Source organism: Herminiimonas fonticola, assembly GCF_040395855.1.
Classification (GTDB): Bacteria; Pseudomonadota; Gammaproteobacteria; order Burkholderiales; family Burkholderiaceae_D; genus Oxalicibacterium; species Oxalicibacterium fonticola_A.
Map to the genome: position 1 here is coordinate 1 of NZ_JBEBPO010000003.1, position 57,671 is coordinate 57,671.

Annotated in this window: 48 protein-coding genes (1 of these 48 running past the window's edge); 18 read left to right on the forward strand and 30 right to left on the reverse strand. The window is 55.7% G+C overall.

The features are described 5' to 3' along the window. Positions 1–397: cbb3-type cytochrome c oxidase subunit I (locus tag ABWP27_RS00945; protein WP_353152478.1), on the reverse strand; the 397-nt coding region annotated here is incomplete at its 3' end. A gap of 3 nt (positions 398–400) precedes the next feature. After that, on the reverse strand, positions 401–1,468 hold the full coding sequence (cyoA, locus tag ABWP27_RS00950; protein ID WP_353152480.1) for a ubiquinol oxidase subunit II: 1,068 nt from the start codon (positions 1,466–1,468) through the stop codon (positions 401–403). Positions 1,469–1,616: 148 nt separating this feature from the next. On the opposite strand from cyoA, the gene ABWP27_RS00955 reads away from it, so the two are divergent. Further along, the gene (locus ABWP27_RS00955; RefSeq protein WP_353152482.1) at positions 1,617–2,966 is read left to right on the forward strand and encodes an MFS transporter; all 1,350 of its coding nucleotides are present in this window, start codon (positions 1,617–1,619) and stop codon (positions 2,964–2,966) included. Positions 2,967–3,066: 100 nt separating this feature from the next. Here the strand turns inward: ABWP27_RS00955 and recQ are convergent, their stop codons facing one another. From recQ to ABWP27_RS00970, 3 genes are all read right to left on the reverse strand, one after another. Next, complete coding sequence (recQ, locus tag ABWP27_RS00960; RefSeq protein WP_353152484.1) at positions 3,067–4,890, reverse strand: DNA helicase RecQ; 1,824 nt, start codon at positions 4,888–4,890, stop codon at positions 3,067–3,069. Positions 4,891–4,899: 9 nt separating this feature from the next. After that, positions 4,900–5,733 carry an undecaprenyl-diphosphate phosphatase gene (locus tag ABWP27_RS00965; RefSeq protein WP_353152486.1) on the reverse strand — a complete coding sequence of 278 codons (834 nt, stop codon included), beginning with the start codon at positions 5,731–5,733 and terminating at the stop codon, positions 4,900–4,902. A 245-nt stretch (positions 5,734–5,978) separates the two neighbouring features. After that, the gene (locus ABWP27_RS00970; RefSeq protein WP_353152488.1) at positions 5,979–6,242 is read right to left on the reverse strand and encodes a YkgJ family cysteine cluster protein; all 264 of its coding nucleotides are present in this window, start codon (positions 6,240–6,242) and stop codon (positions 5,979–5,981) included. A 299-nt stretch (positions 6,243–6,541) separates the two neighbouring features. Between ABWP27_RS00970 and ABWP27_RS00975 the strand changes: the two genes are divergently transcribed. The 3 genes from ABWP27_RS00975 to ABWP27_RS00985 are packed head-to-tail and all read left to right on the forward strand — an operon-like array spanning position 6,542 to position 8,885. After that, positions 6,542–7,198 carry a protein-L-isoaspartate O-methyltransferase family protein gene (locus tag ABWP27_RS00975; RefSeq protein WP_353152490.1) on the forward strand — a complete coding sequence of 219 codons (657 nt, stop codon included), beginning with the start codon at positions 6,542–6,544 and terminating at the stop codon, positions 7,196–7,198. An 8-nt stretch (positions 7,199–7,206) separates the two neighbouring features. Beyond that, positions 7,207–7,530: a rhodanese-like domain-containing protein gene (locus ABWP27_RS00980; protein WP_353152492.1), complete on the forward strand. Its 324-nt coding sequence runs from the start codon at positions 7,207–7,209 to the stop codon at positions 7,528–7,530. Between the two features lie 50 nt (positions 7,531–7,580). Next, positions 7,581–8,885 (forward strand): TolC family outer membrane protein, encoded by a 1,305-nt coding sequence (locus tag ABWP27_RS00985; RefSeq protein ID WP_353152494.1) that lies wholly within the window; start codon positions 7,581–7,583, stop codon positions 8,883–8,885. Positions 8,886–8,903: 18 nt separating this feature from the next. Here ABWP27_RS00985 and ABWP27_RS00990 read toward each other — a convergent pair whose 3' ends face one another. Beyond that, entirely contained in the window at positions 8,904–9,545 is a 642-nt protein-coding gene (locus ABWP27_RS00990; RefSeq protein ID WP_353152496.1) for a TetR family transcriptional regulator, read from the reverse strand. A 239-nt stretch (positions 9,546–9,784) separates the two neighbouring features. Between ABWP27_RS00990 and ABWP27_RS00995 the strand changes: the two genes are divergently transcribed. The 5 genes from ABWP27_RS00995 (at position 9,785) to ABWP27_RS01015 (ending at position 16,718) form a co-directional block, all read left to right on the forward strand. Further along, a complete protein-coding gene (locus ABWP27_RS00995) occupies positions 9,785–11,014 on the forward strand; it encodes an efflux RND transporter periplasmic adaptor subunit (protein ID WP_353152498.1) in 1,230 nt (409 codons plus the stop codon). Positions 11,015–11,026: 12 nt separating this feature from the next. Then, on the forward strand, positions 11,027–14,176 hold the full coding sequence (locus ABWP27_RS01000) for an efflux RND transporter permease subunit (RefSeq protein WP_353152500.1): 3,150 nt from the start codon (positions 11,027–11,029) through the stop codon (positions 14,174–14,176). Further along, positions 14,173–15,597: an efflux transporter outer membrane subunit gene (locus ABWP27_RS01005; RefSeq protein WP_353152502.1), complete on the forward strand. Its 1,425-nt coding sequence runs from the start codon at positions 14,173–14,175 to the stop codon at positions 15,595–15,597. The genes ABWP27_RS01000 and ABWP27_RS01005 overlap by 4 nt, the downstream gene beginning before the upstream one ends. 231 nt (positions 15,598–15,828) lie before the next feature. Beyond that, positions 15,829–16,290 carry a DUF3617 domain-containing protein gene (locus tag ABWP27_RS01010; RefSeq protein WP_353152582.1) on the forward strand — a complete coding sequence of 154 codons (462 nt, stop codon included), beginning with the start codon at positions 15,829–15,831 and terminating at the stop codon, positions 16,288–16,290. 107 nt (positions 16,291–16,397) lie between these two features. Next, a complete protein-coding gene (locus ABWP27_RS01015) occupies positions 16,398–16,718 on the forward strand; it encodes a hypothetical protein (protein ID WP_353152504.1) in 321 nt (106 codons plus the stop codon). A 9-nt stretch (positions 16,719–16,727) separates the two neighbouring features. Here ABWP27_RS01015 and ABWP27_RS01020 read toward each other — a convergent pair whose 3' ends face one another. The 6 genes from ABWP27_RS01020 to ABWP27_RS01045 form a co-directional block, all read right to left on the reverse strand. Beyond that, the gene (locus tag ABWP27_RS01020; RefSeq protein ID WP_353152506.1) at positions 16,728–17,246 is read right to left on the reverse strand and encodes a GNAT family N-acetyltransferase; all 519 of its coding nucleotides are present in this window, start codon (positions 17,244–17,246) and stop codon (positions 16,728–16,730) included. 243 nt (positions 17,247–17,489) lie between these two features. After that, a complete protein-coding gene (gene waaA, locus ABWP27_RS01025) occupies positions 17,490–18,758 on the reverse strand; it encodes a lipid IV(A) 3-deoxy-D-manno-octulosonic acid transferase (RefSeq protein WP_353152508.1) in 1,269 nt (422 codons plus the stop codon). Positions 18,759–18,935: 177 nt separating this feature from the next. Then, positions 18,936–20,312: a phosphomannomutase/phosphoglucomutase gene (locus tag ABWP27_RS01030; RefSeq protein ID WP_353152510.1), complete on the reverse strand. Its 1,377-nt coding sequence runs from the start codon at positions 20,310–20,312 to the stop codon at positions 18,936–18,938. Between the two features lie 210 nt (positions 20,313–20,522). Continuing rightward, positions 20,523–21,719 carry a CaiB/BaiF CoA transferase family protein gene (locus tag ABWP27_RS01035; protein WP_353152512.1) on the reverse strand — a complete coding sequence of 399 codons (1,197 nt, stop codon included), beginning with the start codon at positions 21,717–21,719 and terminating at the stop codon, positions 20,523–20,525. A gap of 63 nt (positions 21,720–21,782) precedes the next feature. Next, on the reverse strand, positions 21,783–22,577 hold the full coding sequence (locus ABWP27_RS01040) for an enoyl-CoA hydratase/isomerase family protein (protein WP_353152514.1): 795 nt from the start codon (positions 22,575–22,577) through the stop codon (positions 21,783–21,785). Between the two features lie 72 nt (positions 22,578–22,649). Beyond that, on the reverse strand, positions 22,650–23,792 hold the full coding sequence (locus ABWP27_RS01045; protein WP_353152516.1) for a DSD1 family PLP-dependent enzyme: 1,143 nt from the start codon (positions 23,790–23,792) through the stop codon (positions 22,650–22,652). A gap of 364 nt (positions 23,793–24,156) precedes the next feature. Here ABWP27_RS01045 and ABWP27_RS01050 point away from each other — a divergent pair, with 364 nt between their 5' ends. From ABWP27_RS01050 to ABWP27_RS01060, 3 genes are all read left to right on the forward strand, one after another. Beyond that, positions 24,157–25,161, forward strand: a complete 1,005-nt coding sequence (locus ABWP27_RS01050; protein ID WP_353152518.1) for a Bug family tripartite tricarboxylate transporter substrate binding protein — start codon at positions 24,157–24,159, stop codon at positions 25,159–25,161. An 81-nt stretch (positions 25,162–25,242) separates the two neighbouring features. Then, a complete protein-coding gene (locus ABWP27_RS01055; protein ID WP_353152520.1) occupies positions 25,243–25,761 on the forward strand; it encodes a tripartite tricarboxylate transporter TctB family protein in 519 nt (172 codons plus the stop codon). 8 nt (positions 25,762–25,769) lie between these two features. Next, positions 25,770–27,290, forward strand: a complete 1,521-nt coding sequence (locus tag ABWP27_RS01060; RefSeq protein WP_353152522.1) for a tripartite tricarboxylate transporter permease — start codon at positions 25,770–25,772, stop codon at positions 27,288–27,290. A 72-nt stretch (positions 27,291–27,362) separates the two neighbouring features. On the opposite strand, the gene ABWP27_RS01065 is transcribed toward ABWP27_RS01060, so the two are convergent. Beyond that, positions 27,363–28,106: a GntR family transcriptional regulator gene (locus ABWP27_RS01065; RefSeq protein WP_353152524.1), complete on the reverse strand. Its 744-nt coding sequence runs from the start codon at positions 28,104–28,106 to the stop codon at positions 27,363–27,365. 280 nt (positions 28,107–28,386) lie between these two features. On the opposite strand from ABWP27_RS01065, the gene ABWP27_RS01070 reads away from it, so the two are divergent. The 3 genes from ABWP27_RS01070 to ABWP27_RS01080 all read left to right on the forward strand — a co-directional run bounded on the left by ABWP27_RS01070 (position 28,387) and on the right by ABWP27_RS01080 (position 33,663). Next, entirely contained in the window at positions 28,387–29,604 is a 1,218-nt protein-coding gene (locus tag ABWP27_RS01070; protein ID WP_353152526.1) for a pyridoxal-phosphate-dependent aminotransferase family protein, read from the forward strand. A gap of 69 nt (positions 29,605–29,673) precedes the next feature. Continuing rightward, positions 29,674–32,673, forward strand: a complete 3,000-nt coding sequence (locus ABWP27_RS01075) for an FAD-binding and (Fe-S)-binding domain-containing protein (protein ID WP_353152528.1) — start codon at positions 29,674–29,676, stop codon at positions 32,671–32,673. Between the two features lie 162 nt (positions 32,674–32,835). Next, positions 32,836–33,663, forward strand: a complete 828-nt coding sequence (locus tag ABWP27_RS01080; protein ID WP_353152530.1) for a symmetrical bis(5'-nucleosyl)-tetraphosphatase — start codon at positions 32,836–32,838, stop codon at positions 33,661–33,663. Here ABWP27_RS01080 and ABWP27_RS01085 read toward each other — a convergent pair. Genes ABWP27_RS01085 through ABWP27_RS01110 form a run of 6 tightly spaced genes read right to left on the reverse strand, consistent with a single transcriptional unit; the run spans position 33,660 to position 38,309 of the window. Then, a complete protein-coding gene (locus ABWP27_RS01085; RefSeq protein ID WP_353152532.1) occupies positions 33,660–34,412 on the reverse strand; it encodes a lysophospholipid acyltransferase family protein in 753 nt (250 codons plus the stop codon). The genes ABWP27_RS01080 and ABWP27_RS01085 overlap by 4 nt on opposite strands. Before the next feature lie 55 nt (positions 34,413–34,467). Further along, positions 34,468–35,766, reverse strand: coding sequence for a dihydroorotase (locus ABWP27_RS01090; RefSeq protein WP_353152534.1), 1,299 nt, complete (start codon positions 35,764–35,766; stop codon positions 34,468–34,470). 3 nt (positions 35,767–35,769) lie between these two features. After that, the gene (locus ABWP27_RS01095; RefSeq protein ID WP_353152536.1) at positions 35,770–36,729 is read right to left on the reverse strand and encodes an aspartate carbamoyltransferase catalytic subunit; all 960 of its coding nucleotides are present in this window, start codon (positions 36,727–36,729) and stop codon (positions 35,770–35,772) included. Continuing rightward, positions 36,722–37,240 (reverse strand): bifunctional pyr operon transcriptional regulator/uracil phosphoribosyltransferase PyrR, encoded by a 519-nt coding sequence (gene pyrR / locus ABWP27_RS01100; RefSeq protein ID WP_353152538.1) that lies wholly within the window; start codon positions 37,238–37,240, stop codon positions 36,722–36,724. Before pyrR ends, ABWP27_RS01095 begins: the two co-directional genes overlap by 8 nt. After that, positions 37,215–37,610: a Holliday junction resolvase RuvX gene (gene ruvX / locus ABWP27_RS01105; RefSeq protein ID WP_353152540.1), complete on the reverse strand. Its 396-nt coding sequence runs from the start codon at positions 37,608–37,610 to the stop codon at positions 37,215–37,217. The genes pyrR and ruvX overlap by 26 nt, the downstream gene beginning before the upstream one ends. 21 nt (positions 37,611–37,631) lie before the next feature. After that, positions 37,632–38,309 carry a YqgE/AlgH family protein gene (locus ABWP27_RS01110; RefSeq protein WP_353152542.1) on the reverse strand — a complete coding sequence of 226 codons (678 nt, stop codon included), beginning with the start codon at positions 38,307–38,309 and terminating at the stop codon, positions 37,632–37,634. Between the two features lie 107 nt (positions 38,310–38,416). Here ABWP27_RS01110 and ABWP27_RS01115 point away from each other — a divergent pair, with 107 nt between their 5' ends. Further along, positions 38,417–39,898 (forward strand): cryptochrome/photolyase family protein, encoded by a 1,482-nt coding sequence (locus ABWP27_RS01115; RefSeq protein ID WP_353152544.1) that lies wholly within the window; start codon positions 38,417–38,419, stop codon positions 39,896–39,898. 84 nt (positions 39,899–39,982) lie between these two features. Here the strand turns inward: ABWP27_RS01115 and ABWP27_RS01120 are convergent, their stop codons facing one another. The 6 genes from ABWP27_RS01120 to ABWP27_RS01145 form a co-directional block, all read right to left on the reverse strand. Further along, complete coding sequence (locus ABWP27_RS01120) at positions 39,983–45,889, reverse strand: hybrid sensor histidine kinase/response regulator (protein ID WP_353152547.1); 5,907 nt, start codon at positions 45,887–45,889, stop codon at positions 39,983–39,985. A gap of 143 nt (positions 45,890–46,032) precedes the next feature. Then, positions 46,033–48,315 carry a methyl-accepting chemotaxis protein gene (locus ABWP27_RS01125; RefSeq protein WP_353152549.1) on the reverse strand — a complete coding sequence of 761 codons (2,283 nt, stop codon included), beginning with the start codon at positions 48,313–48,315 and terminating at the stop codon, positions 46,033–46,035. Positions 48,316–48,366: 51 nt separating this feature from the next. Next, positions 48,367–48,939 (reverse strand): chemotaxis protein CheW, encoded by a 573-nt coding sequence (locus ABWP27_RS01130; protein ID WP_353152551.1) that lies wholly within the window; start codon positions 48,937–48,939, stop codon positions 48,367–48,369. 9 nt (positions 48,940–48,948) lie between these two features. Beyond that, positions 48,949–49,314, reverse strand: coding sequence for a response regulator transcription factor (locus ABWP27_RS01135; RefSeq protein WP_011872120.1), 366 nt, complete (start codon positions 49,312–49,314; stop codon positions 48,949–48,951). A 20-nt stretch (positions 49,315–49,334) separates the two neighbouring features. Next, positions 49,335–49,736: a response regulator gene (locus tag ABWP27_RS01140; RefSeq protein WP_112990923.1), complete on the reverse strand. Its 402-nt coding sequence runs from the start codon at positions 49,734–49,736 to the stop codon at positions 49,335–49,337. Positions 49,737–49,882: 146 nt separating this feature from the next. Beyond that, on the reverse strand, positions 49,883–50,035 hold the full coding sequence (locus ABWP27_RS01145; protein ID WP_353152584.1) for a rubredoxin: 153 nt from the start codon (positions 50,033–50,035) through the stop codon (positions 49,883–49,885). A gap of 95 nt (positions 50,036–50,130) precedes the next feature. On the opposite strand from ABWP27_RS01145, the gene thiD reads away from it, so the two are divergent. Beyond that, a complete protein-coding gene (thiD, locus tag ABWP27_RS01150) occupies positions 50,131–50,976 on the forward strand; it encodes a bifunctional hydroxymethylpyrimidine kinase/phosphomethylpyrimidine kinase (RefSeq protein WP_353152554.1) in 846 nt (281 codons plus the stop codon). Between the two features lie 27 nt (positions 50,977–51,003). Continuing rightward, positions 51,004–52,293: a glutamate-1-semialdehyde 2,1-aminomutase gene (gene hemL / locus ABWP27_RS01155; protein ID WP_353152556.1), complete on the forward strand. Its 1,290-nt coding sequence runs from the start codon at positions 51,004–51,006 to the stop codon at positions 52,291–52,293. A gap of 55 nt (positions 52,294–52,348) precedes the next feature. Here the strand turns inward: hemL and corA are convergent, their stop codons facing one another. The 5 genes from corA to ABWP27_RS01180 form a co-directional block, all read right to left on the reverse strand. Then, entirely contained in the window at positions 52,349–53,317 is a 969-nt protein-coding gene (gene corA / locus ABWP27_RS01160) for a magnesium/cobalt transporter CorA (protein WP_353152558.1), read from the reverse strand. 324 nt (positions 53,318–53,641) lie between these two features. Next, on the reverse strand, positions 53,642–54,340 hold the full coding sequence (mtgA, locus tag ABWP27_RS01165) for a monofunctional biosynthetic peptidoglycan transglycosylase (protein WP_353152560.1): 699 nt from the start codon (positions 54,338–54,340) through the stop codon (positions 53,642–53,644). A 37-nt stretch (positions 54,341–54,377) separates the two neighbouring features. Then, a complete protein-coding gene (gene aroE, locus ABWP27_RS01170; RefSeq protein WP_353152562.1) occupies positions 54,378–55,190 on the reverse strand; it encodes a shikimate dehydrogenase in 813 nt (270 codons plus the stop codon). Between the two features lie 9 nt (positions 55,191–55,199). Then, positions 55,200–56,090: a TonB C-terminal domain-containing protein gene (locus tag ABWP27_RS01175; RefSeq protein ID WP_353152564.1), complete on the reverse strand. Its 891-nt coding sequence runs from the start codon at positions 56,088–56,090 to the stop codon at positions 55,200–55,202. An 80-nt stretch (positions 56,091–56,170) separates the two neighbouring features. Then, a protein-coding gene (locus ABWP27_RS01180) for a ribonuclease catalytic domain-containing protein (protein WP_353152566.1) crosses the window boundary here: on the reverse strand, positions 56,171–57,671 show its 3' portion. Its footprint extends 587 nt past the window's final position; only the last 1,501 of its 2,088 coding nucleotides appear in the window; its start codon lies beyond the right edge, outside the window; the stop codon is at positions 56,171–56,173.

Below are 57,671 nucleotides of genomic sequence, written 5' to 3' on the forward strand. Positions count from 1 at the left end.
TCAGACCGGTCACCAGTGGCATCGCCACGAAGAAAATCATGATCACGCCGTGCGCAGTGAAGATTTGATCGTAGTGATGCGGTGGCAGGAAGCCGGCGTTGTCGCCGAAGGCCATCGCCTGCTGAGCGCGCATCATCAATGCATCGGCAAAGCCGCGCATCAACATCACCAGTCCGAGAATCATGTACATGATCCCGATTTTCTTGTGATCGATACTGGTAATCCAGTCACGCCACAAGGTACCCCAGAGGCGGAAATATGTCAGACCTCCAAGCACTGCGACGCCGCCCAGAAGCACCATCGCAAAGGTCAGCAAAAGAATAGGCTCGTGGAACGGGATAGCGTCCCAGCTCAGCCGGCCGAAGATAAGCTTCGTCAGATCAGTATGGTCTTGCATCGTTTAGTCTTTATGGGAATGAGTATGCTTGGCCGCAACCTTGGCGGTTTCGCTGTGCGCAGCAGTATGATCTGCCGCCTCGTTATGCGAATCTTGCTTCGCGTCGGTTACTGCTTCTACTTTCGCGCCTTTGCGCGGTGCGGTCCTGGCACGATGTGCATCGTCCCGCATCATCTGATCCATACAGACGCTGCCTGCTTCGACACAACGATTCAGGATCGCGCCATACAAATCGGACGAAACCGTTTTGTAATAAGTCACGGGCTCGCGCTCGCTCGGCTTTTCCAGTTCCATGTAGACGGTGCGATCCAGCTTGCCGCCGTCTGTCTTGACTTTCTTCACCCAGCGATCGAAATCCGCAACATCCATGCCGTGATACTTGAAACGCATGTGCGAAAAACCGGCGCCGCTGTAGTTGGCAGAGAAGCCTTCCGACTCAACCGGCTTGTTGATGACCGCGTTCAATTGCGTCTCCATGCCAGCCATCGTGTAGATCTGGCCAGCCAGCTCGGGAATGTAGAAGGAGTTCATGACCGTCGATGCGGTGAGCTTGAAGCGCACAGGCACATCGATCGGCATCGCCAGCTCATTCACGGTAGCGATACCCTGTTCCGGATAGATGAACAGCCACTTCCAGTCGAGTGCGACGACTTCGATCGTCAGCGGTTCGGCAGCAGCAGAGATAGGACGATTTGCATCCAGCCTATCCAGCGGGCGGTACGGATCCAGCTTGTGCGTACTGACCCATGTGATCAAACCAAGCACAATGATGATCAGCAGCGGACCGCCCCAGATGATCAGTTCCAGCTTGGTGGAATGATCCCAATCGGGCTCATATTTGGCGGAGGTATTGTTTTTCCTGTAACGCCATGCAAAGATAAGCGTAAGGACGATCACCGGTACGATGACGAGCAGCATCAGCAGCACTGAAACTATAATGAGCTGTCCCTGCTGCGCGGCGATGTCACCGGAAGGGTTGAGCAACACCCAATCGCATCCGCCCAGCAGAAATAGCGGCAACAGAACCAAACTGCGAAGGAGTAACCCGCGACGAGAAATCAAGGAATTCATGCGAGGAATAGGTAAGATGAACAATCTGTTAGTTTACTGGTAATGTGCACATATGCAGATAGGACGTTTTGTCCTAGCGCAAGAAATGCCAGCAAAGGTGTACTGCTTTAAATAATGGAATATTTAACCGATAGGAGTGCCGATAATCATGTCTATCTCAACACATTATGACCAAACGGCGCCTGCAGAAGAATCGCCGCACTCAATCGGCAACGGTCCGCGCAACATCAACACCCGCGACGGACATATCGATCCAGGTGAAATTGCCATCGGCGTAGTCATCGGTCGCGCTTCCGAATACTTCGACTTTTTTGTCTACGCCATCGCTTCGGTGCTGGTCTTCCCCACCGTATTTTTTCCTTTTGCTTCCAGACTCGAAGGCACGCTGTACGCTTTCACCATCTTTTCGTTCGCTTTCATCGCCAGACCGCTGGGCACTGTGATCTTCATGGAAATCCAGCGCCGCTTCAGCCGTGAAGCGAAGCTGACGCTGGCGCTGTTCCTGCTCGGCGGCTCGACCGCCGGCATTGCCTTCCTGCCATCCCATGCACAACTCGGCACCACAGCCATCGTCCTGCTGGCTGTGCTGCGCTGCGGCCAGGGTGTGGCGCTCGGCGGATCCTGGGACGGCCTGCCGTCGCTGCTGGCGCTGAACGCACCGCAAAATCGGCGCGGCTGGTATGCGATGCTGGGCCAACTGGGCGCGCCGATAGGCTTCATCCTCGCCGCCGGTCTGTTTGCCTACATGTTGTATACGCTGGCACCACAGGATTTCTTTGACTGGGGCTGGCGTTATCCATTCTTCGTTGCCTTCGCCATCAACGTGGTCGCGCTGTTCGCCCGCCTGCGTCTGGTATCAACACCGGAATATTCACGCTTGCTGGATGAACGCGAACTGGAACCGGCCAATGTGGTCGAGATAACACGTTCGCAAGGCCGCAACCTGGTCATCGGTGCGCTCGCAGCACTTGCCAGCTACGCCCTGTTCCATCTGGTGACGGTATTTCCGCTGTCGTGGATCGTGCTGTACTCCGACCGTTCGGTCAGCCAGTTCCTCGAAGTCCAGATGATAGGCGCCGGCCTGGCGATGTGCAGCGTCGTCGCCTCCGGCCTGATCGCCGATCGCTTCGGCCGTCGCACCACGCTGGCCGTACTTGCCGTGCTGATCGGGATTTTCAGTGCCTTCGTACCGATGCTGATGAGTGGCGGCATCTTCGGTGAAAACCTCTTCATCATCGTCGGCTTCATCCTGCTCGGCTTGTCTTATGGCCAGGCCGCCGGCGCGGTGAGTGCGAATTTCCCGGCCCGCTATCGCTATACCGGTGCAGCCTTAACCTCCGATCTGGCCTGGCTGGTCGGTGCCGCCTTCGCACCACTGGTCGCGCTGGGCCTGTCCGCACATTTCGGACTGGGCTATGTCAGCCTGTACCTGCTGTCCGGCGCCGTCGGCTCGCTGGCAGCATTGAGTCTTAATCGCGCACTGGAAATTCGCGACTGACGCTCTGCAAAACTGCAGCAATGAAAAAGAGACGCGTATATGCGTCTCTTTTTTTACTTGGCTCGCATATTTCTTCATTCAGAAAACATGTGCTGCCTATCTACATCGCCGCAATCAGAGCCACGATATCCGCGCCATAACTTTCCAGCTTCTTTTCACCAACACCGCTGACGCCACGCAAATCGGCCAGCGAAGCCGGCTGTGTCTTGGCGATTTCTCTCATGGTCGCATCGTTGAAGATGACATAAGCCGGCACATTGTGCGTGCGTGCCGTCTCCATGCGCCACCAGCGCAACTTCTCGAAAATCGCCTGCTCTTCTGCCGACAGATCGGTTTCGATAAAACCCTTGGGCTTGCTGGTTGAACGCCGGGATTTAACCGGCTTCTGGTATTCGCGCAACTGCACCTTCTCGCCGCCCTTCAATACCGGACGCGCAGCATCGGTCAGCTTCAGGGCACTGTACGCTTCATGGTCAACCGCAACCAGGCCAAGCGCAATCGACTGGCGCAAAATCGCCCGCCATTCCGCCTCACTGCGATCGGAACCTATGCCGAAAGTGGAAACCTGATCGTGCTGCCATTGCTTTACCTTGTCCGAATCCACTCCGCGCAACACGTCCAGCACATGCATCGCACCGAAACGCTGGTCGACACGATATATCGTTGACAGCAGCTTTTGCACGGCAATGGTCGCATCGAAGGAACGCGGCGGATTCAAGCAGGTATCGCAATTACCGCACGGCGCCGACGACTGGCCGAAGTAAGTCAACAGGCGCTGGCGCCGGCAATGCAGTGTTTCGCACAAACCCAGCATTGCATCGAGCTTGACGCCCTGCACGCGCTTGAAGGTTTCATCGGCTTCCGATTCATCGATCATGCGGCGCTGCTGCACCACGTCCTGCAAACCGTAGGCCATCCATGCATTCGCTGCGGCGCCGTCGCGACCGGCGCGTCCGGTTTCCTGGTAATAGCCTTCTATGCTTTTCGGCAAATCCAGGTGCGCGACGAAGCGCACGTCCGGTTTATCGATGCCCATGCCGAAAGCGATGGTAGCCACCATGACGATGCTTTCTTCGCGCAGAAAGCGCGCCTGGTTCCTGCTGCGCGTGGCGAAGTCCATGCCGGCGTGGTACGGCAAGGCCGTGATGCCGTTTTCACACAGAAATTCTGCGGTCTCTTCGACCTTCTTGCGCGACAGGCAATACACAATACCGGCATCGCCGGCATGTTCGCTTTCGATGAAATCCAGCACCTGCTTGCGGCCGTTGGCCTTTTCTACAATTTGATAGCGTATGTTCGGCCGGTCGAAAGACGAGACAAACATGCGCGCATCGTCGAGCTGCAATCTGTGGGCGATTTCTTCGCGCGTCTGGTGATCGGCGGTCGCCGTCAGCGCAATGCGCGGAACATTCGGAAAACGCTCGTGCAGAATCGACAGCCGGATATATTCTGGACGGAAGTCATGCCCCCATTGCGAGACGCAATGCGCTTCGTCAATCGCAAACAGTGCAATCTTCGACGCTTCCAGCATATCGAGGCAACGCGGCGTCATCAGACGTTCCGGTGCAACATACACCAGATCGAGATCGCCGCTGCGCAAGCGACGTTCGATGCGTGACGATTCTTCAAAGGTCTGGGTGGAATTCAGGAATGCCGCACGCACGCCGACTTCGGCCAGCGCATCGACCTGATCCTGCATCAGGGCAATCAGCGGCGAAATCACCACGCCGACGCCATCGCGCAGCAAGGAAGGAATCTGATAGCACAAGGACTTGCCGCCACCGGTCGGCATCAGCACCAGCGCATCGCCGCCGCGTGTAACAACATCGACGATCTCGGCCTGTTCACCGCGAAACGACGAATAACCGAAAACCGATTCCAGTACGTGCAGCGCCTGCGCGCCCAGATCATCCTGCTGAATCATGGTTTCAACTTAATCTGCCCACACAACCCAGCCGTAGTGCGCACTCAGCAAGACGAACAGGCCGAACACGATGCGGTAGTACGCAAAGAAAGTGAAATCATGCGTGCTGATATAACGCAGCAACCAGCGTACGCACAGGAAGGCCGAAACGAAAGCTGCCAATCCACCTAAACCGAACAGCGGAATATCAGCCATCGACAATAAAGCGCGATCTTTGTAGACCGAATACACCGTCGCACCCATCAAGGTCGGAATCGCGAGGAAGAAGGAAAATTCCGTTGCCGCCTTGCGCGACAGGCCGAACGCCATGCCGCCAATAATGCTGGCACCGGAACGGCTGGTACCCGGAATCAAGGCAAAAGCCTGTGCACAGCCGACCTTGAGCGCATCCATCACTGTCATGTCATCAACCGTTTGCACGCGTTCGGCAACCACACTGTTTTTATTGCGGCGCTCGACCCATAGAATGATGAAACCGCCGACGATGAAGGCAATCGCCACCGGCACCGGTGCAAACAGTTTTTCCTTGATCGCCTTCGCGAATACCAGGCCCAACAGCGCTGCCGGCAAGAATGCCACGATGATATTCAATGCAAATCTTTGCGCACGGCGTTCGCTGAACAAACCGCTCAATACCGCAGCGATTTTCACGCGATACTCCCAGCACACAGCCAGCATCGCACCGGTTTGAATCGCGATTTCAAATACTTTGACCTTGGGACCGGTGAACTCCAGCAGGCTGCCGGCAAGTATCAAATGCCCAGTCGATGAAATAGGCAGGAATTCCGTCAAACCTTCGACGATGCCCATGATGATGGCCTTGAGCGCGAGAATTGTATCCATGGAGATGTGCGATGTGAAAAGTAAGGTAATGAAAATGGTAATAAAAAACCCGCCGGTTATGACGCCGTACGGGCTGCAACATATTCGATCTATGATGCTGCGGTCATGCGGCGCATACCTCAGCCAGCGTTCGCAGCGGGTTCAAAGGTTACCACGAGAGCGCATGCCGCTGTGCCGATTTTGCTCGACAACATCGGCATTGCCGCAATGAAAGCCTGTCGTATGTCAAACCGTCCTGTTCCGACTTACACGGCCGTCAATCGTTCCAGCGTCGTCAGATAAATCATCGCTTCTTCGCGCGTCGCGCCGCACATTTCCGCTTGCGGCTGCAAGCCGCTGCACACCAGAGGCCGTTCCGGATGACCGAAAATCCGGCAGCGATGATCGTCGGCCAGTTGCACACAACGCACACCGGCCGGCTTGCCATTCGGCATACCGGGAATGGCCGATGAGATCGACGGCGCGGTGCAACAGGCGCCACAATCGGGGCGGCAGTTCAAGTTAGTCATTCGGCAATTCGTTCAGAAAATCAATCAAGTCGGTGACGCAAGTGTCTGGAAGACGCGATTTTACAGTGCTTGCGCGGCACGAGGCTTGACGCTACGCGGGCGGACGCTTACATTACGGGAGCCTTGGCAAGTTGATTCCCTTGCCTGCCGCAACACACCGCCTTGTCGTAACAGCACCCTCCCCCGGAACGCTTAGCCGACTCGATTCGTTGAGATGGGCTGTTGCGTAGCGCAAGCACGATCATTTGATAAAATGCCCGTTTTCTTATTTAGTTATTTAGTTACCTAGAGCCGACAAAATGAATATTGAAAAAGCCCGCTTCCTGATGATAGAACAGCAAATTCGCCCTTGGGATGTGCTCGATCAGGACGTCCTCGAATTGCTGGTAGTCGTCAAACGCGAGGCATTCGTGCCGCTGGCGTATCGTGCGCTGGCATTTGCCGACAGCGAAATCCCGCTGCCGCACGGCGAATCCATGATGACGCCCAAGCTGGAAGCGCGCATCCTGCAGGAACTGGCAATCAAGAAACATGAAAACGTGCTGGAAATCGGCGCCGGCTCGGGCTATCTGGCTGCACTGCTGGCCTACAAGGCGCGTCACGTCACGACGCTTGAAGTCGAGCCGGAACTGAAAGCACTGGCGCAGCAGAATCTGGCCGATTACGGTGTCAGCAATGTCGATGTGGTTGAAGCCGATGGCGCGCAAGGCTATACAGCCGCCAACACGACTTACGATGTGATCGTGGTTTCGGGTTCGCTGCCGGTGGTGCCAGAAGCCTTGCTGGCGCAAATCAAGGTCGGTGGCCGCATGTTCGTGATTGTCGGCGATACGCCTGTCATGACCGCGCAAATCATTACGCGCGTATCGGACATCAGCTACAACACCGTGAATCTGTTTGAAACGGTAGTGAAGCCACTGCGCAATGCAGCCGTTCCATCGCACTTCAAGTTCTAGGAATCACGATGCAGCACATCACCGCGCCGGAACTTGCAGCATTGCTCGCTGACGGCTCCGGCACGGCGCGCGTCCTGCTGGATGTACGCGAACCGTGGGAATATCAGACCTGCAGGATAGAAGGTGCGGTGTCTATCCCGATGAACACGATTCCGGATCAACTGACGCAGTTGGACAAGGATACGGCTATCGTCTGCGTCTGCCATCACGGCGCCCGCAGCATGCGGGTGGCGCATTTCCTGGAAAGCCAGGGTTACACACAAGTGACGAATCTGACCGGCGGCATTCACGCCTGGGCACAGCAAGTCGATCCGGCAATGCCAACCTATTAAACGTACTCGCCTTATTTATCCAGGCGATAACCCACCTCACCGGGAATGCAATGCGCAATGCTACGCTCGTCACGCTGATCGCCGGTGCAGTTCTTTCCATACAAGTTCAGGCAGCCGATCTGCTGCAGGTTTATCAGGATGCGCTGGTCAGCGATTCTGTCTATGCCAGTGCGCGCGCCAATCTGAGCGCCGGTCAGGAAGCCTCGGTACAAGGCCGCGCCGGCCTGCTGCCCTTGGTTGGTTTGAGTGGGTCGTATCAGCGTGTCAGCCGTGATGACACGGCCAACACCAGATCGCACGGATATACGCTGTCGCTGTCGCAACCCTTGCTGGACGTCGCAGCCTGGCAAACGTATGAACAAAGCAAATTGTCGGTCGCTGCAAGCGAGGCCGCATTCGCTATCGTGCAGCAGGATTTGATCCTGCGCGTGGCGCAAGCGTATTTCGATGTGCTCGCGGCGCAGGATACGCTGGCATCCTTGCAGGCGCAGAAAACTGCCATCAGCGAACAGCTGGCATCGGCGAAACGCAATTTTGAAGTTGGTACCGCAACCATCACCGACACGCATGAAGCGCAGGCCCGTTACGATCTGGCGACCGCACAGGAATTTGCCGCGCAAAGCGATCTGGACATCAAGCGTGCGGCCTTGCAGCAGATTATCGGCAAGCCGGCTGCAACACTGGCGCCACTGCGTACCGGTGTCGCACTGCAAACACCGCAACCGGCGCAGATGGAACCGTGGGTGAGTAATGCGGAACAACAGAATTTTGATGTGGCCAGCAAGCAGCTGGCGCTGGAAATCGCCAAGCGCGACATTACGCGCAATCGCGCCGGACATTATCCCACCGTCGATCTGGTCGCCAGCCGCAGCGACTCGAACCAGCGCAACACCACCGTACAAGGCTTGAGCAACGGCACCGGCCCGACCAATTCAGTTGGCGTGCAATGGTCGATTCCCTTGTTCAGCGGTTTTGCAGTGACCAGCCGCGTGCGGCAATCCATCGCGCTGGAAGACAAGGCGCGCGCCGATCTGGAAACAGCGCGCCGTGCTGCAGCACAAAATGCAAGGCAAGCCTATCTCGGAGTCAACAGCGGATTGGCACAGGTCAAGGCCCTGGAAGCGGCTGAAATATCCAGCCTGTCGGCACTGGAATCAAATCGTCTGGGGTACCAGGTCGGCGTACGCATCAATATCGATGTACTGAATGCACAGCAGCAGTTATATGTGACGCAACGCGATCTGGCAAAAGCGCGTTACGACACGCTGATGAACAGCCTGCGGCTGAAATCGGCAGCCGGCACCCTGCAGGAACAGGATCTGGTACAGATCAACACACTGCTCACGTCGCCCTGATACGGTCAACCGAAGCGATTACGCGTTTTTCAAACGCAGCGATTTGGCATAACGCAAACTATCCAGACAGGCATCAATCTGCGCCTCTGCCACGGCAGCCAGATCAAAACTGCTCGGAGAAAACAGCCAGTTGCTCAGCAAGCCGATCACATGGCTGTGCAAGGTCAATGCCGCCATGCGGGTATCCAGATCGGATGGCAACTGCTCGCGCGCAATGGCTTCCTTGAAGATGCTTTCCATATTCGCCAAACCCTTCAGGTAGCATTCCTGCTGCCGTATCCAGATCGGATCGTTGGGATCGACCAGTTCACACTTGAGGAAAAGAATATCCAGAACCTTGCGTGAGCGAGGATTATTGCTTGCATCCTGCAACAGGAACACCCAGACATTCCGCAAATGTCCCAAAGGATCATCTGCAAACTTGTCTTCGGGCGCAGCCATCAGCGCCTCCATCGGCAAACGCACGCGTTCGCACATCGCATCAAACAAATCGCCCTTGTTCTTGAAATGCCAATAGATCGCACCACGTGTTACTTCTGCGGCAAGAGCAACATCTGACAAGGATGATTGAGCCAGACCACGGGCGTGAAACACTTCCTCCGCCGCATCGATAATGCGGCTGCGGGTTTCCAGTGCTTCTTCTTTCGTACAACGCGCCATAAAAAATCCCTCAGCCCCTGATGTTTTCTTTTTATATATAGTTAGATATTGAAAAAATAATTGCTTTTCACGCATACATACATTCAAGCATGTATGTATAATACCCCACTTACTGCAAAGCAGCAAAAACAGTTTTCGCGGATCGTCACCGGAAACTGATGTTTTTTGTATGTTGCGTCATCCCGATTTTCGCTCTGCCGCTGTCTGGCAGCACAAACCACCAACCGTGCGAGATGTTTATGAGTTCACTTCCCCGTCTGACTAGTCTTGGCGCCGCCTTTTTCCTATTATTCGCAGTCGCCGGTTGCGGCAAATCCGATGCGCCAGCAGCTGCACCACCACCAACCGAAGTATCCGTGGTCACCATCAAGCCGTCAGCACTGGGAGTCACGAACGAATTGCCGGGCCGCCTGGAATCGACCCGCATTGCTGAAATTCGCGCCCGCGTTCCCGGCGTCGTGCTGAAACGCACCTTCCGCGAAGGCAGCGACGTCAAGGCTGGCGCCACACTCTTCCTGATCGACCCGGCACAATTCAAGGCTACCTATAACAGTGCCAATGCCGCCGTTGCCAGAGCGGAAGCGACCTTGTTGCAGGCAGAGCTGAAAGAAAAACGCTACAAGCCACTGGTTGCGACCAATGCAGTCAGCAAACAGGAATACGACGACGTTAGCGCAACACTGAAACAGGCAGAAGCAGATCTGGCCTCGGCCAAAGCCTCGCGTGAAACTGCACGTCTGTCACTCGATTATGCAACCGTGACATCGCCCATCTCCGGCCGCATCGGCCGCGCACTCGTTACTGAAGGCGCATTGGTCGGGCAAAACGAGGCGACACCGCTGGCAACTGTGCAGCAAATCAATCCTATCTACGTCAACATGACGCAATCCGCGACTGAAATTCTGAAGCTGAAACGTGCATTGGATGGCGGTCAGTTGAAGAGCGCCGGCAAGGGTGCAGCTAAAGTGACTCTGGTGACGGATGATGGCAAGGAATACAACCTCCCTGGAAAACTGCTGTTCTCCGATTTGACGGTGGATGAAAGCTCAGGTTCTGTCACGCTGCGTGCCGAATTCCCTAATCCTGATGCATTGCTGTTACCGGGCATGTATGTCCGCGCCCGCATTGAGCAAGCCGTCGATGAAAACGCGATCACCGTGCCGCAGCAAGCTGTTGCACGCACCGCCAGTGGCTCAGTCGTGATGGTAGTCGACGCCGAAGGCAAAGTCGTTTCGCGTCCGGTTCAAACAGGCAATTCAAGCGCTACCTCATGGGTCATTACCGAAGGTCTGAAGGAAGGCGATCAAGTCATCGTCGAAGGCCTGCAAAAAGTCAAACCGGGTGCAACAGTCAAAGCCGTTCCATGGCAAAAAACTGCAGCTGCCGGCACAGCTCCCGCCGCAGATGCAGCAAAGCCAGCGCAACCTGCACCTGCAGACAAGACCGCAGAACAACCGAAGTCGAAGTAAGGGAGTACTGTAATGGGTAAATTTTTTATTGACCGCCCGGTCTTTGCCTGGGTGCTGGCGATCTTTATCATGCTGGCAGGTATACTGGCGATTACCAGCCTCCCGGTTTCGCAGTACCCGAACATTGCGCCGCCGCAAATTGTCGTTACTGCCTCCTATCCGGGTGCAACTGCGCAAACGCTGGACGATAGCGTCACCAGCCTGATCGAACAGGAAATGAACGGTGCCGACGGTTTGCAATACGTCGAGTCGCAAAGCCAGGCCAATGGCCAGGTTCAAATCACGGTCACGTTTTCTCCAGCGACCAATCCTGATCTGGCTGCAGTCGATGTACAAAACCGTCTGAAACGCGTGGAAGCACGTTTGCCTGCTGCGGTTACGCAACAAGGTGTGCAAGTTACCAAATCACGCAGCAACTTCCTGATGTTCATCGGCCTGTCTTCATCCGATGGCAAGCTGGACGCTATTGCGTTGGGCGATTATTTGTCGCGCAATGTACTCAATGAAATCAAACGTGTCCCTGGCGTTGGTCAGGCACAATTGTTTGGTACCGAACGCGCGATGCGTATCTGGATCGATCCAGCCAAGCTGGTCGGCCTGAACCTGACACCATCCGATGTCAGCGCGGCAATTGCTGCACAAAATGCATTGGTAGCCGGCGGTACCCTGGGTGATTTACCCAGCCCGGGCACGCAACAAATTTCTGCAACGGTAGTAGTCAACGGGCAATTGAACAGCCCTGAGCAGTTCGGCAACATTGTCCTGCGCGCCAACAAGGATGGTTCTTCAGTGCGTCTGCGCGATGTCGCACGCATCGAAGTCGGCGGCCAATCGTACGCAACCTCCGGTCGTCTCGACGGCAATCCAACCTCCTTCGTCGGCGTGCAGTTGTCACCAACTGCAAATGCGCTGGGCACTGCAACTGCCGTGCACAAGAAGATGGAAGATCTGTCGAAGTACTTCCCGGCTGGCGTGAAATACACGATTCCTTACGACACCTCCAAGTTCGTCAAGATCTCCATCGAGGAAGTGGTTAAAACACTGATCGAAGCAATCATCCTGGTGTTCCTGGTGATGTATCTGTTCCTGCAGAACATTCGCTATACGCTGATCCCGACCATCGTGGTGCCTGTTGCACTGCTGGGTACATTTGCAACGCTGCTGCTGTTCGGCTTCTCGATCAACGTGCTGACCATGTTCGGCATGGTGCTGGCGATCGGTATTCTGGTCGATGATGCGATTGTGGTGGTGGAAAACGTCGAACGCATCATGAGCGAGGAAGGCTTGTCGCCACGCGATGCAACCCGCAAGGCGATGGGGCAGATTACCGGCGCCATCATCGGTATCACGCTGGTGCTGATCGCGGTATTCATCCCGATGGCATTCTTCGGCGGTGCGGTTGGTGCGATTTACCGCCAGTTCTCGCTGTCCATGGTTGCTTCAATGGTGTTCTCGGCGCTCATGGCGTTCACGCTGACTCCGGCACTGTGCGCAACCATCCTGAAACCGGTGGAAGCGGGTCATCATCACGAGAAGAGCGGCTTCTTCGGCTGGTTTAATCGTCACTTCAGCACCACTGCAGCAGGCTATCAAGGCTTTGTTGCCAAGATGCTGACCAAGACCGGCCGCTACATGCTGCTCTACGCACTGATCATTGCTTGCGTCGGCATCTTGTATGTACGCCTGCCTGCATCCTTCCTGCCGAATGAAGATCAGGGCTACATCATTACCAACGTTCAATTGCCATCCGGTGCAAGTACCGGTCGTACGCTGGAAGTGCTGAAGACCATCGAAAACTATTACCTGAAAGAATCTGCAGTTGAACATGTGATCTCGATCGCCGGCTTCAGCTTCTCGGGTAATGGTCAAAATGCAGGTCTGGTATTTACACCATTGAAGGACTGGAGCAAACGTAACGCCTCCGAATCTGCTGAGGCCGTTGCCGGCAAGGCATTCGGTGTGTTCTCGCAAATCAAGGACGCGATTGTGTATCCGCTGAGCCCGCCACCGATTCCGGAACTGGGCAATGCAACCGGCTTCACCTTCCGTTTGCAGGATCGCGCAGGCCTTGGGCATGATGCTTTGGTTGCGGCACGCAATCAAATTCTCGGCATGGCGGCACAAAGCAAGGTGCTGGCAGGCGTACGTCCTGACGGCATGGAAGATGCGCCGCAGTTGCAACTGGATATTGACCGCGACAAGGCCAATGCGCTGGGTGTACCGTTCGCGACAATCAACAGTGTGCTCTCCACTGCACTGGGTTCTGCTTACGTGAATGACTTCCCGAATCAGGGTCGTCAGCAACGCGTCATCGTGCAAGCCGATGCGCCAAGCCGCCTGCAGCCGGAAGATCTGACCCGACTCTATGCCCGCAGCGCGCAAGGCACCATGGTTCCATTCTCGTCATTCGTGACGTCGAAATGGATTACCGGCCCTGTGCAACTGATACGCTACAACGGTTATCCAGCAATGAAGATTGCCGGCGGTGCCGCACCGGGACGCAGTACCGGTGATGCCATGGCTGAAATGGAAAACTTCGTCACCAAGCTGCCTCCTGGTTTCGGTTTCGAGTGGACCGGTCAGTCACTGGAAGAAAAAACTTCGGGATCGCAGGCGCCAGCGCTGTATGCACTGTCGCTGATCGCGGTCTTCCTGGTACTGGCAGCGCTGTATGAAAGCACATCGATTCCACTGGCGGTGATGCTGGTGGTGCCGCTGGGTATTCTGGGTGCGCTGCTCGGCGTCACCTTGCGCGGCATGCCGAATGACGTGTACTTCAAGGTCGGCATGATCGCGGTGGTTGGCCTATCTGCGAAAAACGCGATTCTGATTATCGAATTTGCGAAAGACCTGCAGGCACAAGGCAAAGGCTTGATAGAAGCGACACTGGAAGCAGTTCATCTGCGGTTCCGCCCTATCATCATGACCTCGCTGGCATTCATCCTTGGCGTATTGCCGCTGGTGCTTGCAAGCGGTGCCGGCTCAGCCAGCCAACGCGCAATCGGTACCGGCGTGATGAGCGGCATGATCACGGCAACCGTACTGGCGGTGTTCCTGGTACCGGTATTTTTCGTGGTAGTACGTACCTTCTTCAAGGGTAACGAACGCCAACGTCGCAAATATGCGGCGAACAAGCCACGTGATGAGGATGAACAATTATGATCAAACAACTGACCTTGACCGTACTGGCAGCAAGCGTGTTAAGCGCTTGCTCGATGGCGCCGAAATACACCCGTCCCGATGCTCCGGTAGCAGCAGATTACGCGACCCCTTCTGCCGTCGCGGCGAATCAGTTGCGCGCATCGGAAACCGGCTGGCGCACATTCTTTCCTGATGCACGCCTGCAATCGTTGATCAGCACTGCGCTGATCAACAACCGCGATTTGCGCGTTGCTGCCTTGCGTATAGAAGAAGCGCGTGCGCAGTACAACATTCAATCGGCGGATCTGTTGCCGAATCTGAATGGCACCGCAACCGGCAACCGCGGCCGCACCCCGGCATCCGTGTCCCCAACCGGCACCAGCGTGGTCAGCAGCAACTATCAGGTAGGCCTGAGTCTGGCTTCGTTCGAGCTGGATTTCTTCGGTCGCGTACGCAGTCTGAACGATGCAGCGCTGGCGCAATATCTGGCAACCGAAGAGGCACAACGGGCAGCGCACATCAGTCTGGTAGCCGAAGTTGCCAAGGCCTATCTGGCTGAACGCGCTTTTGCCGAACAACTGGCACTGGCGCAAAGCACCTTTGACAGCCGCAAGCAAGCCTATGACCTGGCCAAGCAACGCTTTGAAGTTGGCGCAAGCTCGGCGCTGGATCTGCGCCAGAACGAAGCCTTGCTGCAATCGGCACGTGTCGCGCAACTGACCCTGTCACGCCAGCGTGCACAAGCGTTCAATGCACTGACCGTGCTGGTAGGCCAGCCCTTGACCGATTTGCCGCCGGCGCAACCGCTGTCTGCACAAAACATCGTGACCGACATTCCGGCCGGCCTGCCATCCGACTTGCTGACGCAACGCCCGGACATCCGCAGCGCCGAGCAATCCTTGCTGGCCGCAAATGCGAATATCGGTGCGGCGCGCGCCGCCTTCTTCCCGCGCATTTCCCTGACCGCCGGCGTTGGCACTGCCAGCAATTCCTTGTCGGGCTTGTTCGAGAACGGTTCGCGTGCATGGTCGTTTGCGCCGCAACTGGTGCTGCCTATTTTTGAAGGCGGCCGCAACATTGCCAATCTTGATCTGAGCGAAGTGCGCAAGAATATTGCCATCGCCAGTTACGAGAAAAGCATACAGGTTGCATTTCGCGAAGTCGCCGATGCCCTGGTAGCGCGCGGTCTGCTCGATGAACAGATAGAGGCACAGCGCCTGGTACAGGATGCGCAAGCAGAACGTCTGAAACTGGCCAACCAGCGTTTTGAAAACGGTATTTCGAGTTCGCTCGACGTGCTGGATGCACAACGCGAGCTGTTTTCGGCAGAGCAGGATCTGGTGCAAGTGCGTTTGCTGCGCCTGACCAATGCCATCGATTTATACCGCTCGCTGGGTGGTGGTCTGGCAGAAACCAGTACGGTTGCGGCAACGACCAAATAGCATTCGCTATCCGTAAAGAAAAAGGGAGCTCGTGCAAACGGCCTCCCTTTTTTATTTCAATGCAAGGTTATCCGATGACAAGAAGCTGCATTCTGTTCAGGAACCTCTGACCCCGCCTGCACTCAGACCTGCACGAGATACAAGACTTCGAGGAAATTCATGCACAAAAAATTTGTATTCCTATCGCTACTGGCTCTTCTGGCGTCATCTGCACAGGCCGCCGAAAACAAAATGCGTCCGGGACTATGGGAAATAAGCACCAGCTCACGCTTGCTGGCATTGGCGGAGCAGATTCCACCCGATCAAATGCAGAATTTAAGCAATCTGGCGCGGCAATACGGCTTTGAGATGCCCACGATAAAAAATGGCACAGCCAACTCCAGAGTTTGCGTGACGAAAGAAATGTCGGAGCAAAATATTCCGCCGTATCTTTACCATCGCCAATCGGGCTGCGAGGCCAGAAATGCAACGCGAACTGAAAACCGTTACAGTGCCGACCTTGCCTGCAGCGGCCAGCAAATCAACGGCGAGGGGAAAACCGCCGCGACCTTGAACACCCCCGAAAGCTTTACCGGACAAACCGAATTCAAGGGCACCGTGCGTGGTGTGGCCGTCGATGAACACGCCAACACCAGCGGCCTGTGGCTGGCCGCCAGTTGCGCAGAAACAAACCCCCGCCAGGGTCATCAGTAAGCGACATACACAAGCCTGATACAAGTCGTAACAAACCTTACCATTTCACCTCTGGTTATGGATGCGCCTCTGGTATTTAATGGAGCCATCAATCAAGGAGATGAACCATGAAGAAAACGCTTACCATTTCAGCCAGTGTCCTGGCGCTTGCAACGCTGATGTTTGCCGCTGCACCGGCAATGGCACGGGTCGATGTGGGTGTAAATATCGGCGTTCCTGGCCCCTTCTATGTACAACCGCAACCTGTCTACGTACAGCCACGCCCGGTATATGTGCAGCCGCAACCTGTGTATGTCGATCGGTATTACGACAGGCATGACTACAAGCATCATCACAAACATTACCGCAAGCACTATCGCCATGATCATGACGGCGATGGCGTGCCGAATCGTTACGATCGCCGCCCGAACAATCCCTATCGCTATTAAGTAAACAGATCAGCAGCGCGCAATATCCTTAGCCAGGAAGCGCGCTGCTGCATCGTAACTATTCAATTTTTCCTGCAATGCCGGATCGTTAATTAAAGCGAATCCGTGGCGCGCCCAAAAGGCATGCGAATCATTGACGGCGACCAGCGACATCGTGGCCAGATCGGCAGCCTGTGCCAACTGCATCAATATATCGACCAGCTGCGACGCAGCACCGAGGCCACGTGCTGCAGGCAGCAGCGCAACATCGTGAATGTAATAAGTGGAAGGTATGGCCGGCAACGCCTGCAATAGCGAGTTCAAAGCCGGCGGCTGGCGCTCCTGCCACGGATGGCTGATCACGTAACCTGCAACCTGCGCTCCCGTTTCAAGCAACAGACAACCATCAGGATAGAGCGCCTGACGTTCGGCAAAAATCCTCTCGTCTTCCGGATAATCCGGATGCACCTGCGCCGCAATAAGGGCAACTGTCGCCATATCCTGTGCCGACATGCGACGCCAATTGAAATGCCTGTGCTGACTGTCCATGACTGGATGCAACGCCGTCTATTCGCTGGACGGTCCGCAACAGGAACAAGGTCCGTGCCCATGCTGAACATAGCGAAAATCCACCGGCAGCACAGCCTCTTGCACCTGCTCTTCTGTTGCCTTCAGCATGCGCTGTGTTCCAGCCGCAGTATTTTTCTCAGCCGGTTCCTCAGGCGCTGACAATGCGGCGTCATGTTCTGCATTCATATAATCTCCTGTGATGAAACTTGATGATGCACCGCTTCATTTGATCAGCGGTTTCAACAGTGTCATGGTGCGTGCGGTGGCACCGCCATGCTGTTGCGCAAAATGCCGCGCCTGCTCACCCATCGCGATGCGTGTGGCTGCATCGTCCAGCAGACGGATGGCTTGCGTGCACAGATCCGTCGCATCCGCCACCCGCAAGGCGCCGCCGGCAGCAATGGCATTGTCGGCAGCATCGGCGAAATTAAAAGTATGCGGCCCTATCAATACCGGTTTGCCGACTGCACTGGCTTCGATCAGATTATGCCCGCCCAGCGGCAGCAGGCTGCCGCCGACAAACGCCACATCGCAAGCGGCATAGTAGGCAAACATTTCGCCCATGCTATCGCCGAGCACTACGCGAATATCCACAGACAGCGCGTGCTCGCCCATCGTCGAACGGCGCGCCAGCGGCAAGTCATGCGCATTGACCATCTGCGCAACTTCGTCGAAGCGCTGCGGATGACGCGGCACGATGAGCAGCAGAATATCCGGCCGCTGCAATGCCCGCCATGCATCCAGAATCAGCGCTTCCTCACCGTCACGCGTATTCGCACACGCCAGTACCGGCCGCGTACCGAACTGTGCACGCAATGCCGCGCCACGCTGCAGCATGTCTGGCGGCGGTACGACATCGAATTTGATGCTGCCGGTAACATGTACCGCAGGTGCGCCGAGCTGCCGTATGCGATCGGCATCGCTGTCAGTCTGCGCCGCCACGCAGGACATCGCTTTAGCTGCTTCGACAAACAAGGTCGGAAAGCGTAAGGCCTTGTTCAACGAACGTTCGGACAAACGCGCATTCACCAGCGCCACCGGCACGTCATATTGCGCGCATTGCGCCATCACATTCGGCCACACCTCGGTTTCCATCAGCACGCACAGCTTCGGTTTGAAATAACGCAGAAAGCGCGCCACCATCCAGCCGGTGTCATACGGAAGATAGCTCTGTACTACGCGTGGCTGTGCAGCGAACAAGGCGCGGCCGGTCGCACGGCCGGTTGGCGTCATGTGCGTGAGCAGCAAAGTATGTGTTGGATAAGCGGCCAGCAAGGCATCGATCAGCGGTTGCGCCGCGCGTGTTTCGCCGACCGAAACCGCATGCACCCACAATACCGACGAAGAACGAACGTAAGCGTCGCGCCGATAAAAACCCAGACGTTCCGCGATGTGCTGACGATAGCCAGGTTCCTGCCGGCCACGCACGTATAGCCGCAGCAATACCAGGGGCAACGCAAACCACCATGCAAGGGAGTAAATCAGACGCATGGGTTTGCTCCGTCCTGAGTACGAAAACTGGCCGTTACCGTGAATGAGAAATGGGAGTGAAATTGCATGAGCCGTATTATGCCGCTTCGGCCCCGCCGCCGCCTAATAGAAGTGAAACGGCGACTTTATTCAAACCAGCGCGCAACCGGCATGGCACCGATTGCGCTCATCTGAATATCAATAAGGCATGACGGCATCCGGTTTGGCCGCCGTAATGACACGCTTGAATTCTGCCTGAATACGCTGCAAGCCCTGCTGCGATTCCGCCTCGAAGCGCATCACGATCACCGGCGTGGTATTCGACGAACGCGCCAGACCGAAGCCGTCCGGATATTCGACGCGCAAGCCATCTATCGTGATGATCTGATCGGAACCGGGAAACTGCGCCTCGCTTTGCAATTTTGCAATCAGCGGAAAACTCTCCCCTTCCTTCAATTTCAATTGCAGTTCCGGCGTGCTGACCGATTGCGGCAAGGCATTCAGCACAGCCGACGGATCTTGTTCGCGACTCAGCAATTCCAGCATGCGTGCACCGGCATACATGCCGTCGTCGAAACCGTACCATCTATCCTTGAAGAAAACATGGCCGCTCATCTCGCCGCCCAGCGGTGCGCCGGTTTCGCGCATCTTTGCCTTGACCAGCGAATGGCCGGTTTTCCACATCAGCGGCTTGCCGCCACGTTCGGTAATCCACGACGCCAGATGACGCGTGCATTTGACGTCGTACAGGATTTGTTCGCCCGGATGGCGCGTCAATACATCCTGTGCGAACAGCATCAATTGGCGATCCGGATAAATGATCTGCCCATCCCTGGTCACCACGCCGAGGCGATCGCCGTCGCCATCGAAAGCCAGGCCGATTTCGGCATCCGTCTGCTGCAGGCAGCGGATCAGGTCCTGCAGATTTTCCGGATGCGCCGGATCGGGATGATGATTCGGGAAAGTGCCATCCACCTCGCAAAACAATTCGATGACTTCGCAACCGAGCGCGCGGTACAGATCACCGGCAAAGGCTCCCGCCACACCGTTGCCGCAATCGATTGCTATCTTCATCGGGCGCGCCAGTTTGACGTCGCCTGCAATGCGCTGCTGATAGGCGTCTGCGATATCGTAAGTGCGATAACTGCCGGTGCCTGCACTGAATTCCTGATTGACGATGGCTTGATACAAGGCCTGGATCGTGTCGCCGTAAATCGCTTCACCTGCCAGCACCATCTTGAAACCGTTATAGTCGGGCGGATTATGGCTGCCGGTCACCATGATGCCGGATTGTGCATCCAGCACATGTGTGCCGAGGTACAGCATCGGCGTGGCGACCACACCGAGATCGACCACATCCATACCTGCCGCCTGCAAACCTTCGGCCAGCGCAGCCGCCAGTTCAGGACCGGACAAGCGGCCATCGCGCCCGATCACCACGACCTGCTCGCCCTTGGCCCGCACCGCGCTGCCAAACGCACGGCCAATCGCGCGCGCCACATCGGCATCCAGCGTGGAACCGATGACGCCACGAATATCGTAAGCCTTGAAAATACTTTGCGAGAGAGTCAGCATGTTGAGCGATCCATAGAGAAAATTGATGTAGCGGCAGCGGTACTTCCCGTGCGGCAAAAAGCGTCCCGGTTCGACCTGCAATGGGCCATCTAGTTTCAATTAATTAAAAACACGGCAGGAGATTATCAGTGTTTTTGTTCTCTGAAGGAAATTCAATGCGTGACTTTCCTTGCCCGCGATATGCAGACGCAAATGAAAATGTCGGCAGTACTACAGTATCAACACAGCCTGTTGCTGCTGCAGCGCGAGGATTTCATCTTCGTCATAGCCAAGTTCCAGCAAAACCTTGAACGTATGTTCACCCAGCAAGGGCGCCGGCCGCTGCGAGGTGCCGGCATCATCAGAGAAGCGGATAGGCAAACCCAGCCCCTTGACGGGGCCGGCAACCGGATGCTGCGTTTCCACTATCATGTCGCGGGCAATGGCCTGTTCGTGCGCCATCGCTTCCGCCACATTCAATACCGGGCCGGCCGGCAAACCCACCGCATCGAACTCCTGCAGCCATTGCGCCGTCGTGCGCGTCACCAGGCGCTCGTTCAATAATTGCACCAGCGCCTCGCGATTGGCCATGCGGTCGGCATTGGTGCGAAAGCGCGGATCATCTGCCAGCGCCGGCATCTGCAATACTTCCAGCAATCGCTCGTAATTGTTTTGATTCGCCGCGCCAATATTGATCCAGCCATCGCTGGATGCAAATACCTGATACGGCGCGCTGGTTGAATTGGCGGAACCCATTTTGGGCAGGATGGTGCCATCGGCGAAATAATTCGCTGCCGGCCAATACATCTGCTGCAATCCGGCTTCAAACAGCGAGGTGTCGACCACCTGCCCGAGGCCGGTGCGCAGCTTGTTTGCATAGGCTGCCGCAATGCCTAATGCAGCAAGAATGCCGGCGTTGATATCGGCCACCGGCGACCCTGCCTTGACGGGCGCCCTGCCTTCTTCGCCGGTCATGCTCATCATGCCGCTCATCCCCTGCGCGATCAGATCGAAGCCGCCCTTGTCTGCATAGGGACCGGTACGTCCGAAGCCGGAAATGGAACAGTAAATCAAACCGGGATTCAAGCTCTTGAGCTCTTCGTAACCGAGGCCGAATTTTTCCATCGTGCCGGCACGATAATTCTCGATCACGACATCGGCATCGGCCAGCAGGCGACGCAGGACTTCGCGCCCTCCTTCCGTTTTCAGATTCAAGCCAATGCCGCGCTTGTTCCGGTTGACGATCATGAAGGAAGCAGATTCACCGCACGGCAGCATGGGCGAGAAACGTCTGGAATCATCGCCGTCCGGCGTTTTCTCGACCTTGATCACATCGGCTCCCATATCGGCCAGCATCATGCCGCAGATAGGGCCAGACATGATGTGGGCCAGCTCGATGACACGCATGCCGTTCAATGGTCCAGCCATGTTCATTTCCTTTTATAAGGTAGGTAGTCAGTATTGCGTGTTCACGATTCGCAAGGTTCAGGTTCAGCTGCCGCTCCACAGCGGACGCTGCTTTTCCAGAAAGGCATTTACACCGATCTTGAAATCGCGGCTGCCGTAACAGGCGCGTATCAAATCTTCGCCATCCGGCAAACCGGCCTGCGTCAGGCGGCGTATCGCCTCCTTCGATACCCGCATCGTGATCGGCGCATTGCTCGCGAGCTTTTTGCACAATGCGTCTGCAACAGCATCGAGTGCTCCTGCTTCCACCACTTCGGTGACGAAACCGGCAGCAAGCAACTCATCTGCCGCCAGCACTTCCGCCAGCAGCAAAATTCGCTTCGCGCGACCAACGCCGAACGCCGCTACCACGCGTGCAATATTCGCCATCGACAGACAGTTTCCCAAGGTGCGTGCAATCGGGATGCCGAAGCGCGAAGCAGGTGTGGCAATACGAAAATCGCACGCCGCTGCAATCGCCAGTCCGCCACCGATCGCCCAGCCGTCCACGATCGCCAGCGTCGGCATCGGCAGGGCCTCGATCTGCCCGATACGCTCATCGACGATGCGTTCATAGGCGATGCCGTCTTCGCCCGAGCTGAAGTTGCGGAACTGTTCGATATCGGTGCCGGCAACAAACGCTTCGCCACCGGCGCCACGGAAAGTGGTAACCCGTATCGAACTATCTGCGCGTATACGTTCACAAATCTCACCCAGCTCGGTATACATCGCCCACGTCATCGCATTGCGCGCTTGCGGGCGGTCGAACAGAATGGCGGCAATCCCATCCTTGATGGCAAGATGCACCCGTCCTTCGCCTGTTTTCTCCGGTTCGCTCATCGTCTGTTCTCCTGTCTGTGCATTGCTGATTGTGATTAGTTACTTTGCATATGGCGGTAACGCATCGCGCATCTAATGACTCAAACCGCGCGCATCGATCTCCCAGATGGCTTCCACCACATCGCCCCTGAAACAGACGAACTGGTCATGCAGATTGCAGGTCGGATCGCAATGACCCGGAATAAGCATGACGCGATCGCCCAGGTGATCACGCATGTCGTCCGCAGCCACCTGCAGGATGCCATGTTCGTCATTGGCCGAGACATAACGCAGCTTGTCTTCGTAGTCGCCCGCGCGCACTCTCGGCAGTCCGGAATCGACCGCTACGCCCTTAAGGCCCACATCGCATACGGCTTTGTGCGGCTTGGCCGTACTCATGATCGTGGAAAGAATGAAAAGCCCGTGCTGCGGCATATACTCGCCGGCCCACTCGTTGGAGCCGTAATGACCATCCAGGAAAATGTAGGAGCCGGGCTGCATTTCCGTATAGACGCCGCTGGCCACATCGAACTCGACGGTACCGGTTCCGGCTCCGGACACGACCGGACTTGCCACTCCGCGCGCCTCCAGAAACCGGATATATTGCGCCGTCCGATCAGCCGAACGCGCCGCTTCCAGACGCCGCTGTTCCCATGTCGCCAGATGCTGGATGCCGCCGTTATAAGCTTGCAGGCCGCCAAACTGCAAGCCGGGATAGGCAGCAATGCGATCGACCAGTGCCGCCAGGGCCTCATTACTGTCGACGCCACAGCGACCATGGCCAACATCCACTTCCGGCATCACGATGATGGTGACGCCAGCTGCGCTGGCCGCCTTGCCGATCGCATCGACCTGCGCCACATGGTCAACGCAAATACTCAATGTGATGAGACCGGCGAGTTCAACTGCCATTGCCACCTTATCGGCACCGACGAATTCATTGCTGATATGAATATTGTCAATACCGGCCCGTACAAACGGATAAGCCTCACTCAATTTCTGGCAGCAAATGCCGACCGCCCCCATCGCAATTTGCGCCCTGGAGATCGTGCTGGATTTGTGCGCCTTGGCGTGCGGCCGCAACGCCAGCCCGTTTCGCCGCGCCAGAACTGACATATTGCAGATATTGAATTCAAAAGCATCGAGATCGAGCAAAAGTGCCGGCGTACTGACTGATGCAAGCGGGTCGCCGACGCGGGCGATGGAAGGGGCTTTCAGCTTTGCCAAATCTTGCATGCGTGCTCCACAGAATGAGGTAAAAATTCGTCCGGCACCTACGAATAACAAGCGCCACACTGAAAATGCCAGTCGCACTCCCGGTCTCACAGCCACTTATTCAAGGCACTGGATCTATTTACAAGTTCGAATAATTGACATTTTTTTTAAAATGTATATTGTATTCAATATTCTAAATGTATTATTTGGAATAGCGGTAGTGAAATTCTTTATTGAAATACCCTGCTTGAAAACGGCAAGACTGCAGCCAGCAGCCATTCCGTTTTTAGCGGGAAAAATCCAGAATGCGTGCCATTGAAGTACGCAGCTGATGCAGGAGACGGGCAAAAAAGGGCTATTCCGCCCACACAAAGGAGACAGTAGCATGCAAAAAAATCTTATTCGCCAGCCGATGAAAGTCGGACTCTTCCTCACCTCGATGTGCGTTGCCTTGAGCGCGGCAGCCTGGGAGCCCAGCAAACCGGTAGAACTGGTCGTGCCATTCAGCGCAGGCGGTGCATCCGATCAAATGGCACGTTCGATTCAAGGCATCATTACCAAACACAATCTGATGAAGCAGCCGATCATCGTGACCAACAAGGCAGGTGCAAGCGGCGCGGAAGGATTGCTGGATCTCAAGGCCTCACCGGGTGATCCGAACAAGATCATCGTCTCATCATCATCGATTTACACCACCCCGCTGGCAACCAATCTCCCCTTCAACTGGCGCGACCTGACACCGATTGCAGTGATTGCACAAGATGCATTCGTGTTCTGGACCAACACCGAAGCCGGCTACAAAACCCCGAATGACTATCTGGCCGACGTCAAGAAAAAACCGGAAACCTTCAAGATGGGTGGCACCAGTTCCAAACGTGAAGATCACATGATCACCACGATGATCGAAAAGAAAACCGGCACCAAGTTTCTGTACATTCCTTACAAGGGCGGTGGTGAAGCAGCCACTCAACTCTCCGGCAAACACATCGATTCCGATACAAATAATCCATCCGAATCCGTCTCGCAATGGCGTGCCGGCCAGCATCAGGCGCTGTGTGTATTTTCCAACAAACGCATTGCATATACCGCCAAGGTAACGACAACGCAAGCCTGGTCCGATATTCCTACCTGCAAGGAAAAAGGACTCGACGTCAGTTATGAAATGATCCGTATTTTCATGATGCCGGGCGGCGTCAAGCCGGAACAGGCGCAGTTTTACGTCGACCTGCTGAAAAAGGTAACGGAGACGCCTGAATGGAAAGCCTATCTCGAGAAAAATGCGCTGCAGGGCGAGTTCATGAGCGGCAATACCTTGACTGCATTCCTGGCAAAAGATGAACAGCTACACCGTGAAATCATGAAGGAAGCAGGTTTCCTCATCGCGAAATAAATCGCGTCATCACCTTGATTCAATGGCCGGCATGGCTGCATTGCATGCACGGTCATTGAATCACTTTACGGACAAGCGAACATGAATACTCCCGAATCACCCGCCGAAGCAGCAGAACATTCACGCGCAGTTATCTCCTTCCGTACCGCCGAAATCATCGTCGCCATTGCGCTCATAGTGGGAGCGCTCATAGTCAGCTGGAGTAATTACCAGTTAGGTGCAGGATGGGGGCGATACGGCCCGGAAGCCGGTTATTTCCCCATGCGTCTGGCCATCATCGTGGTAATCGCCAGCATAGTCGTACTGGTACATGCCATCCGCAACAACGATCAAACGCCCTTTCTCGAAGTCGAGCAGGCGCGCATGGTGGCAGTCATTCTGCTGCCGCTGCTGGTGTTCGTTTTTGCCATCAAGTATCTCGGCATCTACGTCGCGTCGACGTTTTTCATCGCTGCCTTCATGTATTTTCTCGGCAAATTCATCTGGTGGAAATGTGTCCTCATATCGAGCTGCGTCATGCTGGCGTTCTTTTTCATATTTGAAATTCAGTTCAAGGTGCCATTGCCAAAAGGCCCTCTGGAAAACTGGTTAGGCTTCTAAGGAAAAACATGGACGAGCTCAATTCATTAATGCAAGGCTTCGGCCACGTTCTCGGCTGGCAAAATATTGGCTTGATGCTCATTGGTATTCTGCTGGGAATCGTGGTGGGTGTGCTGCCAGGTCTCGGCGGGCCGAACGGCGTCGCCATTCTTTTGCCGCTGACGTTTTCAATGCACCCCACATCGGCCATCATCCTGTTGTCATGCATTTACTGGGGTGCCTTGTTCGGTGGCGCCATTACCTCGATCCTGTTCAATATCCCGGGAGAGGCGTGGTCGGTGGCGACCACCTTCGACGGTTATCCGCTGGCGCAGCAGGGCAAGGCCGGACAGGCGCTGACCACCGCCTTTACCGGCTCCTGCATAGGCGCCCTGTTCGGTGTCTTGATCATTACCTTCCTCGCACCGCTGGTTGCCAAGTTCGCGCTGCGTTTCGGCCCACCGGAATTTTTCGCGGTTTATTTCCTGACGTTCTGCAGTTTTATCGGCATGGGCAAGGAACCTAAAGCCAAGATCATCATTGCCATGTGCATCGGCTTCCTGCTGGCGGCGGTAGGCATGGATACGGTATCAGGGCAATTGCGGATGACGTTCGACTTCCCTGAACTGTTGCGCGGGTTCGACTTCCTGGTGGCGGTGATCGGCTTGTTCGGTGTCGGTGAAATCCTGATCACAATGGAAGAAGGACTGGCGTTCAAGGGCAAGAAGGCAGACATCGATCTCAAGGTCGTATTCAGGACGTGGGCAATGTTGCCGCGCTACTGGGTAACGCTGCTGCGTTCGTCCATCATCGGCTGCTGGCTCGGCATTACGCCAGGCGGCGCAACCGCAGCTTCGTTCATGGGCTACGGCATGGCAAAGAAAATGTCGCGCAATCCTGATGCATTTGGCACTGGTGCGATCGAAGGCGTACTGGCACCGGAAACTGCAGCGCATGCGGCCGGCACCAGCGCACTGCTGCCTATGCTTGCACTCGGGATTCCAGGTTCGGCCACGGCCGCAGTACTGCTGGGCGGCTTGATGATCTGGGGACTGCAACCGGGACCGATGCTGTTCGTTGAACAGAAGGAATTCGTCTGGAGTCTGATTGCCAGCATGTACCTGGGTAACATCGCCGGCTTGCTGGTGGTGCTGAGTACCGTGCCGCTGTTTGCTGCGATCCTGCGGATTCCGTTTTCGATTATTGCGCCGGCCATCATGGTGGTGTGCGCAATCGGCGCCTTTACCGTACATAACGCGCAGTTCGATATCTGGCTGATGGTGGTCTTCGGCGTAGTCGGTTATATCTTCAAGAAGCTGGACTATCCATTGGCGCCTATGGTGCTGGCGCTGGTGCTGGGGGATCGCGCCGAAGATGCGTTCCGCCAGACGATGGTGGGTTCCAAAGGTGGATTGGGCGTATTCTGGAGCAGCGGCCTGGTCGGTACGATCATGACGCTGGCGCTCATATCATTGCTCTGGCCCTTGATCAGCAGTGCATGGAAACACTTTCGCCAGCCTGCCGGCACGGCGATCGCTGTAGACGGGTAAGAACATTTTCACGCATCAAAAACAAAAAAGCCTGGCGCTCGATGCGCCAGGCTTTTTTCTTGTGTCCGATACTTATTTTTTGACTGTTGCGGTATCGCCGTTGGCTGCGCGCTCAGCGGCTTCACGCAAATCAGCCATCACGGAATCGCGCTTGTCGAGCAAATGCTGGCGCAGAATTGCAGCCAGCCGCTTGCCGTCACGCGTTTCCAGCGCCTTGATCATTTCATCATGCTCCTGAATCGCACGATCCCACTTCTCTTCCTTGAAATTGGACTTGAAACGCAAAGCCAGCAGGCGCCGGTTGATCGACAGATAAATCTGTCGCAGCATGGAATTGCGCGCCGCCTCGTTGATCTTGTTGTGTATCGTCTGGTTGCGACTGTAATAACCAGGCAAATCGTTCTGCGCCCGGCATACCAGCATCGCTTCATGCAAGACCTTGATGTCGGCGATTTCAGCCGGCGAAATACGCTCCGCTGCCAACTCGCCGGACAGGGCTTCCAGGCCGCTCATCATTTCAAACGCTTCCCAGATTTCGTTGTCGTTCATCTTGGATACGAATGCACCACGATTCGGCGCAATGTCGATCAAGCCTTCCGAAGCAAGCACCTTCATCGCCTCGCGCAACGGTGTACGCGAAATACCCAGGCGCTCGCACACTTCGCGTTCATTCAGTTTCATGCCCGGCGCCAACACGCCTTCGATGATCAGGTTTTGCAAATGCTCCACCACGGCATCGTGCAAACGCTGCCGTTCTACTCTCGGCAAGAGTGGACTGCTATTGTTATTTTCACTACTACCAAATGTATTTTGCATGCTAAGTCCGATGTGATTTTTGTCTATTTTAATCTAATTGCCTGCGCTGTGACGCAGTGCGTCACACAGCGTGATCGCCGGTCTTCGCCAATCACCCCTTCCATGTTCAGAGATCGAAACTGCAACGGTGAGCCAGTGTTTCGGAACACCGACAAGATGCGGCAAAAAACAGTCAAAGCAAGCCTGAATCGCTGCAAATGACTTTACTAATCAAAATCACTCTGATAAAGTATTTTGTATGCAATATTCAATAATACGAAGTTTTCTTCAGGAGAATTAAATGTTGAAGCTCGACTTTCACCCTGCCGGCCGCCATTTCCTGCAAATCCCGGGCCCCAGCCCTGTACCAGACCGCATCCTGCGTGCAATGAGTTATCCAACCATCGATCATCGCGGCCCTGAATTCGGTGCGCTGGGATTGAAAGTTCTGTCCGGCATCCAGAAGATTTTCAAAACGACACAGCCGGTCATCATTTACCCGGCATCCGGTACCGGCGCATGGGAAGCAGCATTGAGCAATACGCTCAGCCCGGGCGACACGGTACTGATGTATGAGACCGGACACTTCGCGACATTGTGGAAAAAAATGGCGGAAGCGCTGGGCCTCAAACCCGAGTTCATCGGCCTGCCCGGTATCGAAGGCTGGCGGCGCGGCGTACAAGCCGATGCAATTGAAGCACGCCTGCGTGCCGATACCGCACATGTCATCAAGGCCGTATGCGTCGTGCACAACGAAACCTCTACCGGCGTGACATCCAATATCGCAGAAGTACGCAAGGCGATTGATGCCGCCGGCCATCCCGCACTCTTGCTGGTCGATACGATTTCCGGCCTCGCTGCGGCAGACTATCGTCATGATGAATGGGGCGTGGACGTCACCGTATCCGGTTCGCAAAAAGGCTTGATGCTGCCGCCGGGAATCAGCTTCAATGCCGTTTCCAAAAAAGCGATCGCCGCCAGCAAGCACGCCAAACTGCCGCGTGCATTCTGGGACTGGACCGACATCATTGAAATGAACAAGACCGGCTACTGGCCTTACACCCCGAACACCAATCTGCTGTACGGCTTGCACGAAGCACTCGACATGATCCTCGATGAAGGACTGGACAATGTATTCGCGCGTCATCAGCGTCTGGCAACAGCCTGTCGCGCTGCGGTCACGGCCTGGGGGCTGGAAGTGCAATGTGCCGATCCTGCCGTGTATTCGCCGATTCTGACCGGGGTAATGACGCCTGAAGGTATCGATGCCGACGTCGTGCGCAAGACGATTTACGAACGCTTCAACATGTCGCTGGGCACCGGACTCGGCAAGATGAAAGGCCGCATGTTCCGCATCGGTCATCTGGGCGAAGCCAACGATCTGAGTCTGATGGCAACGCTGGCCGGCTGCGAAATGGGTTTGAAACTCGCCGGCATCAAGCTGGCTGGCAGCGGCGTGACTGCCGCGATGGATTTCCTTGCCGAGCAAAAAATCCCGCCCTTGAAAATTGCCGCCTGATGTGAGGCGTGTGCAAGCACGCCGCGTAGCTTGAACTTGCTGTTTGTTCCAGAAAAGGATGTATTGAAAATGCCTGTCAAGCCGATTCACCTTGTTCCATCGAATACACCTGGCAGCAGTCCACTGGCAAAACGTTTGCGCAAGGAGTTACGCGGCGATGTCTTGTTCGGCAATGCCGACCGCGGCCGCTACGCAACCGATGCATCGATCTACCAGATCATGCCGATCGGGGTCGTAGTGCCGCGCGATCAGGCCGATCTCTTGCTGTGTCTCGATATCGCACGCGCGGAAAATACTCCCATCCTTGCACGTGGCGGCGGCACCAGCCAATGCGGTCAGACGGTTGGTGAAGCGCTAGTCATCGATAGCAGCAAATGGCTCAACAACATCGTCGATTTCGATCCGAAAAACCGCAGCATCACCGTAGAACCGGGCATGGTGCTCGACCATCTCAACGCATGGCTCAAACCGCACGGTTTGTGGTTTCCGGTTGACGTATCCACTGCCGCGCAATGCACGATAGGCGGCATGGCCGGCAACAACTCTTGCGGCTCGCGTTCCATCGAGTACGGCAACATGGTACACAACGTGCTGGCCATCGATGCGGTGCTCGCCGATGGCACGCAAGGCCGGTTTGAAGCGCTGGGCAACATGGCTCAAACCGCGCGCCTGCAGAATATTGTGCAACGCCTGCAGCGCATCGCAACACGCGAGCGGCAGGAAATCATCGAACGCATCCCGAAAGTATTGCGCCGTGTAGGCGGTTACAACATCGATCTGTTCGATTGTCAAAACCCGCGCAATTACACCGACGACGGCAGTGCCAATCTGGCGCATATTCTGGTCGGCTCCGAAGGCACGCTGGCTTTCAGCCGCCAGCTGGTGCTGAAGCTCGCACCTTTGCCGAAACACAAAGTACTGGGCGTGATCAACTTCCCTACCTTTTACAAGGGAATGGATGCCGCGCAGCACATCGTCAAGCTGAATCCGACTGCCGTTGAACTGGTCGATCGCACGATGATCGATCTTTCGCTGAATAATCCGGCATTCCGCCCGGTGATAGAAAAAGCCCTGGTTGGCAGTCCGCAAGCCATCCTGCTGGTCGAATTTGCCGGCGACGACAAGGCAGGCCTGCTTGAAAAACTCGCTGCCCTGGCGGACCTGATGAGCGATCTCAGCCTGCCGGGCTCTGTCGTCAACATGGTCGATGCCAATGAACAAAAATCCTTGTGGGATGTACGCAAGGCCGGCCTCAACATCATGATGAGCATGAAAGGCGACGGCAAACCCGTTTCCTTTATCGAAGACTGCGCAGTGCCGCTGGTGCACCTGGCCGAATACACCGACCGCCTGACCGAAGTGTTCCACAAATACCATACCGAAGGCACCTGGTATGCCCATGCCAGCGTCGGTACGCTGCACGTACGGCCTATCCTCGACATGCGTCGCGATGGCGCTGCCAGCATGCGCAAGATTGCTGAAGAAGCATCGGAGCTGGTGCGCGAATACAAGGGCGCCTATTCAGGCGAACATGGCGATGGCTTGTGTCGCGGCGAATGGGTGGCGTGGCAGTACGGCCCGCACATCAACCATGCATTCAGCGAAATCAAGAACCTGTTCGACCCGGACAATCGCTTCAATCCGGACAAGATCGTGCGGCCGCCGAAGATGGACGACAAAAGCAATTTCCGTTTTGCGCCCGGCTATCAGGAACTGCCTGTCAAGACGCAGATGGACTGGTCGGCCTGGGACGTCACGCGCGATCCGGCCACTGGCCTGGAAACCGCAGCCGGCACCGGCAACGACCGTACCGGCGGTTTGGCCAAGGCAGTTGAAATGTGCAACAACAATGGCCACTGTCGCAAATTCGATGCCGGCACCATGTGCCCGAGCTATCGCATCACCAAGGATGAAAAACATCTGACGCGCGGCCGCGCCAATACACTGCGCCTGGCCCTGTCCGGCCAGTTGGGTGAAGAAGGTCTGGCCAGTCAGGATGTGAAAGACACGCTGGATCTGTGCGTCTCCTGCAAGGGCTGCAAACGCGATTGCCCGACCGGTGTCGACATGGCAAAAATGAAAATCGAGGCACGAGCCGCATGGGCGAATAGACACGGCAGCACCCTGCGCGAAAAAATGATCGCCTTCATGCCGCGCTATGCCCCGTTCGCCAGCAAAATCGGCGGCTTGCTGGCAATGGCCAACGAGATTCCCGTGCTGTCGAACTGGGTGAAAAAAGGCCTGGGCCTGGCGCAGCAACGTGCGTTCCCGCGCTTCAAGCGCTCCTTCCTGTCACGCCGCAGAGATGTTCACCACACATCAACCGGCAAGGAAGTGCTGCTGTTCGTCGATACCTTCAACAACTACATGGAACCGGAGAACGCAGCCGCCGCACAAGCGGTTCTCGAAGCGGCAGGCTACACCGTGCATTTCAACGTACAGGCTGGCGAACGCCCGCTTTGCTGTGGCCGCACCTATCTGTCGGCCGGCCTGGTCGAGCAGGCAAAACAGGAAGCGCGCCGCACACTCGATGCATTGAAACCGTTTGTCGAGCGCGGCGTCGCCATCGTCGGTCTCGAACCGTCCTGCCTGCTGTCGCTGCGGGATGAATTCCTCAATTACGGATATGGCGAAGAAGCCGCAAAACTTGCCAACATGGCTTATCTGTTTGAAGAATTTCTCGTGCATGAACATGCTGCAGGCCGCCTTGCACTGGACCTCAAACCGCTAGCCTCGCAGAAGGCGATGGTGCACGGTCATTGCCACCAGAAAGCATTCGATGCCTTGCATCCGGTGCAAACCGTGCTGAAGTGGATTCCGCAACTCGACGTCGCCGTCATCGAATCTTCCTGCTGTGGCATGGCGGGCAGTTTCGGGTATGAAGCCGAGCATTATGCGGCGTCGCAAGCAATGGGCGAACTGTCTCTTTTCCCTGCCATTCGCAAAGCTGAAAGCGGCACGATCTTCGTCGCGGACGGCACCAGCTGCAGGCATCAGATTGCCGATGGTACGCATGAAAATGCCATGCACGTTGCACGTGTCCTGGCGGCGGCACTGCAAGGCGATTGAAGCAAACCTGATCGGTACGCAATGAGAACCAAATCGTGCAGCCTTCTTTATAATGCTGGTATGCCGCATCGCAATCATTTATCGGCCTGAAGCGATACATGCGCGCAATGCCTGATTCCATTCAGGCTACTATGTGCATCACACTCTCATTTCTGTTCGTTCATGACTACTTACGCAATTGGCGACCTGCAGGGTTGCCACACGCAACTGCTGGCGCTGCTGGATAAAATCGATGCGGTCACGCCGCATGCGCAACTGGTCTTCGTCGGCGACATAGTCAATCGCGGGCCGAAATCCCTGGCAACACTGCGCCACATATATGGCTTGAAACAGCGTGCCCGCATCGTGCTCGGCAATCACGATTTGAATTTGCTGGCAGTCGCCTGCGGCTTGCGCAAACCGCACCATGCGGACACGCTAGCCGACATTCTCGCAGCGCACGATCGCGAAGAATTACTGACCTGGCTGCGCCACCAACCGCTGGCACTGGAACAGGATGGGCATTTGTGCGTGCACGCCGGCGTGCTGCCGCAATGGAGTACGCAACAAACGCTGGCGCTTTCACGCGAAGTGGAAACCGTATTGCAAGGTGAAAACTGGGTAGCGTTTTTGCAGCAGATGTATGGCAATGAACCGGCACGCTGGGACGACGACCTGCAAGGTGCGGATCGTTTGCGCTGCATCATCAATGCACTGACGCGCCTGCGCTTTTGCCAGCCGGATGGCAGCATGGATTTCAAAACCACCGAAGCTGCGGAAAATGCACCGGCCGGCTTGCTGCCCTGGTTCGATTGTCCGGATCGCAAAACCGCAGCTAGTCCCGTCGTCTTCGGCCACTGGTCTACGCTGGGTTTGCTGATGCGCCCTAATCTGTTGGGTCTGGATACCGGTTGTGTATGGGGCGGCAAGCTGACCGCAGTCAATCTGCAGGATAGAACGACCATACAGGTAGCCTGCCCGCAGCATCAGCGGCCAGGCAAAAAAAACTAGGCCACCTGCACCTGTTCCGCACGTTCAGCATAGCCGAGCGTGTCTGCAATAGACTCGCGCGCTGCCTGCGCCAGCTCGCGCCTGTGCGCACCGGCGGTATCTATCGTCGGCAGCACGATCAGTTGCGCCGTCATTTTGCGCGTTTTCATGATCAGCAACATGCTGTCGACAAAGCTCATGTCGCCAATAAAATCTGCCGCTGAATGCAGATTGCCGTGCTCATCCACATAACGTATTGCGTACGGCTGTACCGGCACCTGCGCTTCAATCGCGGCTTCAAACAGATTGGCATGAAAAGGCAGCAGGCTGCCTTGCGCCACCGTCGTGCCTTCGGGGAAAAATGCAATACGTTCGCCGGCTTCTATGCTGTGCACCAGACCTGCGTACACCCGTCTTACTTCGCGCTGCTTGCCGCGTGCAATAAAGATCGTGCCGCCTTGTGCGCACAGCCAGCCCAGCACCGGCCATTTGCGAATATCTGCCTTGGCCACAAAGCGGCACGGCTGCTGGGAATTGATGACGAATATATCCAGCCACGAAACATGATTGGCCACGATCAGTGCACGGTGCACCGGCACTGCGCCTGGCAGCAAATCCACCTTGATATGCAAGATCGACAGCAAGCCTGCAGCCCATTTTTGACTGAGCCTATCGTGGCTGGCCGAAGCGACCCAGGGGAAAACGAAAGCAGCAGTAGCCAGGCCGCGCAGCAAATGCAGCATCACGCGTACAAACGGCACGACTATCATGCACGCACCTGCGAGCGGAGAAACGGATACATCTGCGTCATCAGCGAAATGGCGCTTAGCGTTGATACGCGATATGGCCTGCCACGATCGTCGTCTTCACCTGGCCGCTCAATTCATAGCCGAGGAAAGGCGTATGTTTGCCCTGGCTGGCCAGGACTTTGGCAGCCACCGTCCAGCGTGCTGCCGGATCGAACAGGCAGATATCGGCCACGCTGCCAACCGCCAACTGTCCCGATGGCAGGCCGACTATGCGGGCAGCATCGGCGGTGATCTTGGAGATCGCCTGCACTAACGTTTGCGATTGTGATTGCTTGTCTTGATCGGCACAATTTTCAGCCCATTTCAAGGCCAGCGACAACAGCAATTCCAGACCGGTAGCGCCTGGCGATGCCTCGCCAAAAGGCAGCAGTTTTTCATCATCATCGACCGGCGTATGGTCGGAACAGATCGCATCGATGGTACCGTCCAGCAACGCGCGGTGTATTGCATCGCGATCGCGCTGGCTGCGCAAAGGCGGCGTCAGTCGCGCATTGGAATCGAAGAAGCCGATATCGTTTTCGGTCAGGTGTATATGATGCGCGCCCACGTCGCAGCTGATCGGCAAACCTTCCTGTTTCGCCGCCCGCACCAGCTCGAGTCCTGCTGCACTGGACATGCGGCACAGATGCACGCGCGTGCCGGTAACGCGCACCAGTTCCAGTATCGTATGCAAGGCAATCGTCTCGGCCATGACCGGCACGCCGGACAAACCCAGTCGCGAAGCGACCGGCCCGCTGTGCGCCACACCCTTGCGGCCCAGATGCGGATCTTGCGGACGCAACCACACTGTGTAGTCAAACGTTTTCGCGTACTGCATCGCACGCAACAGCACGGTGGTGTCGAGTATCGGTTGATCGGCTTGCGCAAAACCGATACAGCCGGCATCGGTGAGTTCCGCCATCTCGGTCAGCGCTTCACCCTTCAGGCCCATCGTCAAGGCACCGAGCGGATAGACATGGGCCTGATTCAGCGACTTGGCTCTATGCTTGAGCATCTCTACCAGACCCGGTTCATCCAGCACCGGATCGGTATCCGGCGGACAGACCAGGCTGGTCACGCCGCCCTGTATTGCTGCCTGCATCTCGGATTCCAGCGTGGCCTTATGCTCGTAACCGGGCTCGCGCAAGCGTGCACTCAGATCAACCAGGCCGGGTGCAACGACCAGGCCGCTGGCATCGATCACCTTGGCGGCAACAAAACCCTCAGGCGCTTGTCCTATGCCGACAATTTTTCCTGCTGCGACAAAGACATCCTGTTTTGCATCGATACCATTCGCTGGATCGATCAGACGGCCATTCTTGATGTGGATTTTCATCTTTTAATTTCCCGCCAAAATACTCATCACTGCCATCCGCACCGCAATGCCGAATGTCACTTGCGGCAGTATCACTGCCTGCTTGCCGTCTGCCACTGCCGATTCGATTTCGACGCCGCGATTCATCGGACCCGGATGCATGACGATGGCATCCGGTTTGGCCAGCGCGAGGCGCTCGGTCGTCAAGCCGTAGCTCTTGAAGAATTCCTGCGCTGAAGGCAGCAAGGCACCGCTCATGCGTTCGTTCTGCAAGCGCAGCATGATGATGACGTCGACGTCCTTCAAACCCTTGTCGATGTCAGTGAAGACACGTACGCCCATCTGTTCCAGTCCGCTAGGTAGCAGGGTGCGCGGGCCGATGGCGCGCACTTCGGGCACACCCAAGGTGGTCAATGCATGAATATCGGAGCGTGCCACGCGACTGTGCAAAATATCGCCGACGATGGCAACCGTCAGATTGCTGAAGTCCTTCTTGTAGTGACGGATCGTGTACATATCCAGCAAACCCTGGGTCGGATGTGCATGACGGCCATCGCCTGCATTGACGACGTGCACATGCGATTGCCCGGTATCGCCCAGATGTTTTGCAATCAGATACGGCGCGCCGGATTCTGCATGACGCACGACAAACATGTCCGCGTGCATCGCAGCCAGATTGTCTATCGTATCCAGCAGCGATTCGCCTTTGCTGGAACTCGATGCGGAAATATTCAGGTTGATCACATCGGCCGACAAACGCTTGGATGCAATCTCGAAGGTAGTACGGGTGCGCGTCGAATTTTCAAAGAACAGATTGAACACGCTCTTGCCGCGCATCAGCGGCACTTTTTTCACTTCACGATCACCGATGCTGACAAACGACGAAGCCGTATCGAGGATGTGAATGATGTTGGACTTTGGCAGCCCTTCTATCGTGAGCAAATGTTGCAACTCACCATTTTTATTCAGTTGCGGATTAAGCATGATCCACCGTCAGGGAAAAGCGGCCGTCATCGGCCCGTTGAAGTACCAGCGATCGCTGGTCTGGAATGGAAAGTGTCTGTGCTACAAAATCGGCAGCAATCGGCAACTCGCGACCACCGCGATCTGCCAAAGCCGCCAGCATGATGCGCGCCGGGCGACCGTAGTCGAACAATTCATTGATCGCCGCGCGCGTGGTGCGTCCGGTGTACAAGACGTCATCAACCAGCAAAATGGTCGCGCCGTCCACATCGAATGGAATTTGCGTCGGCTTGATGTCGGGACGCAAACCTTTCTCCGCGAAATCATCACGATAAAACGAGACGTCGATAAAGCCCAGACGTTCAGTCAGTTGCAGCTCGGTTGCCAGGCGTTCTGCCAGCCACGCACCGCCGGAATAAATACCGACGATGGCGACGTTCTCGGCTTTTGCCAGACCGGTTTTTACTTGTTGCGCCAGCACTTGATACAAGGCTTCAGCGTCGAGCTCAGGATTCGGATTCGGTATGGTCATCGAAGTATTGTTGCAAGATGATTGCAGCTGCCTGATCGTCGATCAGATCGCCGCGTTGATGAGAAATCACTGCGGATGAATAACGCTCATCCACCAGCACCGTTGCCACGTCAAAGCGTCCATGCAATTGATTCGCGAAGCGGCGGCAGCGCACTGTCATTTCATGCTCCGCACCATCCGGGTGGCGCGGCAGGCCGACGATGCACAAGGCAGGCTGCCATTGCGTGACCAGTTCGGCGATCGCCGCAAATTTTGCGTCGTTGGTCGCCGCGCTGATGATCGTCAGCGGTTGCGCCTGCTTCAATAAGGTATTACCCACTGCAACGCCGATGCGCTTCAAGCCGAAATCGAAACCCAGTACGGTTTCCACTAGGATACAGCCCCATCGTCATCACGCATGACCAGCCTCGCCGCTCAACATCATCGGATCGATACCGAGCAATTTGAGCGCTGCAACGAAACGCTGTTCCAGCGGCAAATCAAACATGATGTTCGGATCGGCACGCACCGTCAGCCAGCCGTTGCGGGTGATTTCATCTTCCAGTTGCCCCGCGCCCCAGCCTGAGCAGCCCAGGCTGACCAGCATTTTTTGCGGGCCGGCGCCGAGCGCGACAGCTTCGAGTATGTCTTTGGATGTCGTCAATGCGATGTCGGCAGTAACCGGCATCGTCGACGAGAAATTTCCCTTCGGTGCATGCAGCACAAAACCGCGATCAGCTTGCACCGGACCGCCATACATCACCGGCGTTTTTTCCAGCGGCGGCAGATCCGGTGCGATTTCCAGCTTCAGATCGATGCGACTGAGCAAAACGCTCACTGTCATATCGGTCGGCTTGTTGATGATCACACCCAGGGCGCCATTCGCATTATGTTCGCACAGATACACGACCGTACCGCCGAAAACCGGGTCCAGCATGGAAGGCATCGCGATCAGGAAATGATCGGCCAGATTCAGCTCATTCGGTGAGGCTGTCTTGGAAGATTCGTCAGGAGTTGCAGAAAAATCGAGGGATTCCCAGGGTGAACCGGGCTCGCTAGGGGATTTGCTGGACTTACGTTGCTTCGACATGGGCCTTATTTTAGCAGTTCTGGATGAAATTTCTGTGCCAAACCTCGCTTCGGATCGATTTTTCCTGCATTCTCTGGCTATTCCCTTGCACCCAAGATTGATCGTTCATGCCGCCATTTGAAAAGACTCTCGTCTGGTTTCGCCGCGACTTACGCAGTTTCGACCATGCCGCGCTCCACCACGCATTAACGCAAAGCAAGCAGGTTTATTGCGCATTCATTTTCGATACGGCAATTCTCGAGGGCTTGCCCAAAGCCGACCGCCGTGTCGAATTCATCCACGCCAGCCTGCTGGAACTAGCCGCCTCCTTGCGTGCGCTGGGCAGCGGCCTGATTGTCCGCCATGCCGGCGCTGAAACAGCGATTCCCGAACTGGCAGCAGAACTGGGCGTAACTGCCGTTTTCACCAATCACGACTATGAACCGCAGGCAATTGCACGCGATGCCCGCGTCGCCCGGACGCTCAAAGCCGCAGGTCGCAGTCTGCATACATTCAAGGATCAGGTCATTTTCGAGCAAAACGAAGTCCTGACACAGACGGAGAAGCCTTTTTCTGTTTTTACGCCGTACAAAAATGCCTGGTTGAAAAAGCTGCATGCAGAATCGGATGCAGCTGTCCTGCATCCTTATGAAATTGACGCTTATTCCGACCACTTTGCGGTTCTGCCGGAAAGCAAACAGAAAATCCCGTCGCTGGCAGGGCTCGGTTTTGAGAAAACAAATCTGTCGGATCTCAACATTCCAACCGGTATGCAAGGCGGCCAGGATCTGCTGGCTGATTTTGCAGGACGCATGCAACGCTACGATCAAACCCGCAACTATCCTGCGATCAAAGGGCCATCCTATTTATCGGTACATTTACGCTTCGGCACGGTGTCGATACGGACATTGGTGCGACGCGCTTTGGATGCGATGCGCACCGGTACTGGCGGCAATGGTGCCGCAGTCTGGCTATCGGAACTGATATGGCGCGATTTCTATTTCATGATTCTGTTCCAGCATCCACGCGTGATCGGCCATGCCTTCAAACCGGATTACGATGCGATCGTGTGGGAAAGTGGAGATCATGCGCAAAAAATGTTTCAGGCCTGGTGCGATGGGAAAACCGGTTATCCGCTAGTCGATGCCGCCATGCTGCAACTGAATCAAACCGGCTATATGCACAATCGATTGCGTATGGTGACGGCATCCTTTCTGGTCAAGGATCTGGGCATAGACTGGCGGTGGGGCGAACATTACTTTGCCGAAAAGCTGAATGACTTCGATCTGTCCGCCAATAACGGTGGCTGGCAATGGGCTTCGTCATCGGGCTGCGATGCCCAACCTTACTTCCGCATCTTTAATCCCATCACGCAATCGGAAAAATTCGACCCGGATGGAAAATTCATACGCCGCTATCTGCCGCAGTTAAGCAAGCTGTCAGCCAAACACATACATGCGCCATGGCGTATGCCGGCAATGGAATTGAAGATGGCAGGAGTTGAGATTGGCAATAATTATCCCTCTCCACTGGTGCAGCATGACGCAGCACGCATACGCACTTTGCAACGCTATGCCGTCGTAAAAAAAGTGGCGGAATATACCGATTGAAACTAGATGGCGCCATTTCAGAGTGCCGCAAACAAGCAGACGAAAAAAATCCCGCACGCATGCGGGATTTTTTTATCGTCCACATTAATTCGCAGAAACTTCTTTCTTAATGAACCCTGCAATCAGCTTGACCAACTCTTCTTCCTGATACGGCTTGCCCAGATATTCATTCACGCCCAGCTCCATCGCATAATTACGATGCTTGCTGGCGGTGCGCGAAGTAATCATGATGATGGGAATATCGCGGGTGCGTTCATCGTCGCGAATATTACGCGTCAGGTCGAAACCGTCCATGCGCGGCATTTCGATATCGACCAGCATCACGTCAGGCGTAACTGACTGCAAATGCTGCAATGCGTCTACACCATCCTTGGCCAGCACTACCTGGTAACCCTCGCGCGTCAGCAGGCGCTGCGTCACGCGGCGTACTGTCAGCGAATCGTCGACCACCATCACGATATGCTGGGTACGCAAACCCTGCACCGGCTCGACGCGACGCGCCACCGGTTCAAAAGTCGCCATTTCAGCTACCGCACCCATATCGCCAGGCACATCGGAAGGCGTCAGACGCGGCGCACGAATGTTTTCATGCGCGACGCGCTGTGCCAGCGGCACCGGATTCAGGATCAGTACAATTTCACCCGAACCAAGCACCGTGGCACCGGCAATGCCTATCAGGCGCGATAATTGCGGCCCGATATTCTTGACCACGACCTCTCGATTACCCAGAATTTCATCGACGTGCAAGGCAACCCTGTCGTTGCCGCTCTTCAGAATCATCAAGGGAGAATATTGCTGCGTGACAGGTGCCGCATCGGTATCGCCCAGCAATGCCGACAGATAATGCATAGGCACGCGTTGCGATTGCCACATGACTGCGCCTTCGTTGTAGGCAGTCGCCAGTGGACCGTTTTTCAGTTGCTGAACCTGCTCCACCAGCACCGATGGAATTGCATAGGTTTTACCGCCGGTCGAAAGAATCACGACTTGCGTTACAGCCAGCGTCAAGGGCAAATGAATCGTGAAATACGCGCCCTTGCCCGGCTCCGATGCGATTGCGACACGGCCGCCCAGCGATGCCGCTTCCGAGCGCACCACATCCATGCCGATGCCGCGTCCTGCCAATTCGGTAATTTCTTCCGCCGTCGAAAAACCCGGATGGAAAATCAGGTCGGTGACTTCAGCATCGGACAATGCATCTTCCGCTTTCACCAAACCATTTTGCAGTGCCTTGCTACGTATGCTGTTGAGGTTCAGCCCCTGGCCGTCATCGGAAAAATGAATGACGACTTCGTTACCCTCTTGCCGAATCTCGACGCGCAACTCACCTGTTTCATTCTTGCCGGCGGCGCGACGTTTTTCACGCGACTCGATACCGTGCACGATGGCATTGCGCAGCAGATGCTCAAACGGGCCTGCCATTTTTTCCAGCACGCTGCGATCGACCTCTACCGCGCTGCCGCGAATATCCAGATTGACGCGCTTGTCCATTTCCTTGGCGGCCTGCCGCGTCACGCGATACAAGCGCTCCGAGATGCTGGCAAATTGCACCATGCGCACGCGCATCAAATCCTGCTGCAAATCGCGCGTCAAACGCGCCTGCGTCGTCAAATCGTTGCTGGCGCTATCCAGCGTACGATTCAAGTTCTGCTGCACCGAGCCAACGTCGTTGACGCTTTCAGCCATCATGCGCGTCAACTCCTGCAGGCGCGTAAAGCGATCGAATTCCAGCGGATCGAATTCGCGATCGGACGATACGCCCATGTGCGAAGTAATCTGCGATTCCGCCTGCATTTCGATTTCACGCAATTGTTCGCGCAAACGTATAACGTTTTCCGACAACTCGCCCATCGATGAACGCAGGGTGCCAACCTCGGTTTCCAGCTTGGAACGCGAGATCGATACCTCACCCGCCTGATTGACCAGGCGATCGAGAATGTCCGCCCGCACACGCACCAGTGGAACCGGTGCCGCTGTCGCCAGTGTTCTCGATGCGGTGGCAGCCTCCGTTGCAAGCGACATCGCACGATTGTCCGTCACCGGCATCAGACTTTGAATAACCGGCAACTCTTCCGCAGCAGCGGAAGTATTTTCTTCATCGGCACCGACGGCATCAAAGGCTTGCGGCTTGATCGCGCCCGGATTCTGCAATTGCTCAAACAACTGCAGGCCGTGATCATGGCGTGCCAGCAAATCTTCCACCGCAGCGGCGGAAGGGTAGCCGGCATGCGTGATGTTTTCAATCCGCGTTTCCATCTCGTGCATATGCTGGCCGAGCAACATTGCACCCGCCATCCGCGCACTGCCTTTGACCGTGTGCAAAATTCGCAAGATGGATTGCGGCAATGCTGCATCGCCCAGATCCTGCTGCCACGCACGCAAAGCCTGGCCCATCTGCGGCAGCATATCGCTACCTTCCTCGATGAAGACCGGCAGCAGATCCGCATCGATATCATCCTTGATCGCCAGCGCAGGATCGGCCAGTTCTTCACTATCTTTTGAATAAACAGGCTCTTCAAACGGTACGGCTTCCGTCTCCATCGTGAGGTGAACCGGCTCCGCTTCAAGTGCGGCTGAAATATCGACCACATTGCCAGCGACCGGCGCCGCATCCGTGGCAAACTCAGGCGCTCCTGTCACCGCAGGGGGCTCGGATACAACGGCCCCTGGCCGGGCGACACGGAATTCAAAATCTTCCGGCATGCGTTCCAGAATTTCCACCTGTTCCGGTTCGGCATCCGGCATTTCACCCAGCGCGAACATCTGCAGCATGAAACGAATCCGCTCCACGCCATGTTCCAGCGCGTCGTATTCGGATATCAGCAATTTGACCGGTTTTCTGGCCAGATACTGCAACACCGCTTCGAGCGCATATGCAATCTGTTGCAAGGGCTTGAAACCAACGGTGGCAGAACTGCCAGCCAGTGAATGCGCAGCGTGTACGGCATGAATATTGACGTGACGATCCGGTTCATGGCGCCACTCGGCAAAATCCTGCGACAACAAGCGCACCAGTTCATCGGTTTCGGCCAGATAAATATTGTGCAGCGGCAGACTGATTTCCAGATCGCCTATGTATTTGACATTGTCATTCGACTTCGCTGCGACAGGCGGGTGACCGGGAAAATCCAGCACCTCTGCAACCGGCAGCTGCGAAGCATCGAGCGGCATGTCGTCTATTTGCAAATGATCGAACTCGCCGACCGAAGAGATCAACTCTGTCGCCGCAGATGCGGGGGTGTCGTCAGCGCCTGCATTGAATTGATGGAATTGCGCCAGCTCTTCATCGCTCAACTGCAGCTCTTCAGCTTCCGTCGCCTGCATCGGCTCCAGGCTGCCGAAATCCGCCGCATGATCCGCTTCGTTGTCAGCTACCGGTTCTTCAACTGCCGCACTTTCAAATGCTGCCGTATCCTCGGAAAAAGATGGCGCTGACAGCAATTCATCGACTGCCTCGTAATGGAAGCCCGTACCGTTCTTTACCCCTTCTGCGGCATTGATCAGTGCACGACCGCTGCGATCGGAACGGCCTTGCGTCTGCAAATCGTTGACCCATGCATCCAGTACCTGTACAGCACTTTCCAGCAATGCATACAGTTCTGGATCGCCACCACGCGTTTCCGACAGGCGTAAATTCAATACCTGCTCAACACTCCAGGCTGCCTCGCCAAAGGTGACCAGGCCAACCATGCGGCCGCTGCCTTTCAGCGTGTGGAACGAACGGCGCAAGGTGGTGAGAAACTCCTGATTGTGCGGCGCATTGCGTGAATCGGGAATCGTCTGCTTGACGCAATCCAGTACTTCCACCGCTTCGGACAGAAAAATTTCCAGCAGTTCGGCATCCACCGCTTCATCGGTTGCAGGCGCCACCAGAGGCGCAATCTCTTTTACATGCGACACCACTTTCGCCGGTGCTGTCGCCAGTGCGATATCTTCCATCGCATCCGGCGATGCAACAAAATCCGGATGTTCGAGCATGTCGATTACCGCGCGTGCCCTGTCGTTGGCTTCCGGATTATCCACCAGCCTGGCATCGAGACGTACCTGTTCCAGCGACTCCTTCAGTTGTTCCTGCAGAAAGGGATTACCCGGCTCAGCCGCCAGTGAAAGCGCCAGTTCTTCCGACTGCTTCTGATGCAAGGCAAGCTCGCTCTCTACCGTGGGCACATCGGGCACTTCGGCATCCGGCACGATTGGCATTGCACTCTTCACTTCCGATACGGGAACGACTACGACGTCCAGCACCGCATTTGAGGCATTATTTTTTTCCGTCAGGTTGGCGCGAAAGATGCCCTGTTCGTCATCAAACGAGAAGCGATTTTTCACTCCATCCGGATGAAGTTGCAGCGTCTCGATAAAGAAGCTCAAGGCACCCACGTTCTGCGCAACCTGCTGGAATTCTTCCAGATCAGGTATTTCTTCAGCCGCGATAAAGCGGTGCACCGCTTCCTGCGTATGCTGCACGGCGCGTACCGCATCGTCATGCTCGAGCACCGACAAGGCGCCGCTGATTTGATACAGCACACTGTCGATCGCATCCAGTCCAGCGCGCTGTTCAGGTTCGCGAAAATATTCATCCAGCATCTTTTCGACCTGACGCAAACTGGATTGCATTTCGCCTGCCAGCGCCGTCATGGTTTGACGTTCCTGCGCTTCGCGCGACATGTCATCCAGCCATTGCGCCGAATGCGTCATCGTTTCGCCCGATACGGCAGACAGCAGACGCGTCGTCACGGCATCCGCACGTTCGGCAAAATCATCTGCCAGATGGCTGATCTGCTGCAGCGCATTTTCCACAAACAACAGACTGGTGGCGATTTCCAGACTCAGGCTGTCGCCGGGCCGCGAATGCGCAGCATGCCGCGCAATGCCGCTCAATTCACGTAACAGCTTCGCCAACGCCGGTGCATTCAAATGATTGCCGGCTTCAGCCAATCCGCTCATTTCCTGCTCAAACGATTGCGCCACGCTGGCATCGCCGCCGGCAATCCGATTCCACAAATTCTTCGCTTGCGACAGTCGCTCCTTGGCTGTCGCCAATGCCTGTGCATCGATCTGACCGTAACGTTTTTTCTCATAATCGTTAGGCACGACGCCATCGAGTTGATAGGCGCTACGGATTTGCTGGGCGGCGGCCGAGGGCTGTTCAACCCGTGCAATGAAAAACAGTGCATCGCGCAACAATCTTTCAGCAATACTCGACGAACCTTCACTCAGGCGGCGAATCTGCAGATTGATACGCGCAAACAGTTGTTTGACATACAGTTCGTTCGGCACCTGGCCGGCAGAAACCGCATCCGCAAATCCATGCATGACCCACCAGAAGCTGCGCGCCTGCTGCGTGCTTTGCGCCTGTTCGACGCGCAAGACGATATCGCGCATGGTTTTTGCACTTGCCTGACCGGCACCACCATCAGCGTCCTTCAGGAACATCAGCAAGGCACGTTCAAAACGTTTGCGCAAAGCGACGTAATCGTCAGGCGTCAATGCAATCGACGCGGATGGCAATTGCGGACGAATCGCCAGATTGGGGAAAAACAGATCGGCAGGATGTATGCGTTCAGCACCGCGTACTTGCAGCAGGGAACGATAATAAGGAAACAGGCGCACCGGTTGATGCGGCAAGCCAGCCAGCAATTCTTCCAGGTATTCCAGCAATGCCTGATAGGCATGTGCGATCGCATGCACGCTGTCGTCTGTCAGGCTCAACTGGCCCGAGTCAAAACGATCGAATAAATCCTCTACCGTTTCGGTAATGATGGCAACGCCATCGACGTCGACTATTTGCAAGGCGCCATGTGCCTGATGCAGATAGGTTTTGGCATGACGCAATGTGGTGGATTGCGTTTCCGGATCCTGCATCAGGGCTTCGCCCAATGCGACTTTGGAACGCGTCAATGCTTCGCCGATTTCAGCGATGACCCAGGACAGCGGGCCGGTATCGAAGTTGTCCTTGTTACCTTGCGGCAAGGAGGAGTTGGGGGTATTCATGACTGCCTCGCGGGTGCGGGGTGATCAATCGCCACTCGGATCAATCACCGCAATTGCTGTTGGGCCTCAAATCAATGCATGCCTGCAAACCAGCCGCGCAAACAACACGCATCGAGATCGAGACACGCATCAAGACAAATGGATCAAGCCGTTACACGGAACCGTGAGACCGAATTCTTAAGTTCTTCGGCCAGCTTCGACAATTCGCGAATCGAATGCGCAGTTTGCTGCGTACCCTCTTGCGTCTGCTCGGTAACCGTCAGAATGCCTTGAATATTCTGCGCCACGCCGTTGGCCGATGTCGCCTGCTGCTCGGTCGCGGATGAAATGCCCTGAATCAGTTCCGCCAGACGGTTCGACACGCGACGGATATCGGACAGCGCCGCACCGGCAGCATCGGACAGTTTCGCTCCCTCGACCACACCCTGCGTCGATTTTTCCATAGCGGCAACCGCATCGTGCGTATCGGTTTGAATGGTACGCACCAGCGCACCGATCTGCTTGGTCGCTTCACCCGAACGTTCCGCCAGTCGCTGCACCTCTTCCGCAACCACCGAGAAACCACGGCCTGCTTCACCGGCCGAGGCCGCCTGAATTGCCGCGTTCAATGCCAAGACGTTGGTCTGTTCGGTAATATCGGAAATCAGTTCGGTGATCTCGCCAATCTCTTGCGAGGATTCACCCAGACGTTTGATTCGCTTTGAAGTTTCCTGAATTTGTTCGCGAATCTCGTTCATGCCCTTGATCGCGTTTTCCACTGCGCGCGAACCTTGCTCTGCCGCCGTCACTGACTGGCGCGCAACTTCTGCCGATTCGCTGGCGGATTTTGAAACGTCGGTAATCTGCACCGCCATTTCCAGTACCGCCTGACCGGTTTCCTGAATGTCGCGCGACTGCTTGTGCGATGCTTCCAGCAACTCGGTTGAAATATTCTGCGCCGTGTTGGATGCCGATGTAACCTGCTCCGCCGTGTTCGTCACCCGTCCGACCAGACCGCGCAACTCTTCCACCGTGTAGTTAACCGAGTCGGCAATCGCGCCGGTAATATCTTCGGTAACCGTCGCCTGCACCGTCAAATCGCCATCCGCCACTTCCTGCAATTCATTCATCAAGCGCAAAATAGCGGCCTGATTCTGATCATTTGCCTGTTTCGCTTCTTCTTCTTTTTGCTGCGCTTCCAGACGCTGACCGTCAGCTTCTTCACGGCGGGCATCCGCTTCATTCGTTCTGTTGCGGCTATCCTGCAGCAGCACCAGAGCAATACCGGCGGCCGACAGCAAAGCGGCAAATACGCTGACCAGCATCAGCCAGAACGGCCAGGTCAGGGAATCCTGTTCGGTGCGATAAGTTTGTTGCAGATCCGTCAAACGCTGTTTCAAGGCTTCGTTTTCCTTGAAGATCAATTCCTGCGCCTGTTTCGCTGCAATAAAGTTTTGCAGATTACCCAGAATCTGCGCGATCGATTTTTGGTAATCGGCAAATGCGGCCTGCAATTCGACCAGTTTTTCACGTGTATCCGGCTCAGTGGTTTTCGCCAGACGCAACACTTCGCTACCGTTCAGGAAGCCATCGGTAATATCGCGGAAGGTGTTGGTATCCTTGCCCAGCAAGAAGGCGGTTTCCGGGTTCACACCTTCGGAACTCAGGAACTCATTCGCGCTACGCGCCAGACGTTGCGTCAGCATCACCAGTTGACCAGCCGCTGCAATCTCACGCGGTGTGGCACCGCTTTGCGATTTGAGAGTGGAAATCTGCTCGGTCAATTCCAGCAAGTTAGGAGAAATGCCATTCAACACTTCCAGTGTCTTGCCGAAACCGGTCAGCGGACCTTCCAGCTTCAGAATCGTGGCAGCGGCCTTGTCGGAGCCAGCCCATAATTTTTGTACTTCCTGCAAGGCAGCTTCCATTTTGGCATCAGGTGCGCTGATGTCGCGGCCCTGATAGACGCCGCCCTTGGACAAAATCGCCAGGTCGTTATTGAATTCCTTGCGACTGTCAGCCAGTTGCTTGAATGCTTCCTTGTTACCCTGAATCGCATTCGGCGTTGCCTTACCGACCCGTTGCGAGTGCATCAGCGCATCACCGGCGATCTGCGTCTGCGTCGATGTCAACGCGGAGTAATCTGCATTCAGCCACACAAACACGGCACCCAGCACCAGCGAGGAACCGAGTGCAATCAGCAGGATACGAACCTGTTGCTGCAGCGGCAGCTTGCCTATCAGCGGCAGACGAATATCGCCGCTTTTTTGCAGAACGTCGCCGATGTATGTCGCGTTGGGATTGACGTTGGCGCGTGCAGCACGCAGTGCCTTGGCATCCACAGGAGTTGTCGTATTGACCGCTATGTCGCCGTGATCGCCATGGGTATCCGCTCCCTGTGCGGCCGCCTCTTTCTTATTCTTGGAAAGCGGTAATTTAAACGCCATACTGGTTCTCCTGATTCTGTTTATACTGCGCTCGAGTTATCGCTCCCGAGCTCATAGACCAACGTGCAAAAATTGAGGATTTTGTATTACCAAAGAAAGATCCAGTTCGCGCCAGACCTGCGACTCGCGATCCACATAACGCTTGCTGACCCATGGTGCCAACTGCTCACCCTCGGCTTGCTGCTCCATTTCAGCGACGTTATGCAAACCCAGCACACGCGATACCAGCAGACCGCTATTGAATGAAAGCGAGGGCGCAAACGCCACGATGCGGCAATCCTTGTCTATTGCTGTCGGCGCCTGGCCCTGAAAGCCGGCGAAATCGATCACGCTAATCAAATTGCCGCGAATATTCGCCAAGCCAAGAAACCAGGGTTGTGTCAACGGCACGGCAGTAATCGTACCGACCGAAACAATTTCACCCGCTGTCTGCAGATCCAGTAACCAGCGATTGCCGCCTATCATCACGCCAAGTTGGTTGACGCGTGCATCTTCGCCGCTGCGCGCGGTTTGCATGCGCTCCACCAGTTGCGCCTGAAATTCGCGCAAGCGCGTACGGCGGGTGCCGACATCCGCTTTGGCGAATATCTTCCCCGTTTGCAGATCCGACGTGGACTGGCTCATAGGCAGCGATTATCCGAGGGCAGCAATTTTGGACAACAACTCGGCCGGATCAACCGGTTTGACAATGTAGTCGCGCGCGCCCTGACGCAAACCCCAGATGCGGTCGGTTTCCTGGCCTTTGCTGGTGCAGATGATGATAGGCACGTCTTGTGTTTCAGGATCGCGGGTAATGGCGCGCGTAATTTGAAAGCCGTTTTGACCCGGCATCACGATATCCATCAGAATCAATTGCGGCTTGTCTGCCTTGATCTTCAGTAACGCTTCTTCGCCGTTTTCGGCAGTGGAAACGGAGAAACCTTTTTTCACCAGAATATCGGTCAGAAAATAACGTTCAGTCGGAGAGTCATCAACGATGAGAATTTTTTGGATGGCCATCTGAAACCTTTAAATCAAAATTATTTTGCGACTGCTTCCGCCGTGTACTCGCGCACGGTTTTCAGCAGACTGTCTTTAGTGAATGGCTTGGTGAGATAGGCATCGGAGCCCACCATCGCACCGCGCGCCCGATCAAACAAGCCGTCCTTGGACGACAACATGATCACCGGCGTTGAATGGAATTTGGCACTTTTCTTGATCAGTGCGCAGGTTTGGTAACCGTCAAGACGAGGCATCAAGATATCGCAGAAGATAAGCGCTGGCTTGTGGTCGTTCATTTTTGCGAGCGCATCAAAGCCGTCGTCCGCCAGCACGACCTTGTAACCCGCCTGACCAAGAAAGATCTCTGCCGATCGACGAATTGTGCTGCTATCGTCGATCACCATGATTTTCATGTCGGCATTATCCAGTGATATTGTCATGACTCATCTCGTTAAACTGTGTCCACAATATAAGGTGCATCAGTAACAAAAAGCAAGATTCTTTAGGCCAAGCATCCTGGTGCAAATCAATGCCCGTGGTTTTTCAACAAAAATGCCAAAGTCGCAACACTGGACGGCAATCCGGATTAGATCACCACCATCTCGAAATCTTCCTTGCGTGCACCACATTCCGGGCAAGTCCAGTTCATCGGCACATCGGCCCAGCGGGTTCCTGCAGCAATGCCCTCTTCCGGCAAACCGGCGGCTTCATCGTAAATCCAGCCGCAAATCAGGCACATCCAGGTTTGAAACGGTTCATTCGAGTTTTCGTTAATGCTCACGGCAGACAGCCCTTCAAGTAAAATGCACAATCAGCTATCTTAATATACCCGCCGTGCAAAACCAAACTTCTCCGCTCATATTGACCTTTGGCCCGACCGATCCGGTAGGTGCTGTCGGCATTCAGGCCGATCTGGCCTCTTTTGCCGCCATGGGTTGCCACGGCCTGTCGGTCGTCACCGCACTTTTCATCGGCGATACCGCACGGGTCGAAGACATGCAGGTCATCGATGCCGACTGGGTATCCGATCAGGCGCGCGTGGTACTGGAAGACATGCCGGTTGCCGCCTTCAAGGTCGGCGCTGTCGGCAGTATAGAAAACGTCTCCGCCATTGCGGAAATCGTTTCCGACTATCCGGACATTCCCCTGATTTTCGATCCTTTCCTGTCCGCGCTGCCTGATCAGGGGCCGGAAGGCGAAGACATGCTGATGGCGACGCGCGAGTTGCTGATTCCGCAAACCACCGTTCTGATACTCTCCACCGTCGAACTGGCGCGCATGGCTGAAACCTGGCGCGAACCGTCGGAAGAAGACATGATGGCCGTCGATGCCATGCGCTTGATCGAAATGGGCTGCGAATATGTATTCGTCACCGGCACGCCATCGGACCTGACCGACGTTGCCAACACGCTGTTCGACGAAGGCGGTGTCATTCGCCACGACAACTGGCAACGTATTTCCGGCTCCTACAGCGGTGCCGGCGCCACGCTGGCGGCAACCATTGCGGCATTACTGGCAAATGGCCTGGATATTCCGGAAGCCGTATTCGAAGCGCAGGAATTCACCATTGCCTCCATCGCCCATGCGCAGCGCCTGGGCATGGGCAAGCTGGTACCCGACCGCTATTTCTGGGCGCGTGAATCTGACGAAGATATCGATCTCACGCCACCACTGCAGTAAATTCTTTTTTCATTTCACGGTTCTCGCATGTCATCCAATAACGAAATTCTTTTCGCCCGCGCTCAAAAAAGTACGCCGGGCGGCGTCAATTCGCCAGTCCGCGCCTTCCGCTCCGTCGGCGGTACGCCGCGCTTTATTACCCGCGCTGAAGGTCCTTATTTCTGGGATGCCGACGACAGGCGCTACATCGATTACATCGGCTCGTGGGGTCCGGCAATTGTCGGTCATGCGCACCCGGACGTCGTCAAGGCAGTACAGGATGCAGCGACACGCGGCCTGAGTTTTGGCGCGCCGACCGAAGGCGAAATCCAGATGGCGGAATTGATTTGCCAACTGGTGCCATCGATCGAACAGGTGCGTCTGGTTTCCAGCGGCACCGAAGCGGCAATGAGCGCCCTGCGTTTGGCGCGTGGCGCAACCGGCCGCGACAAGATCATCAAGTTTGAAGGCTGCTATCACGGCCATGCCGATTCATTGCTGGTCAAAGCCGGCAGCGGTCTGCTGACTTTCGGCAATCCGACTTCGGCCGGCGTACCGGAAGATTTCGCCAAACATACGCTGGTACTCGACTACAACAATCCGCAGCAACTGGAAGACACGTTCAGGGAAATCGGCGACCAGATTGCCTGCGTGATCGTCGAACCGGTGGCAGGCAACATGAATCTGCTGCCTGCCACGCCGGAATTCCTGCAAACCATGCGTCGCGTCTGTACGCAATACGGCGCCGTGTTGATATTCGATGAAGTGATGTCGGGTTTCCGCGTCGCGCTCGGCGGCGCGCAATCGATTTACGATATCAAACCCGATCTGACAGTACTGGGCAAGGTAATCGGCGGCGGCTTGCCGGTGGCGGCATTCGGCGGACGCGCAGACTTGATGCAGCATCTGGCGCCTATAGGTGGCGTGTATCAGGCAGGAACTTTGTCAGGCAATCCGGTCACCGTCGCAGCTGGCCTGGCAACGCTGAAGCTGATCCAGGCACCGGGCTTTTATTCATCGCTGGCTGCACAAACCGGCAAACTGGTGGCGGGCTTGAGCGCAGCGGCGCACGCGGCAAATATCGCCTTCAGCGCCAATTCGGTCGGCGGCATGTTCGGCATGTATTTCGCGGCTGAAAAACCGCAGTCGTATACGGAGATGATGAAATGCGATGTTGCACATTTCAACACCTTCTTCCACGCCATGCTGGATGCCGGCGTCTATCTGGCGCCATCGGCGTTTGAAGCCGGTTTCGTGTCCGCACAGCACGACGATGCAACGATCGAAGCAAGTATTGCTGCAGCCCGTACTGCATTTGCAAAACTGGCGGGGAAATAAAATCCTGTTTTCCACGCGCAGCAATGCGCGTGGAAAAAACGGCAGGAAAACCGCCTTACTTCTTCAGCCAGCCGCGACGACGGAAATACCAGAACGGCGTCACCGCAGAAGCAACCATCAATACAATTGCCAGCGGATAACCCAAAGTCCAATCCAGCTCCGGCATTATCCTGAAGTTCATCCCGTAAATACTGGCGATCAGAGTCGGTGGCAGGAAAGCGACCGAGGCGACGGAAAAAATCTTGATGATTTTATTCTGGTTGATGTTAATGAAACCGACCGTGGCATCCATCAGGAAGTTGATCTTGTCGAACAGGAAAGCGGTATGGCCATCGAGCGACTCGATGTCGCGCATGATCTGCCGCGCCTCGTCAAACTGCTCCGAATTCAGCAAGCGACCACGCATCAAAAAGCTGACTGCACGGCGCGTATCCATCATGTTGCGGCGTATGCGTCCGTTCAAATCCTCTTCCTGCGCAATCGCATTCAAGGCGCTGGCGGCATCTTCATCGGTAAGTTCTTCCTGCAGCACCGAATGGCTGACCTTGTCCAGATTTTCATACACGCCCTCCAGCACATCCGCCGAATACTCGGCATCGGTTGCATACAGATCAAGCAATACATCCTTGTAATCGGCAATCGAACCCGGACGCGAACGTGCACGCATGCGCACCAGGCGGAAAATAGGCAGATCTTCCGGATGTACCGAAAACAGCATGTCCCTGGCCAGAATGAAAGCCACCGTCACCACACGCGACGGGCCCTCATCTTCTTCCAGCAGGAAATCGGTACGCAGATGCAGATCGCCGTTTTCCGCTTCGTAATAACGGGCCGACGCTTCAATATCCTTGACTTCATCTTCACCTGGCAGCGTCACACCGTAAATGCTCTTGACCCAATCGCGTTCGTCGTCGTTCGGATCGGTCAGATCGACCCATACCGGCGTCGTGTTTTCAAGATCGGCACGGCTGTCGATGTTGACCTGATTCAGACGGCCATTCTGCAATACAAATACATTGATCATAAGCTCTCCCAGTCGCGCCAGAGACACCAGCCATTACTGATGAAACACACAACTCGTCCTGCAGAGCCGGCTCTGCAGGGTCGTTAAATTTTGAGGGAACGCGGCCATTCAATAGAATAAACAGGCCTGGACGCGACCACCCACCGAATCGGCGAGAGGCGCTAGGGAGCGTAAGCGTTAAGCGCTATCTCGCAGATTGACCGTCAAAAACGGCTGACAACATAAATAAGGACTACCCAAGACGGGTCTCCGGAAACGAAAACAGCGCAAGTGTACTGACAAGTCCAACGGCAGGCAAGCCACTCCGGTTGACATATTCTTTTGTTATCGCGGCAATTCAGCCGAACCCATACGACGCAGAATCAATTCCGTTCGACGTCCCAGATAAGCGGTGCCGCGATGCGTGTCGTAGAAGCGCGGATTGGGCAGCATGACCGCCAGCCGCGCCGCCTGTGCCGGCCCCAGTTGTGCTGCCGACGTACCGTAATAATGCTGGGCCGCAGCTTCAGCGCCAAAAACACCGACGCCCCACTCGACCACATTTAAATAAATTTCAAAAATACGCTCTTTGTCCATCCAGTATTCGAGCATATAAGTAATCACCACTTCCTGTCCTTTGCGGATATAGCTGCGATCGCCGGACAGAAACAGATTTTTTGCCAGTTGCTGCGTGATGGTCGAACCACCCGCCACAACCTTGCCTTTCTTGATATTTTTTTCATAGGCTTTTTCCAGCGCTACCCAATCGATGCCTTCATGGCCGGAAAAGTTGGAATCTTCCGAGGCGATGATCGCACGCTTCAGATGATTGGAAATACGATTGTACGGAACCCATTTGTGCTTGAGCTGTGCCTGCGGATTCTTGTCCTGCAAGACTGATAATTGCTGCCGCATGAAGCTGGTCGAATCCGGATTGTGATTAACCCACCAGCCTATCTGCAAAAAGAAATAAAGCTGCATCAGCAGAACCAGCAAAATCGGCACCAGTATCAGCCAGAACAACAGCTTGCGCAGAATTTTCATTTTATCGATTCAAGTAGAAGCGTGGATCGTGCACAGCCTAGAGCTGCGCGCGCAACTCTGCGAATACCGCAGCGGTTTCGGGGCGTACGCCGCGCCATAGATAAAACGATTCTGCCGCCTGCTCCACCAGCATGCCGAGACCATCGCGTGCGATTGCACCGTGCTGTGCCGCAAAGCGCATGAAGGCTGTCGGCTGTGCGCCATACATCATGTCGTAAGCCAGCGTATGCGCAGCAAAAACGCGCGGTGAAATCGGCGGCACTTCCGATGCCAGGCTGGCCGCCGTTGCGTTGATCACGATATCGAAGGAATCGTCCAGATCTGCAAATGTGCAGACCTTCAGACGCGGCTGCGCAGCAAACCGATGTGCCAGATCCAGTGCCTTGCTGTGCGTGCGATTGGCCAATACCAGTCGGGCCGGCTGTTCGTGCAGCAATGGCAGAAGCACGCCGCGCGCAGCACCGCCGGCACCCAGCAAGAGCACCGATTTATTGGCGATCGCCACTTTGGCATTGCGCACAATATCGCTGACCAAGCCAAAGCCATCGGTGTTGTCCCCCAACATGTCAGTACCGTCGAACTTCAAGGTATTGACTGCGCCGGCGGCACGGGCACGCTCGGTCAGCGCCGTCGCCAGCGCATACGCTTCCAGCTTGAAGGGCACCGTTACATTCAAACCCTTGCCGCCATTGCGTACAAAATCCTGCACTGTCGCCAGAAAGCCATCCAGCGGCGCCAGCAGATGCTCATAGTGCATATCCTGCTGCGTCTGCGCGGCGAATCGCGCATGAATATCCGGCGATTTGCTGTGTGCAATCGGATTGCCGATCACGGCATAACGGTCAGTCATGGTGCTCACTCATTGTCCTCGTGTCTCTGTTTGCAGCGCGTCGTCGCGCGTGAAGCTGAAGCGCGTAATGATTTCCCATACATCGTCCTTGCCGCTTGAACGCATATTCTCGGGAAACTTGCCGAAGGGTACAGAACGCCGGACGATATTCAATGCCGCCTGATCCAGTGCCGGATTGCCGGAAGAACGTTCAACCCGCGGTCCGCCATCCTTCATGTAGATCGTGCCATCCTGAAAGATCGGAATGAAGAGTATCAGCTCGCCATATAACTTCTTGCCGTCTTTCTGCGGAAAATTCAGCGTGCCGTATTTTTCTATCCGATCCTGGAAGGCTTTGTAATATGCAGCATAGCCAACCTCGCGCGTGCTCGGCGTTACCTGTGTCTTTTTCGGCCGCTTGTTGTAATCCTCTACGCTGCGTGCAATTTCCGCTTCGCGACGCAACAAGGCTTTGGCGCTATCCAGCATATCGGTCGCATTGCGTTGCGGCGGCAGGTCTTTCACCGGTTCGACATCTGTCACCTGCGGTGCACGGAACGGAGTTTTCTTCGCCAGTTGAGACAGCAGTTTTTGCTGATGCCGCTCCAGTTCTTCCACCTTGCGTCTGGCCGCCTTGGCACTATCGCCATCTTCGCTTTTACGCAAATCCGGCAACGGCGATTTGGCACGTCCGGCATCCGCATTGCCGCCGCCATCAAGATTGGCTTGCGCCAGCGCATCGGCCTTCAACGGTTGCTTGGCGTGTTTGGCATTGACCAGTATCACTTCCAGTCCGGGATCGGTCGGCTTGAACTTGAACGCTTCCGGCGCCGTGAAGTGCACGGCCAGCAACGCAGCATGCGCCAGCACAGACACAGCGACGGCAATGGTAAGAGTCCGATTCTGGAGTAAGGATTTCACGCGTGAAATGGCTGCCGCTAATAATAGAAGGGATGAATTCTACGGCAAACACCAGGCAAAATTAAGCAAGTTGCCATCGCTTATTCCGGCGCTGCAGTGGATGCGCGCTCTTCCTGTGATTCTTTCAGTGATTCTTCCGGCGGTTTTTCCAGCGCTTCAGCTGCAGCCTGCTCATCGGGCACCGGTTCAGCATCACCTTCCAGCAAATCTTCACTCATGTCTTCATCAAGCTCGGCTTGCGGCATCTCGCTCGCATCCTGCGTAATGTCGAGCAGACGCGCTTCTATCGTCAAATCAACTTCATCCCAACGCAACAGATCAAGTCGGACTTGCGAGCCGCGTGCGACCTGCGGCATACCGGGCAATTTGATGACCAGCGGAATATCGGTCAAACGCAGGATTTCTTCCTTCAATACAGTCGCTTCGACCTTGATGGTTTCGTCCGCACCTTTTTCCTGGCTCAGCCAGCGCAGGCACCAGTAACGCTCCATGTCGGACTGGAACGCGGCATAAGCGCTATACGCGGCATCGAATGCGGAAACGATCGCGAACAGATCCGCATCGCGCTGCTTGAACGGCGCCACCAGCTGTGCGGTCACACCATTATCGACACAGGCGAGAATCTGCCATTGATTGACCAGATCGGTATAGCGGCGCAAAGGCGAAGTGCTCCATGCATACTGATCGACACCCAGCCCCTGATGCGGTGCGGCGTGCGTCTGCATGCGCACCTGCATTTTTGCCGCCCAGCCGTTGCCCGAGCCGCCGCCTTGCGCGCGATAAATGCCGGGTACGCCATGTTCGTGCAGCAATTTGCCCCAACTGCTGTTGGTCAGGATCGCCAGTTCCGCGACGATCTTGTCCAGCGGTGCGCCACGTTTGCGGCGCTGAATCGAGACCACATCGTTTTCAACGTAGAAGTTGAAATCGACGCGATTATTCTGCTCCGGCCGCAAACCGAAACTTTCGCGTTTGGCCATACGGCCCTGCTCCAGTACCTGCGCCCATTTCCACAGCAGGGAAATATCGTCCTTGTAGGGATAATCGCCGACATCTGCAGCAAGATTCTCTTCCGTCACATAGGCGTCGAGATCGTTGTGGCGCAGATTGGCCGCAATCGGCACGCGCTCGGCGCGCGTTTCAGTCGCGATCACTGACCAGTCGGCCGGATCCAGCGTCACATACAGCGACAACGCGGGACAGACCTTGCCTTCAGCCAGCGTGTATGCATCGACCAGTTCGTCCGGCAGCATCGTGATCTTGTCACCCGGCATATAGACGGTGGACAAACGCTGGCGCGCAATCGTATCCAGCGCATCGTCGCGCTTGATACCCAAGCCCGGAGCGGCGATGTGTATGCCGATGCACACCTTGCCATCCGCCAGCCGCGTGACCGACATTGCATCGTCGATTTCCGTGGTCGTCACATCATCGATGGAAAATGCCTGCACATCGGCAAGCGGCAAGTCGGGCAGCGCAGGAATCGCGACTTCTGGAAACGCTATGCCTTTCGGAAAAGACTCAAACAGGAACTTCGAGAAATGCAATTCCCTGGCCGAGGCAATGCCGCCGACGGCCAGC

Coding starts and splice junctions, on each gene's coding strand:
- ABWP27_RS01055 (WP_353152520.1), top strand. CDS start 25,243: ATGAATACTCCCGAATCACCCGCCGAAGCAGCAGAACATTCACGCGCA.
- ABWP27_RS01115 (WP_353152544.1), top strand. CDS start 38,417: ATGCCGCCATTTGAAAAGACTCTCGTCTGGTTTCGCCGCGACTTACGC.
- cyoA (WP_353152480.1), bottom strand. CDS start 1,468: ATGAATTCCTTGATTTCTCGTCGCGGGTTACTCCTTCGCAGTTTGGTT.
- ABWP27_RS01125 (WP_353152549.1), bottom strand. CDS start 48,315: ATGGCGTTTAAATTACCGCTTTCCAAGAATAAGAAAGAGGCGGCCGCA.
- ABWP27_RS01140 (WP_112990923.1), bottom strand. CDS start 49,736: ATGACAATATCACTGGATAATGCCGACATGAAAATCATGGTGATCGAC.
- ABWP27_RS01065 (WP_353152524.1), bottom strand. CDS start 28,106: ATGCAAAATACATTTGGTAGTAGTGAAAATAACAATAGCAGTCCACTC.
- ABWP27_RS01075 (WP_353152528.1), top strand. CDS start 29,674: ATGCCTGTCAAGCCGATTCACCTTGTTCCATCGAATACACCTGGCAGC.
- ABWP27_RS01120 (WP_353152547.1), bottom strand. CDS start 45,889: ATGAATACCCCCAACTCCTCCTTGCCGCAAGGTAACAAGGACAACTTC.
- ABWP27_RS01060 (WP_353152522.1), top strand. CDS start 25,770: ATGGACGAGCTCAATTCATTAATGCAAGGCTTCGGCCACGTTCTCGGC.
- ABWP27_RS00995 (WP_353152498.1), top strand. CDS start 9,785: ATGAGTTCACTTCCCCGTCTGACTAGTCTTGGCGCCGCCTTTTTCCTA.
- recQ (WP_353152484.1), bottom strand. CDS start 4,890: ATGATTCAGCAGGATGATCTGGGCGCGCAGGCGCTGCACGTACTGGAA.
- ABWP27_RS01130 (WP_353152551.1), bottom strand. CDS start 48,939: ATGAGCCAGTCCACGTCGGATCTGCAAACGGGGAAGATATTCGCCAAA.
- ABWP27_RS01085 (WP_353152532.1), bottom strand. CDS start 34,412: ATGATAGTCGTGCCGTTTGTACGCGTGATGCTGCATTTGCTGCGCGGC.
- ABWP27_RS01035 (WP_353152512.1), bottom strand. CDS start 21,719: ATGGCTGGACCATTGAACGGCATGCGTGTCATCGAGCTGGCCCACATC.
- ABWP27_RS00955 (WP_353152482.1), top strand. CDS start 1,617: ATGTCTATCTCAACACATTATGACCAAACGGCGCCTGCAGAAGAATCG.
- ABWP27_RS01090 (WP_353152534.1), bottom strand. CDS start 35,766: ATGAAAATCCACATCAAGAATGGCCGTCTGATCGATCCAGCGAATGGT.
- pyrR (WP_353152538.1), bottom strand. CDS start 37,240: ATGACCATACCGAATCCGAATCCTGAGCTCGACGCTGAAGCCTTGTAT.
- ABWP27_RS01020 (WP_353152506.1), bottom strand. CDS start 17,246: ATGGACAGTCAGCACAGGCATTTCAATTGGCGTCGCATGTCGGCACAG.
- ABWP27_RS01110 (WP_353152542.1), bottom strand. CDS start 38,309: ATGTCGAAGCAACGTAAGTCCAGCAAATCCCCTAGCGAGCCCGGTTCA.
- ABWP27_RS01080 (WP_353152530.1), top strand. CDS start 32,836: ATGACTACTTACGCAATTGGCGACCTGCAGGGTTGCCACACGCAACTG.
- ABWP27_RS00990 (WP_353152496.1), bottom strand. CDS start 9,545: ATGGCGCGTTGTACGAAAGAAGAAGCACTGGAAACCCGCAGCCGCATT.
- mtgA (WP_353152560.1), bottom strand. CDS start 54,340: ATGAAAATTCTGCGCAAGCTGTTGTTCTGGCTGATACTGGTGCCGATT.
- ABWP27_RS01045 (WP_353152516.1), bottom strand. CDS start 23,792: ATGCAAGATTTGGCAAAGCTGAAAGCCCCTTCCATCGCCCGCGTCGGC.
- ABWP27_RS01050 (WP_353152518.1), top strand. CDS start 24,157: ATGCAAAAAAATCTTATTCGCCAGCCGATGAAAGTCGGACTCTTCCTC.
- ABWP27_RS01070 (WP_353152526.1), top strand. CDS start 28,387: ATGTTGAAGCTCGACTTTCACCCTGCCGGCCGCCATTTCCTGCAAATC.
- corA (WP_353152558.1), bottom strand. CDS start 53,317: ATGATCAATGTATTTGTATTGCAGAATGGCCGTCTGAATCAGGTCAAC.
- ABWP27_RS01015 (WP_353152504.1), top strand. CDS start 16,398: ATGAAGAAAACGCTTACCATTTCAGCCAGTGTCCTGGCGCTTGCAACG.
- ABWP27_RS01030 (WP_353152510.1), bottom strand. CDS start 20,312: ATGCTGACTCTCTCGCAAAGTATTTTCAAGGCTTACGATATTCGTGGC.
- ABWP27_RS00985 (WP_353152494.1), top strand. CDS start 7,581: ATGCGCAATGCTACGCTCGTCACGCTGATCGCCGGTGCAGTTCTTTCC.
- ABWP27_RS00970 (WP_353152488.1), bottom strand. CDS start 6,242: ATGACTAACTTGAACTGCCGCCCCGATTGTGGCGCCTGTTGCACCGCG.
- ABWP27_RS01010 (WP_353152582.1), top strand. CDS start 15,829: ATGCGTCCGGGACTATGGGAAATAAGCACCAGCTCACGCTTGCTGGCA.
- waaA (WP_353152508.1), bottom strand. CDS start 18,758: ATGCGTCTGATTTACTCCCTTGCATGGTGGTTTGCGTTGCCCCTGGTA.
- ABWP27_RS00980 (WP_353152492.1), top strand. CDS start 7,207: ATGCAGCACATCACCGCGCCGGAACTTGCAGCATTGCTCGCTGACGGC.
- ABWP27_RS00975 (WP_353152490.1), top strand. CDS start 6,542: ATGAATATTGAAAAAGCCCGCTTCCTGATGATAGAACAGCAAATTCGC.
- hemL (WP_353152556.1), top strand. CDS start 51,004: ATGTCATCCAATAACGAAATTCTTTTCGCCCGCGCTCAAAAAAGTACG.
- ABWP27_RS01145 (WP_353152584.1), bottom strand. CDS start 50,035: ATGTGCCTGATTTGCGGCTGGATTTACGATGAAGCCGCCGGTTTGCCG.
- ABWP27_RS01095 (WP_353152536.1), bottom strand. CDS start 36,729: ATGCTTAATCCGCAACTGAATAAAAATGGTGAGTTGCAACATTTGCTC.
- ABWP27_RS01040 (WP_353152514.1), bottom strand. CDS start 22,577: ATGAGCGAACCGGAGAAAACAGGCGAAGGACGGGTGCATCTTGCCATC.
- ABWP27_RS01135 (WP_011872120.1), bottom strand. CDS start 49,314: ATGGCCATCCAAAAAATTCTCATCGTTGATGACTCTCCGACTGAACGT.
- ABWP27_RS01000 (WP_353152500.1), top strand. CDS start 11,027: ATGGGTAAATTTTTTATTGACCGCCCGGTCTTTGCCTGGGTGCTGGCG.
- ABWP27_RS01005 (WP_353152502.1), top strand. CDS start 14,173: ATGATCAAACAACTGACCTTGACCGTACTGGCAGCAAGCGTGTTAAGC.
- ABWP27_RS00965 (WP_353152486.1), bottom strand. CDS start 5,733: ATGGATACAATTCTCGCGCTCAAGGCCATCATCATGGGCATCGTCGAA.
- aroE (WP_353152562.1), bottom strand. CDS start 55,190: ATGACTGACCGTTATGCCGTGATCGGCAATCCGATTGCACACAGCAAA.